This is a genomic window from Falsiruegeria mediterranea M17 (assembly GCF_900302455.1).
In the GTDB taxonomy this organism is placed as follows: Bacteria; Pseudomonadota; Alphaproteobacteria; order Rhodobacterales; family Rhodobacteraceae; genus Falsiruegeria; species Falsiruegeria mediterranea.
This window is the reverse complement of sequence record NZ_ONZG01000006.1, coordinates 111,526-169,196: the sequence shown is the minus strand read 5'-3', so window position 1 is coordinate 169,196 and position 57,671 is coordinate 111,526. Positions and strand designations below refer to the sequence as shown.

Sequence of the window (57,671 nt, the reverse complement as noted above, 5' to 3'; positions counted from 1 at the left end):
GCTCCCGCGAATGGTAAAATGGAACATGCATCATGAGTGGTCGTCTTCTTCAGATGTCCGGTGTGGTTGCAGATCTTCTTTACGAGGTTGACCACGTGCCGGCCGCGGGTGAAGAAGCCATCGTTCGGGGGTTCTCCATCACGCCAGGTGGCGGGTTCAACGCGATGGTGGCCGCCAAACGCGCTGGCATGATGGTCTGTTATGGCGGCTCAATCGGCTCGGGTCCGTTTGCCAACATTGTGCGCGAGGGCCTGAACGCAGAAGGCATACCATTCCTGCGTACACAGGATCTGGAACGTGACCAGGGATGTTGTTCGGTTCTGATTGATCAGGACGGTGAACGGACATTTGTGGCCAGCGACGGTGCAGAAGGTCATGTGACAGCCGACACGTTGGCGCAGATCAGTTTTTCTGATTTCGACTGGACGCTGTTGTCGGGCTATGCCCTCCATTATGCCGGGTCCCGCTATGTTCTGCAGTCCTGGCTCAACTCGGACGCACCTATATCGAACCTGGTTTTTGATCCCTCTCCTGTTGTGGCGGCAATCCCACAAGAGGCTCTGGCGGCGGCCCTGAACCGGGCAACCTGGGTCAGCGCGAATGCGCGCGAGGCGGCGATCCTGACCGGGAAATCAAACCCGGTCGAGGCCGCCTTGGCGCTCGCGGAATCACGTCCGGCATCAGGCGGGGTGGTTATCCGAAACGGATCAAAGGGATGTTTGGTCGCCACCCATCAGTATTGCCGTGAAGTACCTGCCTATCGTGTGCAAGCGGTCGATACCAACGGCGCAGGCGATACGCATGTGGGCAGTTTCATCGCACGGCTATCGCAAGTCGATGACCCGATGCGTGCGGCTGAATACGCAAATATCGCCGCCGCATTGTCAACGACACAAAAAGGCCCGGCGACAGCGCCCACACACGCGGCCGTGAAAGAGGCAACTCAAAAGAAAGAGGCCGGTTAGTCGAGACAATCCAACTTCACTGAACAACTGGGAGAAGACCTGTGAACAAACCAATAATACTGGCCGCCACTCTGGCCATTTCCGCCACTGGAACAGCCGTGTTGGCAGATGAGATCCGCGTATTGAACTGGCAAGGTTACGGGACTGATCTGGGTTGGGCCGTAGATGCCTTTTCCAAGTCGACCGGACATACCGTGATCCACGAGTATTTCAATTCCGAGCAGGAGATGCTGACAAAGCTGCGGACGAATCCCGGGGCATATGACGTGGTACTGATCAACGCCGCGTTTACGCCTCAGGCACAGGGTGAAGGCCTGATCGGGCCAGTTGATGCCGCATCGATCGCAAACCTTGCGGACGTGCCCGAAAATCTAAAAGGCAATGAAGACCTGAACGCTGGCGGCGCTTTGCATGGTGTGCCCTGGACCTGGGGTCTTACATCATTTGCCGTGAACACCAATGAGGTGGACGAGTTACCGACGTCGATCGAAGTGTTTTGGGACACCGCGCACGAAGGAAAAGTCTCCATTCGCGACGATGCGTTGGAGGCGGTACAGTTCGCTGCGATTGCAACCGGCCAGGACATCAACAACATCACTGATCTGGATGCAATCGAAGCCAAACTGTCCGACCTGATGCCTCAGATCAAAACCTATTGGGGTTCGGAAAACGACTGGAACCAGTTCATGGCTGCCGGCGATCTGGATGTCGCCACCTTCTGGTCCGGCTCGGCAAGCCGGTCGATGGCCGCGGGTCTGCCCGTACAGTTCATTGTGCCGCAGGAAGGCGCAATTGGTTGGCTTGATGGACTTTCCATTCCAAGTTCTTCGACCAAGAAAGAAGCGGCGCATCAGTTCATCAACTGGATGATCGACCCGGAATTCTATGTGAAATGGGCCGCCGAAGGTGCCCCAGCATCGGCCAATGCAAAGGCCGCAGCAGCCTTGCCGGATGATGCATTCAACAAGCGTGTGCTTGGCGATCCCGAAGTTGTCGCCCGCGTTCAGTTCCAGCGCCCGGTTTCGGACGAGAACCGCGAAAAATACCTTGAGTTGTGGCAAAGCTTGAAGGCCGCTCAATAAGGCACACAGAAGGGACAGCTGTCATGTCAACGGTTCTTGCAAATCAGGAGCGGCTGAGAATTTTCGGACTGCTTTCCCCTGCCTATCTTTGGTTGACGGTGGCGATCTTTCTGCCGCTGTCAGCCATGCTCTACTTCAGCTTTCTTTCAGAGGTGCCGTTCGGTGACGCAGAGTGGTCTCATACGACAGAAAACTACGAAGCCTTCTTTCAGACGTCTACCTACGCAATTCTGCTTTGGAAATCCATTCGACTTGGGTTGATCGTCACCTTGGTCTCGGTGCTTGTCGGATTTCCCTGCGCCTATGTGCTAGCCAAAGTGATCAAGGGCCGGTCGCGCGAAGCGCTGTTTCTGCTTGTCATCCTGCCCTTCTGGTCCAATTCACTGGTGCGCATCTTTTCCTGGGCCATTGTGCTGCGCGGCAATGGCGTTCTAGAAATCGGACTAAACGCGGTGCTGCCATTTGAGGTGGACGTGAACCTGATGTTTTCAACACCGGCCATCGTGATCGGGTTGGTTCATTCCTACCTGCCCTACATCATTCTGACATCCTATCTGGCGCTTCAGGCGATTGACGACAATCTGATCGACGCCGCCAGGTCAATGAGCGCCAACAAACTCACCATACTGTGGCGGATTATCTTGCCACTGTCGCTGCCGGGCCTTTTGGCAGGCGCTGTTCTGATCTTTGTGCCTGTCGTCGGTTCATTCATGGAGCCGCGCATCCTGGGTGGACGTGTCGGCACCTATTTCGGAACGGTGATCGAAGATCAATTTGTGGCCGTTTACAATTGGCCGCTTGGCGCAGCGCTGTCGTTCATTCTGCTGGCCGTCGTGCTTCTGATCCTCGCCGTGGCCAGCCCCGTCTTGAGGAGAGCCCAGACATGAGCGGCACGTTTCTGGCAAGACTTGGGAAGCTGTGGCTGGCGCTGATCCTGTTCTTTCTCTATGCCCCGATCTTTGTGATGGCCTTCATGTCGTTCAACGCCTCGCAGTACTACCAGTTGCCGTTTGAGTTTTCGTTGAAATGGTATGAAAAACTGGCAGGAAACACAGAGATCATCGACGCGGCGACCCGGTCGGTTGGCATCGCGATCATTACCACGATCATCGCGACCATTCTTGGCACGGCGGCTTCGGTGGCGCTGTTCCGGTTCGAGTTTCGCGGCAAGCGGTTTCTACAGGTCATGCTGTTCCCGCCGATTGCCATTCCCTGGCTGATCACTGGCACCGCAATGCTGATCTTTTTCTTTGGCATCGGTCTGGGGCGTGGCACACCCTCGGTGATCATCGGGCACGTCGCGCTGGCGCTGCCTTACGTGATTGTCGTTGTCAGCGCGCGACTCGCCACATTCGACGCGACGCTTGAAGAGGCCGCCCGTTCAATGGGCGCGGATGGCTGGACCGTGACGCGCCGGGTGACCCTGCCCTGGATTTCTTCGGGCATCATTGCAGGTGCACTATTTGCTTTCGCCGTCAGTTTTGACCAGTTTGTCGTGTCCTATTTCCTGTCCGAACCGGGTGACAGCACACTGCCCGTGTTGATCTACACATCCATTCGCAAGGGGTTCACCCCAGAAATCAATGCAATCTCGACAATTATCATTGTTGTCTCAATGGCCGTGATGCTGGTCGCAGCGCGGTTTTCAAACTTCGGAGGAGAACGCTGATGGCCGAAGTCTCTGTTCAAAACATTACCAAGTCTTTTGGATCACTGAAGGCACTGAATGACGTCACAATGGACTTCCCCGATGGCGGGTTCTTTGCTTTGCTCGGCCCATCTGGAAGCGGCAAGACAACTCTGCTGAGAACGATTGCCGGGTTCATCTTTGCCGACAGCGGCTCAATCCGGATTGGGGATGAATTCGTCGAAAACACGCCAGTCGAGAAACGTGACATTGGCATGATGTTTCAGAACTACGCCTTGTTCCCAAACATGACCGTGGCCGACAATATCGGCTTTGGACTGCGCGTGCGCAAAGTCGGGGCGACCGAAGAGAAGCGGCGCATTGGTGAAGCTCTGGAACTCGTGCAGCTTGGTCAGCATGGAGACCGCAAACCCCACCAACTGTCTGGGGGACAACGGCAGCGGGTTGCACTGGCGCGGGCGATCGTAACGAACCCGCGGGTGCTCTTGCTGGACGAACCGCTTTCAGCGCTGGACAAGGCCTTGCGCGTGGACATGCAGTTTGAGTTGAAGCGCATTCAACGCGAGATTGGCATCACAACGGTCTTTGTGACGCATGACCAAGAAGAGGCCCTGACCCTGTCCGACAAAATCGGCATTCTTCGGGACGGCAAAATGATCCAGGCCGGCCCCCCCCGAGAGGTGTACAACAACCCGGTTGATCTGTTCACCGCCGCATTTCTGGGCGAGGCCAACATACTGTCAGATATTTCCGGGGACGGCGCTGACATTCGCACCCCGGCCAATCTGCCCGCAGGCGGCACCTTGGCAGTGAGACCTGAAAACATCACAATTTCCACGTCGAAGCCAGGGGAGGATGCAATCTCTACCTGTCAGGCTGTACTGGAACGTCGTGTGTTCGCCGGGGCGATGGCCACCTGCATTCTTCGAAACAACGGAACCGACATCAAGGTCATTTCACGCGATCAGGACATCCCCCCCAATATCGCAGAGGGGGATCAGCTGTGGCTAAGCTGGCCGGTCGAGAAGACTCTGTCCATTTCGGGTTCCTGAGCCTTAACAAGCCATCGATCTGGTTCACGGGCCGAGCAACCACCTTCATCTTGGGAAGAGACGGCATTCAGCCGCCGTTTCTTCTCGTCTCAAATACGGAACATCCGAACACAGCCGCGATGATCAAGCCTCGCCCAGCCAGCGCGCCGGGTTCTCTTCGGCGATCTGACGAAAAACTTCCTCTCCCAATGCATTGCGCAGCCGGAAACACACTGCCTTCTCGGACAGCTTCTCTTGTCGGGTCATGTAGAAATCCGACCCAAAGAGAACACGGGAGCGCAACCGCTCATGCTCGGGCTCATCCCCCAGCAGAAAGAGCCGCAGGAAGGGCACGTAATCCTCAAAATGAAACAACGTGTACGAGATGTCGGTCCACAGCCCCGGATAATCGCCGCTGCAGATCATCTCGCGGATTCGAACCTGCCAGTTGTTGCGATACTCATCAGCAAAGGGGCTGCGTTGGTCGGGATTCACATAGGCCGACCAATCGCGCTGCCCGCCGAAATGTGCCAAACAGATGCGTAGCTTGGGGTGGGCCTTCATGATCGGGATATACGCATCAGGTTCGGTATAGCGGTCGGCCCAATGATCCGACAGCTCCCGCCCTTGCACCCCACCGCGCGAGCAGTGTGTCATGAGCGGCAGTCCCAACACCTCCATCCGTGGATAGAGATGCTTCATCAGCCGCGGATCGGTGGGGGCAAATCCAAGGCGCGGATAGATCTTGACCCCACGAAACCGCAGCTGGTCAACGGCACGCCAGACTTCGGTGGCCTGCGGGTCGGCGCGCGGGTCGAGCGTGGCAAAGGGAATGACCGAGGCGCCGACGTCAGGGTCGCGCGCCAACTCGGCCAACTCGTCATGCTGCACGGCAAGCGGCACTTTTGGGGCGCCATAGCCAAAGGCCGACAGCTCCATCGGCAGCACCACAAAGCGGGTATCTGACGGGTAGTGATGGCGCACGTTGTCCAAAATGGCGCGCTGGCTGCCTTCCTGTGTTTCCTGTTGAAAGCGATAGAGACGGCTGAGCTTGTCGGCAATCGGGTGCTGCCCGATCAAGGTCATCCCAAGCTCCAGCCCCTTGATCAGCCAGGGCATGTTCTTGAAGGGCTTGAGCGCCCAATAGGGGTAATCTTCGGGCACGTGATCGGCGTGAAACAGATGCACGTGGCAGTTCGTGATGCGAATGTTGGACATGGCAAAATTCCATAAAGCAGAATGAATGCCGTCAGTCTAACACCCCTTTCAGCCCTGTCGACGGAAAGTCAGATAGTGCGGCACCCTGCCCTCGCGCAGAGCCTTTTGCTCGTAGCGGGTGGAGATCCAATCCTCCCAAGCCACACGCCAATCGTCGGGGCGTTCAGCCAGCCAGTCAAAGCCCGCCTTGGGCACCTCTTCCAGGGTCTGGCGGACGTAGTCGGGAATATCGGTGGCCACCCGCAGGATCGCGCCGGGCTTCAACACGCGCGCCAAAGGCTCAAGATGTTCGGGCGTCACAAAGCGGCGGCGGTGGTGGCGGGTCTTGGGCCAGGGGTCGGGGTAGAGCAGGAAAGCCTTGGAAATACTCTGATCCGGCAACACGTCGAACAGATCGCGCGCATCGCCGGGATGCACAGCCAGGTTTTCAACACCTGCTCTGCGGATCTTGCCCAACAGCATGGCGACACCGTTGATATAGGGCTCGGCCCCGATGATCCCAACGTCGGGGTTGCTGGCTGCTTGGTGCACCAGATGCTCACCGCCCCCAAAACCGATTTCCAACCAGATCGGTTTGCCGCCAAAGAGGCCGTCCAGGTCCAGATTTTCGCGCGTGGGGTTCTCGTCCCAGCCGACAGCGCCCGGCGCCAGGGCGGCCAGGTCCTCGTCCAGATAGGTCTTTTGGCTCTGCTTCAGGCTCTTGCCTTTGAAGCGGCCATAGAAGTTCCGGCGGGGCCGTTTGGGGTGATCAGTGCTCATGCCCCGGCCCATACTGGCTTGGGCCCATCGTTGCAAGATGGGGTGTTGCGTCAAACCTGCCGCAGGAACCTACGCACCTCGGATCGCGAACGCAGGATATGGGTGTCGCGCCTGCCCGACCAACGCGCAACAAAGTCCAAGGCCCGCAGACGTCCGTCGGTCTGGTAGTTCCAGCTGAAGCTCAGAAAGCCGCGGTCAAAACGCTCGGGGCAATTGGGCCCCATGTCGGGCCGGGTCCGCCCATAGAAGCGTGCCGAGCGCCAGAGGATGCGCCAAGTCCTGAGCCAACGCGGCATGTCCAGGAAGATGATCGTATCGGCACGGTCCGCGCGATAGTCCATGCTGCGCGAATGGTTGCCATCAAAAACCCAAGTGGGCGCGTCCGCAGCGGCCTTGGCCATCTGCATCACGGTTGCCTTGCCGCGCTCGACCCAATCGCCTTGCCAATAAATCGGATCCATGTGAACAACCGGAAGAGACAGCCGCGCACCAAGCGCACGGGCCATGGTGGATTTGCCGGATCCCGGCCCGCCAATGATCATGATCCGCTGCATTGCCGCCCCCCTGACCCCAAACGAACAGGCAGACCTACAACACAACCCGGCGCCTCGTAACCCCAAAACTCGGAGCGCTCCCGCGCCCGCACGATCCCGACTGCGTCGGCACCGCCGGCGGCCTTGGGCCGGGCGCCTCGCCTACGGCTCGGCGCGGTCGCGCTGCAACCGAGTGCTTCGCTACACACACCAACCGCCGCGCGTAGCGCGGCCCGGCCCAACGGGAGGAGGGTATCTTTGATGCACGTACGACTGGCGGGAGCATCCCCGAGCCAATAGTCTCGAGGCCAGCAAACAAAAAAGGGCGACCCGATTGGGTCGCCCTTTTTGAAACCTCAAAGCCTGGCTTCAGACCGCGCCTTTCAGCGCCTCGACCAGATCTGTGCGTTCCCAGCTGAAACCGCCGTCTTCATCCGGAGTGCGACCAAAGTGACCATACGCCGCCGTGCGCTGGTAGATCGGCTTGTTCAGACCCAGGTGCGAGCGGATGCCGCGCGGGGTCAGATCCATAACCTGGTCGATCGCTTTTTCGATTGCCGCCGGTGCAACCTCACCCGTACCGTGGGTGTCCGCATAGATCGACAACGGTTTGCTGACGCCGATGGCATAGCTCAGCTGGATAGTGCAACGCTCGGCCATGCCCGCTGCCACAACGTTCTTGGCCAGATAGCGCGCCGCGTAGGCCGCCGAACGGTCCACTTTGGTCGGATCTTTGCCCGAGAACGCTCCGCCGCCGTGCGGGGCCGCACCACCATAGGTGTCGACGATGATCTTGCGGCCTGTCAGGCCTGCATCACCATCAGGGCCGCCGATCACGAATTTTCCGGTCGGGTTCACATGCCATTCGGTCGCCGCGGTCAACCAGCCCTCGGGCAGGGTTTCGCGGATATAAGGCTCGACGATAGCGCGGATGTCGTCGCTGGTCAGCGCCTCATCCAGGTGCTGGGTCGACAACACGACCGAGCTGACGCCCACTGGCTTGCCGTTTTCATAGATCACCGAAAGCTGCGATTTGGCATCGGGGCCAAGCGCGGGCTCGGTGCCGTTCTTGCGCACCTCGGCCAGACGACGCAGGATCGCATGGCTGTATTGGATCGGGGCAGGCATGAGCGCCTCGGTCTCGGTGGTGGCATAGCCGAACATGATGCCCTGGTCGCCAGCACCTTCGTCCTTGTTGTCGGCGGCATCCACACCCTGGGCGATATGCGCCGACTGCTCGTGCAGCAGGTTGGTGATCTCGACCGTCTCGTGGTGGAACTTGTCCTGCTCGTAGCCGATGTCCTTGATGCAGGCGCGGGCAATCTCGTCAATCCGGCCCATGTAATCGCGCAGTTTGTCCTGATCCGACAGGCCAACCTCGCCGCCAATGACCACTCGGTTGGTGGTGGCAAAGGTTTCTGCCGCAACGCGGGCTTCGGGTTCTTCGCTTAGAAATGCGTCCAATACAGCATCCGAAATCCGATCGCAGACCTTATCCGGGTGCCCTTCGGAAACGGATTCCGAAGTGAATGTGTAGTTATTTCGGGACATCAATAGTGCTCCATTAGGGTTAGAACTGTCACGCCAGGAAGCCGTTGTGACAATTTCAACGAGGGATACGCGGGAGGATTGGGGCCGTCAACGCCTATTTGCGACGCGTTTTGGGACGTTGACTTGCAGCCACAGCAAGGGTCAACAGAGCCAAAACCACCAGCGCCATCAAATCACCTGTGCGCGCATAGAGCGTGGGCTGCAGTGGCGCGGGCAGTTCTGCGTCGACATAACCCGCCTGACCCAAAGCAAGGCTGGCCGTGATACGTCCCAGCGGATCAACCATGGCGGAAACGCCGGTGTTGGCCGCCCGCATCAGGGGCACACCCTGCTCGATCGCACGCATTCTGGCCTGCGCCAGATGTTGGTATGGGCCAGAACGCGCGCCAAACCAGGCGTCATTGGTGACCTGCAACAGAAACTCGGGCCGGGCGTTGGCACCATTGATGTCCTGCGGGAACACCGCCTCGTAACAGATCAGTGGCAGCGCGTCGCCCAATGCGCCCATTGACACCAACTCGGGGCCAGGACCGGAACTGAAGCCCTGCCCGCTGTTGGCGGCGAACCCATAGATTCCGACCCGGGCCATCAGATCGCCAAAGGGGACGTATTCGCCAAAAGGCACCAGGTGGTGCTTGTCATAAACGCCCGCGATCCGGCCTTGGGGATCCAGATAGACCATCGAATTGAAGATGCGGCTGCCTTCAGACCGGCGAATGCCAAGCGCCAGGGCTGCGCCGTCTGCCGCTGCCACGATCCGGTCAAGCGCCGGACCGCCGGTTTCCAGCCACACGGGAACGGCGGTTTCCGGCCAGACGATCAGGTCGGGGCGCGGCAAGGCAGCGGTGTATTCGATCTGACGCTCGTAGAAGGTTGGCGTAAAAGCCGGGTCCCACTTTTGGTGCTGCGGCGCGTTGGGTTGGATCAGGCGGACGGTTTGACCGGTCCCGGTGACCTGCGGCGCGGTTGCTGCCACAGCAAAAATCGCAACGGCGAAGCCCACAGAAGGCGCGGCATTCCAAAGCGCGCGGCGCGGGTCGACCAACAGCAGACCTGCTGCCAAACCCACCGTGACTGTAACCAGTGCAAGCCCGTGCGGCCCTACCCAGGCCAGCAACAACGCAGCATCCGTGTCGAACCAGATCTGCGCAAGGGCAGCCCAAGGAAACCCCGTGAACACATAAGCCCGCGCAAACTCGGCCACCGACAGGGTACAGATCAACAGCCAAACCCGCCGTGCCGACGATCCGCCACGCCATTGAGCGACCCAGAAGGCCGCGCCCCAGAACAGGGCCAGCCCGCCTGACAGAAAAATCAGGGCAAACGGCGCCATCCAGGCGTGGCGCTCGGGGTCAACAAAGAACGGCTCGACAATCCACAGCAACGCATGAGCGAAGTACCCAAGCCCCAAGGCCCACCCCAGACCAAAGGCCTGACGCCGGGTGGTGGCTGACACCAATATCGAAGGGATCAGAATCAGAACCGCCAGAGTTGCCCACCATGCGCCAAACGGCGCCAAGCCAAAGGCCGCGATGGCGCCAAGCAGTACTGTCAGCGCCATTCTTGACCATAAAGGCCCCGCCAGCAGTCGGTTCATTCGATCAGATCGGGCAGCATAACCCGCAGACGCTTGATCCGGCGGGGGTCGGCGTCGATGACCTCGAATTCAGGCCCATCGGGGTGGCAGACAACCTCGCCGCGCGCGGGCACACGACCCGACAGCATGAAGACCAGACCCCCGAGCGTGTCGATCTCTTCCTCGTCGACATCCTCGTGCTTGGTCAGCGAGCGGCCAATCTCGGCCTCAAACTCATCCAGCGGCGTACGGGCCTGAGCCACATAGCAACCGGGCTTTTCCTTGAGCCAGGTCTGATCCTCGCCGGTGTCGTGTTCGTCCTCGATCTCGCCCACGACCTGTTCGATCAGATCCTCGATCGTCAACAGGCCATCGACCCCGCCATATTCGTCGATCACCAGCGCCATATGTCGCCGCTCGGTCTGCATCTTGGCCAGCAGGACGCCAATTGGCATGGATGGCGGAACAAACAGCAGCGGCCGGACCATGGATTGCAGGTCAAACTCGGTCGAGTTGCCGTTGAAACCATGGATCAGGGCAAAGTCCTTGAGGTGGGCAAAGCCAAGCGGCGTGTCCAGCGTCCCCTCATACACCGGGATTCGGGTCAAACCGCTTTCCCGAAACACCTGCACCAGTTCGTCGCGTGTGATGGTATTGGGCACAGACACAATCTCAGCCGTGGGGATTGCCACATCCTCGACCCGCATTCGGCGCAGGTTGATCATGCCATGAGGTTGAGATGCGGTGTCTGCCGGTTGGTTCGCCTCCACCGGTTCGGGCTCTTCCGATGGAGAGATCGCATCCATGATGCGTGAGAAAAAGCCCCGTTCTGCCGACGTATCACCGGTAGAAAAATCTGCTTGGTCCTGTAGCTGCGCGCGATGCGCTGCGTTAGAACTGCCGTCTGTGTCGCCCATTATTCCTAATCCAAACACTAAGGCCTAAAGGCCCCATTACTCCATATATGGGTTATTTATGCCCATTTTGCCAAGTATCTCGACTTCCAATGCCTCCATAACAGTGGCATCGGCGTCACGGATATGGTCATAGCCCAACAGATGTAACACCCCATGAACGATCAAATGTGTCACATGATCGACCATCGGCTTGCCTGCGGCCTGAGCTTCACGCGCGCAGGTGTCGTATGAGATCGCGATGTCTCCCAAAGCCAGTTCACCCATGAAATCGGGCTCTGGTTGGGCCGGGTGACCGCCCGCCTCAACCGCTGCCAGTTCTTGCGCTGGCCAGCTGAGCACGTTGGTCGGCGTTGGTTTATCGCGGAACTCGGCATTCAGAACCGCGATCCGGTCGTCATCACAGGCCAACAGCGAAATTTCCGCCTCGTCGGCGTCCAGCCCCTGATGACCAAGCGTCTGGGTTGCGGCGCGTTCGGCCAGCGCCTCAAGACCGGCGGTTTGCCAGCGATCGTCTTCGATTGCGATATCCAGCATCTCTGCCTCTTTGCCCAGGCCTCAAGTACGGCCAGAGTCCGCCTCATACGCCTCGATGATGGCGGCGACAAGCGGGTGGCGCACGACGTCCTTAGAGGTGAAGTAGTTGAAGCTGATCTTGGGGATTGAAGTGAGCAGACGTTCGGCGTCTTGCAGGCCTGATTGAACCCCGCGCGGTAGATCCACCTGGGACCGGTCACCGGTAATGACCATGCGCGACCCCTCACCCAGTCGAGTCAGGAACATCTTCATCTGCATGGTGGTGGCGTTTTGCGCCTCATCCAGAACAACAAATGCGTTGGCCAGCGTGCGGCCCCGCATAAAGGCCAGCGGCGCGATTTCGATTCGCTTTTCCTCGATCAACTTGGCCAGCTGCTTACCCGGCAGAAAGTCGTTCAGCGCGTCATAAAGAGGCTGCATGTAGGGATCGACCTTGTCCTTCATGTCACCGGGCAGATAGCCCAGCTTTTCACCGGCCTCGACCGCCGGACGGGACAGAATGATCCGGTCCACATGGCCGCCGATGAACATCGACACCCCCACAGCAACGGCCAGATAGGTCTTACCGGTGCCGGCCGGGCCGATGCCAAAGGCCAACTCGTTTTCAAAAAGAGACTGGACATAGGCCTTTTGCGCGTCGGTGCGCGGCTCAACCAGTTTCTTGCGCGTCTTGATCTCGACCTTGCCGCCCTTGAACATCTCCAGTTGGTCGCCGTCGCGCGCGCCGGTGTCCTTTGCAGAGGTGTCCATACGCAGCTCGCGATCGATGTCGCCGGGTTCAACAGTACGGCCCGCCTGCAAGCGGTCATAAAGCGCCTGCAGCACTTCGAGAGCACGCTTCTGCGACGCCTCGCCGCCCATGATCACCAATTGGTTCCCGCGCCGTGCGATTTGCACGTCGAGCGCCTTTTCGATCATGGCCAGGTTGCGGTCGTATTCGCCGCAAAGGTCGATCAACAGTCGGTTGTCAGAAAATTCGATCTGCGCCTCGCGGGGGGCGCCTTCGGTTGGCGGTGGGGTCAGGGCACCAATGGCCAATCTGCTCTCCTGTTTTGGCAGTCTGACCCAAGCGTAGCCACGATCACGGCGCACGCGCAAGTCGCCATATTCACTTTTCACCCAACTGAAACAAAAATGGTGAAGACAGAGGCAAAATTCTGCCGGGCTCGCACGTACTCATGTTCAAACGAAAACCGCCCGGCAAGATTCCTGCCGGGCGGTTTTTGTGTGATATCCAAGCGCGATCAGAGCGCGTCGACGATATTCGAACCTTTCTTGAACGGCCCCGTCGCCACACCCGGAGGAGCTGCACCCGAGCAGACCGGCTTGCCGTTGCGGTCAAGACGCTGGGACAGGTACCCTTCGAGGCCGTCGTCGATGATCCAGTGGTCGCACCCTTGCGGATCAACCCAGATGCCGGCCTTCAGGTTCGACAGGTCCTTGGCATCGATGCCCCGGTCAACGGTCTTGTCAGAGATTTCGCAAGCAGCCAAGCCACCTATGGCTGCGAGAAGCGCAATGCCTTTGATAAGTTTCATGACAGCTCTCCTCAGTTCACGCAGATGATTTCGACACGGCGGTTCTGCGCCATGTTCGCCGCACTGGTATTCGGCACCCGTGGATCACGCTCGCCATAGCCGCGCACATCGACGATGCGAGCCCCCGAGCTGCGACCGACGCGTGCAACCGAGTTGGCCCGGTTCTGCGACAGGCGCAGGTTATAGGCGTCCGAAGCGCGGCTGTCGGTGTGGCCAGTGACGATGTAGCCATTGGCCCCTGTGGTCTGAAAGAACTCGCGAAGACGCGCCTGACCAGCCGAGCTGATGCGGAAGCTGTCAGTGGCAAAGAACTGATCCGCAGGTAACGTGCCGCAAAGATTACCACGGCGGCAGACCGGGATGCCTTGACGGCTGACGTGCGGAGTCATGTATCCCTCGGCCCCGTCATCCATCACCCAGTGCTCACACCCATCCGGGTCGACCCAGATTGTGGGTACATAGCGCTCACCGATGACTGTACGTTGGTTCTGTGCGCTGGCGGGGGTGGCAGTGACCCCGGCAATCGCAACAATGGCAGCAAGCGCTGCTACAGCGCTCTTGATTTTCAAACTAAACACCGCTGATATCCCTCACCATAGTTCCCCCAAAAAATTGGCACCGCTGACGTGCATCGGCGAGCACCTATAACCCAATTGACTTAAGGTTAGGAAAAGAAGAGATAATTGTGAAGCAAAATCCACCATATATTGTGGCAGATCAGAGAACACTCACCAGAAATTCACGCGATTGTCGCCAATTTGGCAATTTTGACCCAAAACACAAATTGAGTGAGTCGCCCGGGCACAATCTCAGCGCGATCAGCGGATGACCTCGCCAGCCAGAGAATTTGCGCCGGAAGAGACGATTTTGACGCGCGCAATGTCGCCGATTTCTGCACCAGATCCGGTCACGTGAACCGCATGCAGATATTCAGATTTGCCGACCATCTGATCGTCAAACCGCCCCTCTTTTTCGAATAGGACGCTCACCTCGCGGCCCACCATGCTGTCCTGGATCTCGCGCTGATGGCGGGTGATCATCGCTTGCAGGCGTTGCAAGCGGTCGTCAGCCTCTGCAGGATCGACTTGTGGCCGTTCTGCCGCCGGGGTGCCGGGGCGGGTCGAGTATTTGAACGAATAGGCGTAGCCGTATTTGACCTGCTCAACCAAATCGAGCGTGGCCTGGAAATCCTCTTCGGTCTCTTCGGGAAAGCCCACGATGAAATCGCCTGACATGACGATGTCGGGTCGCGCTGCGCGAATACGCTCGATCAGCTTCAGATAGCTTTCGGCCGTGTGGCTGCGATTCATCCGTTTCAGGATCTTATCCGACCCTGCCTGCACCGGCAGGTGCAGATAGGGCATCAGCTTCGAACAAGTGCCATGCGCTTCGATCAGATCATCCATCATGTCGTTTGGGTGGCTGGTGGTGAACCGGATGCGCTCCAACCCATCGACCTTGTCCAACTCCCAAATCAGCTGCGCCAGGGTCATGTCACCGTTTGGGCCGGCCCCGTGGTAAGCGTTAACGTTCTGACCCAGAAGGGTGATTTCCCGCACGCCGCGTTCGACCAACTCGTTGGCTTCGCGGATAATGCGATCTGCCGGGCGGCTTACCTCGGCCCCGCGGGTATAGGGCACAACGCAGAAGGCGCAGAACTTGTCGCACCCCTCCTGAACGGTCAGGAACGCGGTCGGGCCACGCTTGGCCTTGGGTCGGCTTTTCAACTTCTCGAACTTGTCTTCTTCTGGAAAATCAGTGTCGAGCGCTTTTTCGCCTTCGCGCGTCTTCGCCTCCATCTCGGGCAGGCGATGATAACTTTGCGGCCCCACGACCAGATCGACCAGTGGCTGGCGACGCATGATCTCCTGCCCCTCGGCTTGGGCCACACAGCCTGCCACACCGATCTTTAGATCCGGTTTCTCGGCCTTGAGTCCCTTGAACCGGCCCAGCTCGGAATAGACCTTTTCGGCGGCCTTTTCCCGGATGTGGCAGGTGTTAAGCAAGATCATGTCCGCATCATCCGGCGACTTGGTTTCGACATAGCCCTTACCACCCAATGCCTCGGCCATACGCTCACTGTCGTAAACGTTCATCTGGCAGCCATAGGTTTTGATATACAGCTTCTTGGGCTCGGACATTATTCTGGCCTTTGCGTTCGCGGGATCAGCGGCGGGCTTTATACCGTTCCGGCACCGCTTGCAATGCACGTGCAATTAACCGATTTTGGTGTTTGATGCCAGCACGGCAAATCAAGGACGCGCAGATGGAATACAACTCACTCGATCATCTCTTGCGCATAGGCAAGGACACGCTGGCCAAAGGCCCGGTGGCGTTGATCTTTGTCGAGGATGATGTCGAACTGGCCACCACGATGCGCCATCACTTGCAATGTGGCTTTGCCGCTGTCCTGGCGTTCATGCCCGACGCGTTCCAGCTTCCCAAGGATGTCGAGGCGCGGGTCCACCGCATCCCCTTTGACTGCGGCCCACGCAAATCGGTTGTCGAGGCCATCAACCGGATCATCGAAGCCGCACCCGGTGTGTGGATGTACTACTGCTACAACACCGAATACCTGTTCTATCCCTTCTGCGAGACACGCAGCGTTGGCGAAATGCTGATGTTCCACACCGAAGAGCGGCGGGATTCGATGCTGGCCTATGTCATCGATCTGTATGCCGATGACCTGAAGGCGCACCCCAACGGCGTCTCGTTGGACAAGGCCAATCTCGACAAATCCGGCTATTATGCTCAGGCTCGGAAAGACCCTGAAACCGGCCACCCGCGAGAGCGGCAACTGGATTTCTTCGGCGGGGTTCGCTGGCGGTACGAAGAACACATTCCAAAGGAAAGCCGCAAGATCGACCGGATCGCTCTGTTCAAGTCAGCCCCCGGGCTCAAGCTGCTGCCCAACCACACGTTCGAGGATCAGGAATACAACACCTACGCCTGTCCCTGGCATCACAACCTGACCGCAGCAATCTGTTCGTTCCGCACCACTAAGGCACTGAAACGCAACCCGGGCTCAACCTTCGAGATCGAAAGTTTTCGCTGGCACAATTCAACCCCCTTCGAATGGCACTCGCGCCAATTGCTTGATCTGGGGCTGATGGAACCGGGGCAGTGGTTTTAGCGCCACGCCGCCTCTTCCTTTTGCCAAAATCAGCCGAGAAAGCTGCGCAGTGGCAGGGGCGGTGTCCCCTTCTGCGCCCCCTTCTGCTCAACCGATCAGCATCGGGAACCAATCCTCGCGCAAGCGTTGACCGGGCTGCATGTCATGCCCCGGAAACGGCGGCGAGGTGCGGCCGGGGCGTTCGACATAGCGGGCGTCATCCCCGACCAGACGCAGCGAAAACGCACGTCGACGGCTGTTTGATGTATTGCCGCGTGCGCCATGCAGGATCTTGTAGTTGAACGCCACCGCGTCGCCGGGCTGCATTTCGAATTCGACAACCTTCATGCCCTCGGCATCCGGGTCGGGGATCGGCATGTACTGGCCCTCGTCGGCAAAGAACCCCTCTTCCGACACCCAACGGGTTGGCAGAACCTCTTTCTCCCACAAGTGCGAACCTGCGACGCAACGCAGCGTTGCCTCTTTCACCGGATCCAGCGGCGACCAGAAGCTGACAGTCTGCTGGCCCTCGACAAAATAGTATGGCCCGTCCTGATGCCAGGGCGTGGCCATCGACGTGCCGGGCTCCTTGACCAGAACATGGTCGTGAAACATCTGCACGCTTTCCGATTGCATCAGATCGGCAGCCACCCGCGCGGCGGGCGAGGCATGGATCACATCGCGGAACTGCGGGATGCGGGTCCAGTTGCAATAGTCATCAAAGAACAGACCGGTCTGACCCTCTTTCTTGTTGTCCGACGCGTAGGGTCCAGGCTCTGCCATATTGGCCTCGATCCCAGCACGCAGGGCGTCGACGTGATCGGCAAAAAGGCCAGGAACAAGGACAACGCCGTCGCGCTGATAGGTTTCGATCATCTCAGGTGTCACGAGCGGGTGCGTCATCGGGGTCCTCCATCCACGTTGTTGATGAATGTCTGCCTCGCCAAATACAACATTTCAAATCATATCTGGAAATGACATATTTAACTTCATGTTATATCTAACGCTCCGCCACTATGAATATGCCTGTGCCATCGCAGCCGAGGGGAGCCTGTCGGCGGCCGCTGCGCGGCTGAACGTGTCGCAGCCTGCATTGTCCAACGCGCTCGACCGGATTGATGCGCAGCTCGGGTATCCGCTGTTCATCCGCAAACGAGGCGCCGCGCTGGCTGTCACGCCGCAGGGGCGTCAGTTTGTGGACCGGGCTGAAGCGCTCTTGGCCCGCGCTACCAGCCTTGAGACCGGGCGGGACATGCAGCCTGCCACAACGCGTTTGACGCTTGGGTGTTTTTCCGATCTTGCGCCATTCCTGCTCGCCCCCGCGTTGCAGACATTGCGACGGGCCTATCCGAAGGTGATGGTCAGCTATCGCGCCGCCGCCTTTGAGCCGTTGATTGGCGCCTTGCTGGATGGAAGCATCGATATCGCCGTGACTTACGACCTGGGATTGGACGCGGGCTTCAGCCGCACAACGCTGTTTCATCAAGGGCCCGCGGCGGTGCTGTCATCGGATCACGCATTGGTGGAGCGCCGAGGTATCTCGCTCAGGGATCTGTCCGTGCACCCTTTGATCCTGTCGGATGAGGGGTTGTCGGCGCAACACATGCTGGGCCTGTTTCGCCGTCATGGGCTGTCACCGGTGGTGGCGCATCGCACGCAGTCACTTGAAATTATGCGCAGTCTTGCCGCCCATGGTGAGGGGGTCGGCATCAGCTATGCCGCGCCCCATGCCAGTCACAGTTATGATGGTCAGCCTTTGGTGATGGTTCCGATCCAGGATCGCGACGCCCGCGAGCCTGTGATCCTGACACGACACGGGACTGGCCCCGGCGACCCGGTCATCGACGATGCGATGAAGATACTTACAGATGCATTGAAAGGGCAGCGACCCTGATCACACCTTGCGCAGGCGGATCACCACATCGACCGACGCAATCTCGACCCCTTCGGGCGCATCAGGAAGGCGTTGGATGACCAGCTGATCGGACGGAGCATCCGACAGGCGGGCCTCATCCTCCCAATAGAAATGCGGGTGATCATGCGTGTTGGTGTCGAAATAGCTTTTCGAACCGTCCACAGTGATTTCCTGCAGGACGCCTGCGTCGCAGAAGGCGCGCAACGTATTGTAAACCGTGGCCAGCGACACTGACGCACCTTTGGTCTTTGAGGCCTCGAACAGGCTTTCAGCAGTGACATGACGATGACGGCCATCGCCCACCAGAAGTTCAGCCAGCGTTACGCGCTGACGGGTCGGACGCAGACCTGCGTCGACCAACCAATCGGTGGCTATCTGATTGCTATCTGGTGTCATGACGTCAAGACTCGCTAATGGCTGATTGTATATATAGGGCGGTCCCCCCAGTAAATTCAAATGAAATTCATTCGCAACTGCGCGGACCCGACGTCGCAATCCGCCCGTCCGGCTCTTGCGGGACAGCTAGGCGCGATGTTAGAGGGTCGAAAGCGAAATTTGACACCCCAGGCAGGAGAAGCGGCAGCATGTCCCAATTCCCGAGCAGTTTTGACAAAGATGACCTGCTGAAATGCGCCCGAGGCGAGCTATTCGGCCCCGGCAACGCTCAGCTTCCGGCCCCGCCGATGCTGATGATGGACCGGATCACCGAGATTTCGGGCGATGGTGGCGCACATGGCAAAGGTCACGTGCTGGCGGAATTCGACATCAATCCGGACCTGTGGTTCTTTGACTGCCATTTCCCCGGCAACCCGATCATGCCAGGCTGCTTGGGCCTGGATGGTCTGTGGCAGCTGACCGGCTTCAATCTGGGCTGGCGCGGATGGCAGGGGCGCGGCTATGCGCTTGGCGTGGGCGAAGTGAAACTGACCGGCATGGTCCGCCCGGACCGCAAGATGCTGACCTACAAGATCGACTTCACCAAGGCGATCCAGACCCGGCGCCTGACAATGGGTGTCGCCGACGGTATCGTCGAGGCAGACGGCGAAGTGATCTATCAGGTCAAAGACATGAAAGTGGCCCTTTCCGAAAGCTGAGGCCACACAAAAACCGATACCGAATGAGAGGCTCACGGGCCTCTTTTTCGCACCTGCAACAGAGAGGACTAAGTCGTGTCGATAACTCACAAAGATCTATCGGATGCCCGCACCGCCTGGGGCCAGGGTAAGATTGCCATTTCAAAAGCCTTCGAAGAAGGCGGAATTGAAGCGGCGCGTCAGGTTGCGGATGCGCATCTGGATGCGATTTACGGCTACAACCTGGGGCCCGTGTTGTTCAAACCGACCATGGCCAGCGGACCGCAAACCTTTCGCCCCACCAAAGAAGGTGCCCTGGCCTACTTTTGTGGCCATTCCGAGGAATATCCACTGGACAACGGGTTTGCGATCCAAGGCTGGCGGTCTGTAGACAGCGTAACCTCAGCTGAATACATCGAAGGGGACATCGCGATGTGGATGGGTTGGGTCATGTTGAAGAACAAGAACGGCGACGTCACCAAAGTGGACAAATCATTTGGCTACAAGAAAGACGCAAATGGCGTCCTTCGTATCGTTCTCCACCACTCTTCGCTGCCGTTCTCTGCATAACGGCACGTCTTAATACCTCGGCTTATGAAAAAGGTCAGTATGACCTTTGTCTGTGACAACTGCGGTTCCGCCAAACAATTTGCACCCTAGGCGCAACAGAATCGCTGACAAGACGCTCAGGTATGTTACCAGAAACATACCCGACGATTGCATCGGCAGATGCAGTAAATGACGCCATCACACATCCCGAGCGGCGTTGGAGGTCTATTGTCCAAACGCCCCTGACACATGCTTGACGGACACTGGAATACGCCAGATGTCCTTTCTGCAAACTTGACTAAATTTCGAAGTTAGAGCAGAAAAAAGTCGTCCGTGTCGCCCGGATCCGGCGGCACATTGTCGGGCCATTCCTGCTCTTCACCACGAACTTTACGGAATGTCGCATCCCGAACTGCATCTTTGGCGTTATCGAGATGTTCCAAGGCGTTTCGGAACGCAACTTCGTTGACCAGGTGTTCCGTTGCATTTTTCCTTGCGTTCTCATTCACAATGGACAGGTCATTTTCCGTCGTAAAGAAAAGGAAGCCAATTAGTGCGTCTTCTGGCATTGGGTGTTTCCTCCTAAAAAATTTAACTCTGCAAATCAGCAAGCACACCTTACCCGCCCGTTGAATCGAACGGTTTCCAAGCAGATTTCGGAGACTTTGAAAGAAGCAAAGTTTATCAAAAAATGACCCAAAAGTCGAGTCGGCCATCTGGAAGGGCTCAGGAGAGCCACGTTTCGGGGATCCTTGCACCGAAGCGCTCCCGGCAAAATTCATACTGAGGGCGGAGAGTATGCAGAAGAGCAGCCTGCACCCGTTCTGGTATCGCGGCTTTGAATGTCGTTTCGTTTCTCACCCTCATCGGCACCCCCGGAGAGAAAGGAAGCTCGGCAAAGCTGCACAGGTCGCGCAGCGCGTGATCGGTTTCGAACATGGTCTCATAAAACAGGTAAAGAAGCTTCTCGCTGGGAAAGATACGATCCAGGGTCGTAACGACTCCCCTGTAGTCTGCACGCGCCAGCAAAGCCGGAGCGGTGATTGCATTTCGCCAGTTTCCAATCACGTCCCGATCAGGGTTCATCTGTTGCATGTGCCGGAGCTGTGACCAGAAGCGGTCTACCGGGTCGCGCATAAGAAACAAAGGCTTCAAGTTTGAATCCTGCGACGCAAAGAAATCTCTGACAAAGTGGAAGCCGTCGGCACCGATCACCGAATATGCCGGTGTCAGATCACAGCAACACGTCGTTTCGCCAGTACACAGGCGCGCAAAATGAGCGAAGTAGGCGCTATCGTCATAAATCATTTGAGCACGGTCTACGCTGGCCTGAAATGTGGGCCGGTCTTTTAGATTTGTAGCAGCGCGCCCCGCCTGCTGTAGGTGAAAATCCAGTCGGGTCATCGCAAAGTCATCCGCGTCCCCAAGCGCGTTAACCGGATAGCGCGCATCGAAGAAATGAACTTCCTTGAGCGGCGAGACGGTTACCTCGGGTTTACTTCCCAGATAATCGTGCAGCCAACTGGTCGCACATTTGGCTGCTCCGACGCAAAGCAGGAAGGTTTTTTCCTGCAAAACCGGGAACATCTGCCTATCGAATTGCTTGCCGTCCATTCCTTGCATACCGTCTCACGAGTTATGTTCAGAAAGTGCATCTTTTTCCCCATTTGGGCAAATCAACGCGGCAATTTTTCAGCCGGTTCACAGCCTGCCAGCCACAAGATCAGGTACATTATCGACAGCGCGCAGCCCCGAAGTCTAATCGCTTGCTCAGCCTCTTGCACTGTCTTAAACATGCTCAACGCAGCAGAGGAGTTCTTTCATGCGTCGTGTCGTCGTCACCGGTCTGGGCATTGTCTCATCGATCGGCAACAATGCCCAAGAGGTCGTAGCCTCACTGAAGGCAGGCAAATCCGGGATCGTCGCAAGTGACGAGATGGTCGAACACGGCTTTCGCAGCCAGATCGCCGGAACGCTGAAGCTCGACATCAAGGAGCACGTGGACAAACGCACGCTGCGCTTCATGGGCCCCGGTGCGGCCTATGCCCATATCGCCATGAGCCAGGCCATCGCCGATGCAGGCCTGACCGAGGATGACGTCGTGAACGTGCGCACAGGTCTGGTCGCCGGATCGGGCGGCCCGTCCACCAGTGCCATGCTGACTGCGCATCAGGTGGTTGCCAAAACTGGCGCAACAAAACGGATCGGCCCATTTGCAGTGCCCAAGTGCATGAGCTCGACCATCTCTGCCAATCTGGCGACAGCGTTCAAGATCAAGGGCATCAACTATTCGATCACCTCGGCCTGTTCGACGTCGCTGCACTGCATCGGCAATGCGGCTGAGCAGATCATGCTGGGCAAACAGGACGTGATGTTCGCAGGCGGCGGCGAAGAACTTGATTGGACGCTCTCATGCCTCTTCGACGCCATGGGCGCGATGAGCTCGAAATACAACGACACGCCCGACCAAGCTTCGCGCGCGTTTGACGAAAACCGCGATGGGTTCGTAATCTCGGGCGGTGGCGGCATCGTCGTTCTCGAAGACCTTGATCACGCTCTGGCCCGCGGTGCCAAGATCTACGCCGAAGTGACCGGCTATGCCGCCACGTCTGACGGCCACGATATGGTCGCCCCCAGCGGTGAAGGCGGAGAACGTGCTATGCGCCTGGCCGTGTCTACCCTGCCCGAAGACCGCACGGTCAGCTATATCAACGCACATGGCACCTCGACCCCGGTGGGTGACGTGGGTGAGGTTGAGGCCGTGCGCCGTGTATTTGGTGAGGGCAACGTGCCGCCCATCAGCTCGACCAAGTCGATGACCGGTCATGCCCAGGGCGCAGCTGGTGCGCTTGAGGCGATCTTCTGTCTACTGATGCTGGACAATGATTTCATTACTCCCTCGATCAACGTCGAAACTCTGGCCGAGGGGATCAACCCGGGCGAAGTGGCAACCGAGTTGGTCGAAAACGCAGGCCTCGATTCGGTCATGACCAACAGCTTCGGCTTTGGCGGCACCAACGGATCGATGATCCTGAGCAAGTACAAAGGATAATCCGATGACCGGAGCATTGCAGGGCAAACGCGGGCTGATCATGGGCGTCGCCAACGACCGCTCGATCGCCTGGGGGATTGCCAAGGCCATGGCTGAGGCCGGCGCCGAGCTGGCCTTCACCTATCAGGGTGAAGCTTTTGGCAAGCGGTTGGAACCTCTGGCGCAAAGCGTCGGTTCTGATTTCATGGTGGATGTGGATGTCACCGATGATGCGTCACTGGACGCGGCCTTTGCCCAATTGGGTGAGCGCTGGCCGACCATCGACTTTCTGGTGCACGCCATCGCTTATTCCGACAAAACCGAGCTGACGGGACGGTTCCTGGACACCACACGGGCCAACTTCAAGAACTCGATGGATATCTCGGCCTATTCCTTTATCGAAGTGGCCCGCCGCGCGCATCCTTTGATGAAGGACAACGGCGGCACCCTTCTGACGTTGACTTATGCCGGGTCGAACCGGGTTGTCCCGAACTACAACGTCATGGGGGTGGCCAAAGCCGCTTTGGAATCGGCGACCCGCTATCTGGCCAATGATCTGGGTCCCGAGGGCATTCGCGTGAACGCCATTTCACCCGGACCAATGAAGACCCTGGCCGGAGCGGCCATCGGCGGCGCGCGCAAGACCTTCAAGTTCGCCGACAGCAACGCGCCCATGCGCTCAAACGCGACGCTCGAGGCGGTTGGCGGCACAGCGGTTTACCTGACCTCGGACGCGGGCGCCTGCACAACGGGCGAAATTATTCGCGTCGACGGCGGCTTCCACGTCTTGGGCATGCCGCAGCCTGAAAGCATGTGATTCTGAGGCGGCGGGGCCTGCAGAAGATTGCCACCGCCCCGCCCTTTGATTGCCAAGGTTGCGGGTCATGGTCATTGCATGACCCAACCTGATGTCATTCTCAGCGCCCAAATGCGCGATCCCAAGCCAAACGCCAACCCCTTGCGCGGGTTGAAAGCCACACTGCTGACCGGATGCGGGGGCTTGATGGCGATGGTACTGGCGTCCTCTCCTCAGATACACGAGCTGTTTTTCGGATCGACCGCGCGAGGAGACACGCTTCAGGTCGTCGAGATCGAAATCGCATCGACGACAGACGTGATAGAGGCACCCGCGGCACATCCGGTCGTTGAACAGGTGGAGGTCCATGACACTGCCTCCCAGTCACCCTCAGACCGCGGTCCTTCGTGGTTGGACAGCCTCAACCTACCCGAGGCCGGCAACGTGTTTGGCAGAGAGGCCGAGCAATCCGACACATCTGCGGTCCCGATTGTGTCGTCCATGCCCCGCAGCCGTATTCCCGTACGCAGAGGCGGCGTAACTTTAGGCGACTGAGCGCACGCGCATATTGCGACCAAGTCAATACTTCCGGGGTACAGCCCCCACCCCTTGCACCGGTGTTGCGCTTGGCCGCTTCGGGGGTGTGCTCCCGCACCCGAGCGATCCCGACTGCGTCGGCACCGCTAGCGGCTTTGGGCCGAGCGCCGCGCTGCGCGCGGCGCTGCCCCGTCTGCAGCAAGTGTCGTTCACTAAGCTGGCCACAAAAGCGTTTTGATCTCAACAAAGCACCAACCAACGGCCGAGCGAAGCGAGGCCCGGCCCAACGGGAGGGCGCGCCCCTTCAGGGGCGCTTCCGACGGGCGGGAGCCGCCCGCCCAATCCACAGCTGATCAGTTGATCGAGACGATCTCGAAGTCGAACACCAAATCCTGGCCCGCCAGCGGGTGGTTGGCGTCCAGTGTCACCGTGGCCTCATCCACCTCGACGACAGTTACAGGCAGCGCCTGACCGTCCGGGGTCTGCATTTGCAACTGAGTGCCAATCTCCAGCGGAATGTCATCGGGGATGCCTTCGCGCGGGATCGCCTGACGGGCGGCGGGGTTGATCGGGCCATAGGCCTCTTTGCAATCGATCGTCACCTTCTTCTTCTCGCCCACTTCCATGTCGGGCAGCGCCTTGTCCAAACCAGGGATGATCTGACCCGAGCCCACCACAAACTCCAACGGATCACGCCCCTCAGAACTGTCAAAAGTACTGCCGTCCAGTAGGGTTCCGGTGTAGTGGATGCGCACTGTGTCGCCTGATTTGACCTTGGTCATAGGGTCTCCGATCGAGTGGGAGTTGAAAGATGGCGCACCCTGACGGACCCTCACGCCAATGTAAAGGTTCGGGGCTTTTCCCCCTGGCCCGCCTGTGCAACGCTGCGACCCGGAGTTGAGGGAGAGGACATCATGGCAATCACAACCTGCGTATTCGACGCCTACGGCACCTTGTTCGACGTGGCCGCTGCCGCGCGACAGGCCGCTGCCGAGCCCGCGCATGCCGCGCTCAAGGACAAGTGGATGGAGGTTGCCAACCATTGGCGCTTGAAACAGCTGCAATACACCTGGCTGCGCGCCATCACGGGCGCACACACCGATTTCTGGGACGTCACCCAAAACGGGCTGGACTGGGCGTTGGACGCATCGGGCCTTGATGGCGATGCGGCGCTGCGCCGACGGTTGCTCGATCTATACTGGGAGCTCCAAGCCTATCCGGAAGTCCCGCAGATGCTGCGCGCTCTCAAGGATGCCGGATTGGAAACCGCGATCCTGTCGAACGGCTCGCCCGCGATGCTGGATGGCGCGGTGCAGTCGGCGGGTGTGGGCGATGTGCTGGACGACGTACTGTCTGTGGAAAGTGTCGGCATCTTCAAACCGGACAGTCGCGTCTATGATCTTGTAGGGCAACGCTTTGGCTGTGCGCGCAACGAAGTGCTCTTTGTAAGCTCGAACGGTTGGGACGCGGCCGGGGCCAGCGGCTATGGGTTCACCACCGCTTGGGTCAATCGCGCCGGCGAGCCGATGGACCGCTTGCCATGGACGCCTGCACATGTACTGTCCGACCTCACGAGCATACCGCAACTGGCAGGGGTTTGATGGCCGATTTCACCACCTCGGACGGCATAAGCATTCATTACAGCGATACTGGGAGCGGTCAGCCGCTCCTTTGTTTGGCGGGATTGACCCGCTGCGAACGGGATTTTTCCCACCTTGCCCCGCATGTCAGAGATCTGCGCATGATCACAATGGATTATCGCGGGCGCGGGCAATCAGATTATGACCCCGACTACATGAACTACAACGTGATGCGCGAAGGGCAGGACGCCATCGAACTGTTGGATCACCTTGGCCTTGAACGCGTGACCCTTTTGGGCACCTCTCGCGGCGGGTTGATCGCCATGGCCCTTGCCGCGACGCAGCCGCAGCGTTTGGCAGGCGTGATCCTGAATGACGTGGGCCCGGTGGTCAGCCCCGAAGGCATCGCGCGGATCATGGAATATGTGGGCAAAGCGCCCGTATCCAAAACCTATGGTGAGGCGGCCAAGGCGATGCACGCCGCGCTTGCACCGCAATTCCCTGATGTCCCGGCCGAGGTCTGGCAACAACAGGTCGAGACCCAATATGAAGAGAAACCGGACGGATTGGCCCTGCGCTATGACACGAAACTGCGCGATGCGCTGATCGAGCAGGCCGCGGCTGGCCCTGTGCCGGACCTCTGGCCGCTGTTCGAGGCCCTCAAGGGGTTACCCACCGGCGTCATCCGAGGCGAAAACTCGGATATTCTGGAACCAGGCACCTTGGCCGAGATGCAAACCCGGCACCCCGAGATGTTGACGGCGGTCATCCCCAATCGGGGCCACGTTCCGTTCCTGGACGAGCCTCAATCCCTTTCCCTCATCCGCAGTATTCTGGAGCGCGCCTTATGAGCTCGATTGACATGATCCACGCCGCCGCAGATCGCCTTAGGGGCCACGCACGGCGCACGCCGCTTCTCAACTCTCCGTTTCTGGACGAGTTGGCCGGGCGGCGGCTGTTCGTGAAACCCGAATGCCTGCAACACACAGGAAGTTTCAAGTTTCGCGGCGCCTGGTCGGCTGTCTCTGCGTTGGATGAGGACACCCGCACGCGCGGCATTCTGGCATTTTCGTCGGGCAACCACGCGCAGGGCATTGCCATGGCCGCCACCAAACATGGTGCGCCGTCCGTGATCATCATGCCGTCGGATGCGCCAAAGATGAAAATCGACAACACCCGAGCACTGGGGGCCGAGGTGGTGCTTTATGATCGCGGCAGCGAAAGCCGCGAACAGATCGGCGAGCGGCTGCGGCAGGAACGCGGGCTGACGCTGATCAAGCCCTATGACGAACCGCAAGTGATTGCGGGCCAAGGCACGACAGGATTGGAGATCGCGGAACAGGCCGCCGAGCACGGCGTTACCCAAGGCGACGTTCTGGTCTGCTGTGGTGGCGGCGGGTTGACCTCGGGCATTGCGCTGGCGCTGGAAGAGCACGCGCCAGATCTGCGCCCCCGGCCTTGTGAGCCAATGGGGTTTGATGACGTGACACGCTCGCTGGCCTCAGGCCAGATCGAACAGAACCCGGCAACCTCAGGCAATATTTGTGATGCTATCCTGACCCCCTCACCGGGCGAGATCACTTTCCCAATCATGTACGAACGCTGTGGCCCGGGCTTGGCCGTCACCGAAGACGAGGCGCTGCACGCCATGGCATTGGCGTTTTCACGTCTCAAGATCGTGCTGGAACCGGGCGGGGCCGTGGCTTTGGCCGCAGCGCTGTTCCGCCAGGATCAGATCGAAGGTGAGGCTGTGATCGCCGTCGCCTCGGGCGGGAATGTGGACGCCGATATCTTCAGAACGGCCCTGGAGCGTTTCGCATGACCCGGTTCACCATCGCATCCTTCAACGTCAAAAACCTGATCGGCGCGGACAAGGAGTACTACACGTTTCAGAAATACACCCCTGAAGAGTACGCCTGGAAACAGGATTGGATGGCAGATCAACTGCTGACCATGGACGCCGACATCGTTGGTTTTCAGGAGATTTTCGAAGAAGAGGCGTTGCGCGATGTGATTGCTGAGACCGACCTCCGTGGTGCGCAGGCCAACGAGGCCAACTTGCCGGATGCCTCGAAGCGCTATCACAAGAAGGCAATCTTTCGGAAACTGGCCTTTGGTGGCTACAAGGATGCTGCTCTGGCCTTCGCCGCCAACGCATCAGATGGCGGCCCGGGCGAGCGACGCCCCGGTTTGGCGGTGCTGTCCCGATTTGGCTTTGCTGAGAAGCCGGAGATCATACAGGAACTGCCCGAGCCCCTGCGCATCCCCATGTCTGTTTTGGGCGGTGACGAAGGTGCTGGTCACTACACATTGACCCGCATCTCACGTCCGATCCTGAAGGTTCGCGTGCCGGTTGGGGGCAAGGTCATCACTGTCTTCAACTGCCACCTGAAATCGAAGCTGGGAGAGTTCGTCCGTCCTGAAGGCGCAGAGTTTGCCCCCGAGGCCGTTCTGACCGCTTACGACCCGGTCGGCCGCGCCATGGGTGCGCTGCGCTCGGCTTTGCGTCGCATGGCCGAGGCCTGGGTCCTGCGGCGCGAGATCGTGGCCGAGCTGGACAAGGGGCACCCAGTGATGGTTCTGGGCGACTTCAACGATGGTGAACATGCGGTGAGTTCCGAGATCATCTCGGGCGAGCATCCGTTCAAGAACTACTCGTGGATGCTGCGACATGACGCCAAGGCCCCCAATGATCGCTATTCACGCGAAGAGAATGAGCAGATCACAGAAGCCGTTGACCGGGTTCGGCTGCGCTCGGCCGAGAAGATGTTCGTGCGCAAATCCCTGCGCGACATGGTCTATACGGCGGCCTTTGGTGGTGTTTATGAAAGCATCGATCAGATCTACATGTCGCGCCATTTTGACGGCGCCTGGGGCAAATCAATGGGCGAGATGGAGTATTACAGCGTCTTCAACGATCATCTGACGGACGGCTCACACCCCGAAGCGCCCTATAACAAGCTCGCCTCGGACCACGGCCAGATCATGGCGCATATCCGGCTAGAGTAACTCTGCCGGGCAAGGGAAGCGCTCCCGCGCCCGAGCGGACCTGACTACGTCAGACCCGCTAGCGGCCTTGGGTCGGGCGCCGCGCTGCGCGCGGCGTGGTCCCGTCTGTGGCCTGTCGCTCGCCAAAAAGCCTGCTGTTGTAATCGCTTTGGCTGCAACGGGTTGCCGACCGCCGAGCGAAGCGAGGCCCGGCCCAACGGGAGGCGATGTCCCGCAAGGGGCATCAACGACGGGCGGGAGCACCCCCGTCTAACTTGTGCAAACGCTGGCGGCCCTACCGCGAGTGGAATTGATCGCGGAACTCTTGTCGCAGACGCAGGCGTTCGGGGTATTCCTGCAGGAACTGCTCTGGTGGTTTGCCTTCCCACACCTGCGCATAAACGCGCATCTTGTTACCGCCATAGATCTTGGCCAGATCCTCGTCCGAATACCCCCGCGCCCACAGGTCATCGGTGATCGCGGCCAGGATCTTTGCCAACTCTCCGTTGCCGGTCGCGCCCTTGTTGAAGGCATCGATCATATATCCGCCATCGTCATACATCGCAGCATTGGCTGTCGCAAAATCCACAACCAGCTGGGTTGAAAACATGTCATCCGCTGCAATCCCCACGTGGTCAACGCCAACCAGCTGCACATAGTAGTCGATCATGTCTGCCGCCTGCTTGGGCGAGATATCCTCGGGCCAGATGCCGTCCATCATCCATTCGGTAAAAGTCGGAGAGATATAGCCACCCGACTTGGCTGCTCGCAGCGCCTCCTCATCCGGGATAGCCCGATAACATCCACGTGGCGTGGCGCCCGGTTCGCTTCTATAAAGACCCGCCGGAACCGAATGGGTATAGACATAGGGCACACCAGGGTAGTTTTCGTCCATGTAATCCATGGCATCGTTGGCAGTCTTGGACCCCGTATGGCTCAAATCCAGCAGGATGCCAAAACGAACCATTTCGTCGATCACCGACCTGCCCCAGGGGGTCAATCCAATGTCGTTTCCGTTATACGCCGCAAGTTGCCCCGAACCAGTGCGAAAAATATCGTTGTAGGCCAGGATCATGCTCTTGATGCCCATATCCTTGAGCAGCGCCACTTTCTTGAGGTCGCCGTTCAGAATGGTTGCTGTCTGACTGTTCCAGATCACCGCCGTCTTGCCCTGGGCATGAGCAGCTTCAATGTCGCGAGTCTGGTTCACGACCAGAAAGTTCTGCGGCTGCTCGGCCATGGCAGCTCGGAAATGATAGTGCTGTTCCAGTAGCGTCTCGAACGACATATCCGCAGCAGCCAGAGTCATTTCATGCCCGGTGATCCCATTGTCGCGGGCGCGCTGAAAATAGTCGTGCAGTTGTGAATACTCGGTCCAACCGGTGCCGTAAGGACTGGCCAACATGCCCAAAACGATGGTGTCCTGAACAAATTGCTTTGCCTTGTCGGATGCCTCCCACGTCTTGCTTTCCTCGCTGGCCTGCCCTGCGGTGGCCAGTCCCAGCAGAACGGCCCCCAATGCGATCATCCGTTTCACGTCGCTTTCTCCCCTGTCGCGTAACCCAACATGATATGCGCAATGCAAAATATGTCACGCAAAGACTGTACAAAGGCGCTTTCAGATGCCGTAAGGTACGCCCCCTGTAACAGGCAGGTTGATGCCGGTCACATAGCACCCTGCCGGGCCTGCCAGATAGGCCACCGCCTCGGCCACATCTTCAGGAGTACCTGCGTCCCGTAGCGCCACATCGGCATAGCGGCGGCGCTTCATCTCGTCCAACGACACGCCCTGTTCTTGCGATAAGCGCGCATTGGCGGCCATGTGCATGTCCGTGGCGATGTAACCTGGGCACACGGTGTTGCACAGGATGCCATCCGGACCGAACTCGGCCGCAAGGGTTTTGCTCAACCCCACCAGCCCGTGTTTCATCGCCGTATAAGCGCCAAACCCAGGCTCTGCGCCCAAAGATCCGGTGGAACCGATATTGATGATACGCCCGGCCCCTTTGGCCTGCATAGCAGGGATCACGGCCTGTGCCAGTTGCATGGGGCCCAGCAGATTGACTGCAAAACTCGCCTGCCATTGCGCGGGCGTCGTGGACAGGAAATTATCGGACCCCGCCAGAGAGCCCGCGTTGTTGACCAGAATGTCCACCGGTCCAAGCGCCTGGTGAACCGTTTCGATGCACCCGGCGATCTGGTCGGGCTTGGTGACGTCCAAGGTCACCGCAAGCCCACCGATCTGCAGTGCCAACTGGTTCAAAAGGTCGCTACGCTGATGGGCTTTACCCTCGATCTCGACCGGGCCTTCTGTATCGGTGACAACCACACGTGCACCGCCCTGCGCCAGCCGAACTGCAATCGCCCGACCGATCCCACGTGGGGCCGAAGCCCCGGTGATCAACGCAACCTGCCCTGCAAGTGATGTCATACCATGTCCTTCATGTTTTTGCTGCTCCACGAAAAATCACCCCATTGGTTTGCAGAGGCGCGCTGCCTAAGCTAGGCAGAAACCAGGCTGAGGAGAAGACAGATGCAGATCGCAGACTTTGGCGATGTCAGACTACATTTTCGCATAGATGGCGACCCCGATGGCGCACCCGTGGTGTTCTCTAATTCTCTGGGCACCGATATGCGGCTCTGGGATCCGATCCTGCCCTTGTTGCCAAAGGGGTTGAAGCTGATCCGCTATGACAAACGCGGTCATGGCCTGTCGTCCACCCCATCCGGCCCCTACAGCATGGGCAATCTGGTGCGGGACGTGGAACGCCTGATGGATATGCTCGAGATCAAGAACAGCCTTTTTGTGGGCCTCTCGATCGGCGGGATGACGGCGCAGGGGCTGGCGGTCAAACGGCTGGATCTGGTGCGTGCCATGGTCATTTCGAACACGGGCGCCAAGATCGGCACGCCCGCGATCTGGGACGAGCGAATCGCTGCGGTCAGAAAGAACGGGATCGAGGCCTTGGCCGATGGCGTGATGGAGCGGTGGTTTTCCAAGGCTTTCCGCGCCACACCTGAGTTGGAACTGTGGCGCAACATGCTGGTGCGCACCCCTGCCGAAGGGTATTGGGGCTGTTCCGCCGCGATCTCGGGCACCGATCTTTACACACCTACAAGTGGTTTACGTCTGCCAACTCTGGGTATCGCAGGGTCCGAAGATGGCTCAACCCCGCCTGACTTGATGAGAGAAACCACTGCGCTCATTCCTGGCTCGCAGTTCCACCTGATCCGCAAGGCGGGCCACCTTCCTTGTGTCGAGCAGCCCGAAGAATACGCCCGCGTGCTGACGCAGTTCATCCACGACACCGGGCATCTTTAGGCATGGCTGATTTCCTACTGGTCCACGGCTCGTGCCACGGGGCCTGGTGCTGGCGTGACCTGATCCCGGCGCTAGAGGCGCAAGGCCACGCGGCCCGCGCTATTGATCTGCCTGGCATGGGGGCAGATCAGACACCATTGGCCGGGATCACCCTGGATGATTGCCGCGATGCGGTGCTGGCGGCCTCGACCCCGGAAACACTGTTAGTCGGGCATTCCTGGGGCGGCTATCCCATCAGCGCAGCGGCCGAGGCAGCCCCGGACAAGATGCGCGGGTTGATCTATCTCTGCGCCTATTTTCCAACCGATGGCATGTCGATGGTGGACAGGCGCAAACGCTCCCCCCGCCAAACGCTTGCTGACGCAGTGGTTAAATCGGATGACGGAGTGTCCTACACGATCGATCCTTCGCGCGCGCCGGATCTGTTCTATCACGACTGCCCGCCCGAGGCGTTGTCTTACGCGATGCAGCGTTTGCGCCCGCAACCCATCGCGCCGCAGGACACGCCGCTCCCAACCACTGCAGCCTTTGACAGTGTGCCGAAGTCCTACATCCGTTGCGCACAGGACAGGACCATTCCACCAGAATACCAGGCCCAGATGACCCGTGACTGGCCAGTCGAGCGGGTCCACGTTATGGAAAGCTCGCATTCGCCATTCCTGGCCGACCCAAGTGGCCTGGCGGAGCTCCTGACCCAGATCGAAAGGCAATTCTGATGGCGGCCTCCGTCTTTGACAGCGCGCTCTTTTCCCGACTGTTCCCCACTGGCGAAGTGGGGCGGCTGTTCACCGATACCGCCGAACTGCGCGCCATGCTGCTGGTTGAGGGGATGCTGGCCAAGGTACAGGGCGAACAGGGGATCATCCCCGAGCTCAGCGCCGCCGCCATCAGCCGCGCCGCGATGGAGGTTCAGCTGGACCCCGGAGCGTTGGCGCATGCCACCGGTCAGAATGGGGTCAGCGTTCCCGCCCTGGTCGCAGCCTTTCGTTCCGAGATGCAAGCGCCGGAGCATGCGCAATACGCCCATTGGGGCGCGACATCGCAGGACATCATCGACACCGGATTGATGCTGCGGTTGCGCCAAGCTCTGGGTCTGATCGAAAAGGACATCGTCGCGGCGCTGGACCATCTGGCGCAGAAGGCCGAGGATCACGCCGACACGCCCATGCCCGCCCGCACCTATGGGCAGCACGCAACCCCAACCTCATTCGGAGCTGTTGTGGCCTCTTGGGGCGAGCCGCTTTTGGGGTTGTTGGGCGAACTGCCTGATCTGCGCCGGTCCTGCCTGTTGGTATCGCTCTCGGGTGCTGCCGGCACCGCATCCGCGCTTGGCCCGCAAGCGGCCGAAACCCGCGCCGCATTGGCCAAATTGCTCAACCTGACCAATCCCGAACGGTCCTGGCACACGGACCGGACGCCGGTGCTTCGGATCGCCGATTGGTGTAGCCGCATCGCGCTGGCCTTTGGCAAGATGGGTGAGGATGCGACCGAACTGGTGCAAAGCGGAATTTCCGAGCTTTCCTTAGGCGGCGGCGGATCGTCCTCGACCATGCCGCAGAAACAGAACCCAGTGGCACCTTCTGTTCTGGTGGCACTGTCGCGCCAAACCAGCGGTCTGATGCCAGTGCTGCAAAGCGCGGCGATGCACCGCCATCAACGCGACGGGGCCGCTTGGTTCACCGAATGGATGTGCCTGCCGCAGATCATCCTGGGGGCAGCTTCTGCCGCGCAGACCGGCTTGGCTCTGTGTGAGGGGCTTGCCCCAAACCCCGAGCAGATGCGCGCCGCACTCAACGGCTCAAAGGACCTGATCCATGCCGAGGCGCTGAGTTTCGCCCTTGCCAACCACCTGTCGCGCCCGGACGCTCAGGCCGCCACCAAGGCCTTGTGCAAGGAAGCCATCGAAGCGGACGTGCCTTTGCGCACACTCGTCGCCCGTGATTGGCCGCAGTTGAACACCGACGTGTTGTTCGACCCTGCGCATCAAATGGGACAGGCTCCGACGGCGGCCCGAACCTTTGCCAAACAAGTGCGTTCCGCAGCGAAAACTTGAGGCTGGCCTTTTCCTTGGGCGTATCCGGACATAGGTTGCGCTGAAGTCACGACCACCCGGAGCGATCTTTTGCGGCTGCCAGTCCTGTTCATCCTGTTCACCGTCATGATCGACGCCATGGGCATTGGCCTGATCATGCCGATCATGCCCGACCTGATCGTCGAGGTTCAGGGTGGCACGCTGGCCGAGGCTGCCCTGTGGGGCGGGGTTCTGAGCACGGTCTTTGCGGTGATGCAGTTCCTGTTCAGTCCGGTGATTGGCAACCTTTCAGACAGCGTGGGGCGGCGACCCGTCCTGCTGGTGTCGCTGTTTGTGATGGCGCTGGATTATCTGGTGATGGCTGTGGCCGGCACCATCTGGCTCTTGCTGATCGGGCGCATCGTAGGCGGGATCACTGCCGCCACGCACGCAACAGCTGGCGCCTATATCGCCGACATCTCAGAGCCGCATAAAAAAGCGGCCAACTTTGGCCTGTTGGGCGCAGCCTTTGGCATGGGTTTTGTCCTGGGCCCGCTGATCGGAGGTCTGTTGGGTGAATTTGGCACGCGGGCGCCGTTTTATGCTGCAGCCGTTCTGGCCGGGATGAACTTTGTCCTCGGCTGGTTCGTGATGAACGAAACAGTCACGGACAAAACACGACGCGCCTTTAACTGGCGCCGGGCAAACCCCTTTGGCGCGTTCAAGGCAATGGCCGAAATCCCCGGCATCGCCCGGCTGCTTCTGGTCTATCTTCTCTATTCTGTAGCCATCTATGTCTATCCGGCGATCTGGTCCTACTACACGCAAGCACGCTTTGATTGGGGGCCGCAGATGATCGGCCTGTCGCTGGGGATCTTTGGCATCATGATGGCCATCGTCCAGGGTGGGTTGATCCGGGTCGCGCTCAAATACCTGGGCGAGCGGCGCACGGTTGTTGCAGGCAAGCTGTTGGATCTTGTCAGCTTTGGCTTCCTGGCCTTCATCACCAGCGGAACCTTGGCCCTGTTCCTGACACCAATCTCGGCTTTGGGAGCGGTCGTTTCACCCGCGTTGCAGGGGATCATGTCCAAATCCGTTGGCGACGATCAACAAGGTGAGCTGCAGGGCGTCATGACCGCGGTTCACGCCCTGTCGATGATCGTGTCTCCCTTGATGATGGCCGGCGTCTTCGCCCATTACACCCGCGAAGGGACAAGCCTCTATCTGCCCGGAGCACCGTTCCTGGTAGCGATGGTGCTTTTGCTGTTGGGATTGGTCGTGTTCCTGCGCACACGGATCACAGTGGCGTAATCCCGACGCCTTGATGCCGGTTTCCTGCTTGCAGGACCGATGCCCGCGCGCCACGGTTGACCCAAGCAAGGGAGAGCATGACATGCAAGCCACCCAAGCCGCGGCCTGCCGCGAATTCAATGCCTCTCTGGAGCGGACCGAATGCTGAGTTTCCTGACCGATTTGTTCAAACCCAAGGCCGCCAAGGCACCGCCAATCACGTCCGAGACCTCGATGAATTTCGACACGGACAGCGTCGAACCATTTCTGATCGGCCTGCTGAACAACCCGCGCTTTGGCCTGCCGACCGATCTGCCTGCGACGATCGCACAAACACTGTCCAGCCTCCCAGTTGATGGCAAACAGCGTTGGCAGATCGATGGCGATTTTGACGGCGCAAAGGTGCAGATCAACATCGAGGTCTTCATGGACGACATCGACGCACCGGATCTGTATTTTTTCTCTACCCAACCCGTGATCGCAGAGATCGAACGGGAACTGACCGCCTTTGGCGACCTGATGGAGTAACACCCCATGAAGCTGCAAGACCTAGACATCATTATCACCGCTCCGCCTGCGCCGGGTTGGGGCGGGCGCTATTGGATACTGGTCAAGTTGACCACAGACACAGGCATCACCGGTTGGGGCGAATGCTATGCCTCGTCCGTAGGACCCGAGGCAATGAAGCCAGTGATCCGCGATGTATTCGACCGGCATATGGCCGGTGAAAACCCTGAAAACATCGAATTGATGTTCCGTCGCGCCTATTCCAGCGGGTTTACCCAACGCCCCGACCTGACCGTCATGGGGGCGTTTTCAGGGCTCGAGATCGCCTGTTGGGACATCCTGGGCAAGGATCGCGACCGACCCGTGCATGCGCTTCTGGGTGGGCGGATGAACGACCGCATTCGGGCCTATACCTACCTCTACCCGCTGCCGCACCACGATCTGAACGACTTCTGGACCTCGCCTGAACTCGCCGGTGAGAGTGCAGCCGAAATGGTGCGCCGGGGCTATACCGCGATCAAATTCGATCCGGCTGGCCCCTACACGATGCGTGGTGGGCATATGCCTGCGATGACCGACATTTCGTTGTCGGTGGCATTCTGCAAAGCCATCCGAGAGGCGGTCGGCGACAAGGCCGATCTGCTCTTTGGCACCCATGGGCAGTTCAACACCGCGGGCGCGATCCGTTTGGGGCAGGCACTGGAGCCATATTCCCCGCTCTGGTTCGAAGAGCCCACACCACCCGACAACATCGAAGACATGGCCCGCGTGGCCCGCAACGTGCGCATCCCGGTTGCGACCGGAGAACGGATGACCACGAAAGCCGAGTTTGCAGCTGTCTTGCGCACCGGTGCGGCAGAGATCCTGCAACCCGCCCTTGGTCGCGCCGGAGGCATCTGGGAGATGAAGAAGGTTGCTGCAATCGCCGAAGTATTCAACGCCCAGATGGCCCCGCATCTGTACGCAGGCCCGGTGGAATGGGCCGCAAACATCCATCTGGCCGCCTCAATCCCAAACATCCTGCTGGCCGAAAGCATCGAAACGCCCTTCCATGACGCGCTGATCAAGGGCACGATCCGGGTCGAGGATGGTTTCATCACGCCGCCCGACACGCCCGGATTGGGCATCGACGTGGATGAGGATCTGGCCCGCACGCACCCTTACACGGACGACGGTCTGCACCTGCAGATGCAAGAGGAGCCCTGCAACTACAAAGGCGGCAATGCGTTTCAGGGGGGTGCACCTGCCAAGGAGGGGTGACATTGGGTCAGCGGCTGGGGCATTATACGGTCACGATTTTTGCAGGACCCCGTAACAGTGACACTTCAGCCCTCTTCCCCTCTTTCGCCCGACACGCCCGACAGCATGGCCGCCAGCGCCAGCCAGGCGGCGGCCTACCTCAAGACCTTGGCACATGAAGGGCGACTGATGATCCTGTGCCACCTGGGCACGGGCGAGCGGTCGGTGGGCGAGTTGGAAGAGCTGTTGCAGATGCGGCAGGCGGCTGTCAGCCAGATGCTGGCTCGCCTTCGGGATGAGGGGCTGGTGACAACACGTCGCGATGGCAAGACGATCTACTACTCGCTGCTCGATCACAAAACCGAGCAGGTCATCGGACTGCTGCACAGCTTGTTCTGCGCCCAAGATAACTAATCTACCTCGGCATCAAAAGACGGGGGCACTCCCGCGCCCGAGCAGACCTGACTGCGTCAGCCCCGCCAACGGCCTTGGGCCGGGCGCCTCGCTTCTCGCTCGGCGCGGTCCCGCTTGGGGTACATGTTTCTACACAAGCGCCAACCACCGAGCGCAGCGAGGCCCGGCCCAACGGGAGGAGGTGTCCCGCAAGGGACATCGACGACGGGCGGGAGCGCTTCGAGTGTCAGGAATTTCTGTCCAACAGGCGATCCGGGTGTGCATCGACCCAGGCTAGCATGACCCGCATCACAGCCTCGTTCTGTGTGAATTCCAACACATGGCGCCCCAGCGGCAACCCAAGGTTCAGCACCCTCTGCAAGCAGCCCGCGTGGTCGCGTTCACTGCGCGCCAGGCAATGCTTGGCCCCGTGCAGGATCGTCGTGATGATGTTGCCGCCGTAGCCGTTGAGATGGTTCAGGCCCGGCTCCAGCGAGAGCAGATACCCCATCATCTCGGGCAGCCCCTCCCACCCCGCAACATGCAAGGTGGTCAGCCCCTCGCGATCTGGTTCTTCGGGATCAAGACCCAGGGCCACCAACCGTTTGACGTGATCCAAGCGCCCCGGCAGATGCAGGATCGAACGGATCAGTGTTTTGTATTCACGCGGTAGATCCTCCGTTTGCAGATGCGCGCCGAGGGGCACATCCCCCTCAGCAGCGCTTGCTAGCAGCTGTTCAGCCTTGGAGAAAGTCGGGGTATTTCCGGTGTCTTCGATGGCTCGTACCAATGCCACATTGCCGAAAACGCGCGCGAACCCGTAGGCCGTGCAGCCCCCATAGACTCACCCCGAATCAGCCCCATTACTCAGCAGCAACCGTACGATATCGCCATCCACCATCCGACGCGCGGCCTGATGTAGCGACGGCATCACCCAAGGTTCCTCACCGCCCACAGGCGTGGCGTCGAACTCATCCGCGTCCGCTCCGTTTTCCAGAAGCAGCGCAACCATATCCCGGTTGTTGAAATCCAGCGCTCGCAGCAATGCGTTGGTGCCCTTGGGATCCGCGCCCGCTGTCAGCAACATCCGCAACCCATCCAGATGTCCCAGTTCGGTTGCGTGATAAAGCGATTCATTGTCGTTGGGGTCGGCTCCATGATCGAGCAACCATTGCCCGAGCGTCATGTTATTGGCGTGCCCAATGGCCCCATAAAGTGCCGACAGCATGTGCGGGCTGCCGGGTTCAGACGGATAGCCATCGTTCACATCCGCCCCCGCCGCACCACATCTCTATCGCGTTGCAGCCATTTGCGCACTGCATCCACACGGTATAGCGCACAGAGCAATCCAAAGTGATCATCTGCCAGATCCGGTGTCTCGGCCAGCAGATGCTCTACCCGCCAGTGACCGCCCTGAAACAGGGCCTGTTTCAGTTGCTCGGCCTTGGCGGCGCGGTCCATCTGCTGAGCCTCTGTTTGGAATTTGAGCTTGGGCCAGCTTTCGTGCCCCGCCTCGCGGGCGATCACATGCAGTGCGGCACTGTGGGTCAATGCCTGGGTTTCGGGCAGAAACTGCGCCACGCGGGTTTTGGCGTCAGCCTCGCCCTTGGCAAAAGACTTCTTGAGGGTCTTGGCCTGCCTACGCAAGTGGTCCAACGCCGGGGGATTGATGAGAGTGTTAATTGGGTTTCCTCACTCGTATCTCCGTTGGCCCGCTCCTCGGAGGAGAGAAAAAACCGCGCATTGCGTCGTCATTCTATGGGCGCTGATACAGCTGTCCGCGGACCCGGGTGCCGCCCAATCGGCATCCTTGAACTAGCCACACCGGGCCCAACCGCAAGTCATCAGTTCGAAACGTAGCCAGCAACCACCTGCAACAGCTTGAACGCCGTCGCCGCGTCGTTTTCGACCACAGCCAGGAATTCTTCTTCCCCAATGCGCAGGCAGGTGATGTCGGTTTCGGCCACCATCGACAGCGCGCGCGGAACCTTGCGGATCAAGCCCAACTCACCCACCAGGGTACCCGCACCCACTTTGGCGATCAGTTGATCCTCGGCCTCGTCCTGCGGCAGGTAAAGCCCCGCCTCGCCGTCGATCATCATATAGGCACCATCGGTGGGCTCATCATCTTTCAGGAACACCACCTCGCCCGCCTTTGCATCATACCAGCGGGCACCAAAGGCCAGCAGCCGCAGCTGTCGGCGATCGAGACCAGAGAACAACGGCGTCTGCTCCAAGGCCCGCAGTTTGCGCGCCAGATCGGCCGAGGCGACACTGTCCTCTTCGGCCTCGGTCTGGGCCTCTTCACTGACGATCCGGCCCTGTTGGATCTCCAGGAAAACGTCAAAAACACCCGGCGACTGGAATTGATCGTTCAGATAGATCACCGTCGTATCCGGCAACAAGGCCCGCAGGTTCCTGTAAACGGCGACTTGCGTGTCCATGTCATAACTGTCCAGCGCCTTGTCCAGGATCAGCACATCCGGCTTCTTGATCGTGGCACGGGTAAAGGCCAACGGCTCGGCAAAGACGGCTGGCAGGTTGGTGCCCCCCAAGGCAACTGGCACGTCATAGATCAACTCGATCACCTGCGCCTGTGCGCCGTGCTGGGCCAAGGTATCCGCGATCAGCTTGCGCAACTCGTCCGATTTGGCGCCGCCTACTTCGCTCACTTTACCGAACAGAGCGTTTTCCAGAACTGTCAGGCCCGGTGCGTAGCTGTCCAGCGACAGCGGCGTGAACACACCATCCAAAGACTGCAACAGTTCTGCCGAATGCCCGCACCGGATTTCCAGAATCCGCGCCTTGAGCTCGTCTGAAAACGCGGGTCCGATCTGATCGGCCGAGATGCGGAAGGGCACGGCCAGCAGGTTTGCAAGCTCGGTATCATCCAGTGCCGCTGCGCCATCGGTGCGGGTCTTTTCGACCAGCTCGACGGCGGTTTCATAAGTCTTGACCTCTAGCCCCAGTTTGCGGAACAGCGGATGATCGGTGCCGTCCAGACCAAAGATCTGGCGCAACATGTCGATCACGTCCTGGGTCAGCCGGACCAAGGTTTCATCCACATGCAGAGAACGCAGCAGCGCAAGGAATTCACTTTGCGAGGCGATCATATCTTGCGAAAAGGCTACCCTTGGCGTGGCAAAAAGCAGGTTTTCTGCCACCGGCAGCGCCGGGTTGTAGGCATCAGGGTCAAAGAGATAGGCCTGTGCCTGAAGCCCAGCGTCCTGCATCGCTTGTTGCACGACGGGACGCAGTTCGATCAGCCGTTCAGCCAGTTCGGGGTGATCGGCGGCGTCGAACTTCTGTTCGGCGCCACGCCGGAACAGAGCAGCACCCGAGCCCATCCCCTCGACCAGACGCAACCACCAGGCACGCAGGGCAGCCTCGTCCTCCAGCCCTGCAAGCTGCGGGTCCAGCCAATCTGCATCAAAGGGGTCATCGCTGTTGCCCGCCCGAACCGCCTCGCGATGGGCCTTGCCGTCTGTGCCGTCACTCTGCGGCTGGTGCCGCATCGGCATCATGACGTTGTCCCCAATGCTGCCCTGGAACATGACGGGACGCGAGGTGGCATGGCCGATCCGCGCCGCAATCACTGCCTGATGCAACTCGGACAGGCTGTTGTCGGCGATCCGCACCGAGCCATTTGCCGGCATGATCTCGCGCGTGAGCAATTCGGCCAAGGCGCGTCGGTCCTCTTCGCTTGGGGCGGCAATACCGATCGTGCCACCACCGGGCAAAGTTGCCGTCAGATCGTCCAACACAAGGTTGCCATCCGCATCCCGGACCGAGACATGATCCAGTTCGATGTCTCCGTCCAGTTTGGGGCGGCTTTCCGGCTCTCCCTCAAACAGGCTTTCATCCACCATGCCGGGCGGAGCAAAGCGGTCCAGGATCACCTCCCATCGGATCGACATGTCCTGGGTCTGATTGTAGTAGGTCAGCAATTCCTTCCATGGGCTGCTGAGGTCCTTGTAGGCCGCCAGCGCGGCAACCAGAGCGCCCAGAGAAACCGCACCTTGCAGCACCAGATAGCCACCGATTGAAAAGAAGAAAAACGGGGTCAGCTGCGAGATGAAGTTGTTGAGGAACTTCATGAAGAACTTCTTCTGGTAGATCTCGAAACGGATGTCGAACAGCCGCCCCAACTGATCCGTGATCGCCGCCCGACGATAGCGCCAGCCGCCATTGGCCCTGAGCGTCGAGGCACCCACCGCGCTTTCGCCGATCTGAGCAGCCAGCACGCGCACCTCTTGGATGCGTTTCTTGTTCAGCAGGTTGATCTGCTTTTGTAGCTTGGGGATCAGCCAGGCTTGCAAGGGGATCAAGGCGACGGCCGCCAATCCGAACCAGAAACTTTGCAGGAACAGAAACGACAGGATCGTGATCATCTGCCCCGCTTGCAGCACAGGCTGGCTGATAGCGTCGCCCATCAGGCCGCCCATCGGTTCGCTTTCAGCGGTGACCATGGACACCATTTCGCCCTGGCTGACGCGTTCAAAATACGGCTGCGGGAAGCGCATGATCCGGGCGATCAGCTGATAGCGGAAGCGGCGCAACATCCGTTCGCTGAGCACGCCCTTCATGGTGTTGATGCGCATCTTCATCAGTCCGTGCGCCAGTACCGACAACAGGAAGGCGATACACAGGATGCCCAGGAAGGTGACCTGATCAAAGGTGTAACCCCAGACATCAATCGTGGAGCTTGCCGCACCGATGGCGTCATTGATGATCCGCTTGGGCAATTCCAGTGTCAGATAGAGCAACGGGAAGAGGGTTGTCGTCACCGCCAGCAGGGTTAGCTGGTCGCGTTTGGAATACTTCCAGATAAAGCTAAAAATCGAACGTTCTATGGGACTGTTCCTGAATTGCTGCACGGCCGTATGCCAGACGGGCGAAACTCGTCAATATGGATCAAACCTACTCTGCGTCACGGTTTGCAGGCAAATGGATTTACGAACGATTTGTTTGCCCCGTCTGTGAACCAGTTCATTTGCAGGGGGCTCAATATGCGCTTAAGCTGATTCTCGGCAAAACTCGGGAGGATGGCTTTGCCTGAACTGGTCAGCTCTGTGCTGTTGTTGTTTAGCTTGCTGATGGTCAAGCATATGTTTGCGGATTTCTATCTGCAGACGCCAAAGATGTTGTCTGGGCGTTGCCAGTACTGGCACATGGGGCGAGCGATGCATGCAGGCGTGCATGTCGTTGGCTCGATCATCGTGTTTCTGATCATGGGCGCACCGCTTGCCTTCATTGCAGTGCTTGTGACGTTGGAGTGGATCGTTCATTTCAATATCGACTTTGGCAAGGCCAGCTATTCCGAGAAAAAGGCACTGAACCCCTCACAAGGCGCGTTCTGGCGTGCGGTGGGACTGGATCAATGCCTGCACAACCTGACCTATGTGGCGATGACCTGGGCTTGGATAAACTACGCCGCCTGACCTCTGATCCGTGAGAACTGCCGTACCAAATCATCCGGGGGCACTCCCGCCCGTCGTCGATGCCCCCTATCGGGGCATCTCCTCCCGTTGGGCCGGGCCTCGCTGCGCTCGGCGGCTGCGTCTGGCCGCAACCGACTTAAGCCATTTCAGACGGGAGAGTGCCCCTGGCCGGAACCGCGCCGGGCTTTGCCCGGCGCTCGGCCCAAGACCGTTGGCGGTGCCGACGCAGTCGGGATAGCCCGGGCGCGGGAGCCCCCCGAGTTACAGCCCATTTAAGCGCGTTTGGCAGAGAAGGCAGGCACCGGGTCTGCGTACCCCTTGAGCGGGATCGGATCGAGGGCCTCAAAGGTCACTCCGTTTCGATCCAATGCTGCATCGCGGGTGGCCTGATCTATCAGCACCTGGTCCGGCTCGGCCTTGGAACAGAGCCGGGCGGACAGGTTCACGGTCGATCCAAGCACGGTAAAATCCATCCGGTCCCGTGCCCCCATGGCCCCCATCACCACCTCGCCCGAGGCCACGCCTATGCCCACATGCAGGTTATGTTCGGGATGCTGCTCGAGCAACCGCGCCATGGCCTGCGTGATCCCCACCGCACACTCCACTGCGCGCAATTCCATGTCTTCGCCCTCGAAAACCGCAACAAGTGCATCGCCAATGAACTTGTCCACATCGCCACCATACTCGGTCACGATGTCGGCCTGCACATCGAAATATTGGTTCAACACTTCGATCACAACTTCGGGCGGCACCCGTTCCGAAAACTCCGTATAGCCGCGGATATCCGTAAAGATGACAGAGATCTTGCGGCGTTCGCCCCCGCGCTCCATCCCCTCTGTCTCGGCCTTCTGGATCGCGGACATGGTGCCATGCGAGACAAATTTCATCAGTTCCATCCGCTCGCCCAGGTGGCTGATCATCTGGTTGATCCGGCGCGCCAGATCGCCGATCTCATCCCGTGCCCGGACGTTTTCGACACGCGCCGCAAAATCCCCCTCGCCCACCTTTTCCGCCACCGACCCGATCGCCAGAATCGGCCGGGTCAGCTGACGGGCAAAGATCAAGGCCCCCACGGCGGCAATGGCAAAGCCGATCAGGCCAACGATCAGGATCTGTCGCGTAATAGCATTGACCACCGCATAAGCGTTGTCTTCGCTCAACTCGGTGATCACCGCCCATTGGAACCAGTCGGGAAAGGCATAGGCCCCGAGCATCGCCATGCCGTCGGGGCGCACATAGGGTTCCAGCGCATCGGCCCGCGCACCCGCCACGATCAACGGCATGGTCGAGGCCACGATTTGGCGCTGGATCAAAAGTTCCGGATTGTCACCCAGCACCCGCCGCCCAGCCTGATCGACGATGGAAATCTCGCCGCGCTGCGCAAAGGGGTGGCGGCGCACCATATCCCCCAGGATCGACAGCTCGATCTTCGCTGCCATCGTCACCTGTCGCCCTGCGATCTGCGTCGTCAGCGGCAGCGCCAGAGTTGCCAGCCAATCGCCGGTCTCGGGCACTCGGTTCACAACCGGGCGGCCAAACTGGCCCGTGCCTGCAAACGCACGGATCAGATCGGGAGAGGTCGCAAGGGTCCCGACCGGGTCCAACCCGGCCTGTGCGAGTTTACCGGCAAACCCCTCGTTCGCGACTAAAATGGGCAGGTCCGAACCTTCGACGGACAGTTGCAAAGCGACGACCTGGGGCAACTCCTCCAACCCCAATGTCAGCAGGGACACTTTCTGCGGCACCCCCAATTCGTTGCTGTCCACTGCGTTGCGAATGACCATCAGCGGCGTTAGCCAGCGCCCTTCGAACGTGTTGTCAAACGCGGTGCGCAACTGCGCGGCCACGGTGGTCAGATCTTCGTTGGCAGCGCTTTTGAGCTCATCCCGCGAGAGCCGTGTCAGATTCTGACCGACCAAGGCCAGGGGACCGACGGCAAGCAAAACAGCAAACACAAAGAATTTAAGGCGCAAAGGGAATCTCATTGCCGCCAATCCTAGTTCACATCCCCAACCACGTCTTCAAAATTCCACCTCTCACTCTCGTGCCACAGCGGTGATCGTCGCGGTATCACGACCGATTCCGCAGACCAGGCCGGTGCTGTCCTGCCCGCGCACCGTTACGGTATAGCTGCCTGGCGTAGTATAGCGGTGTCGAACCACGGCTCCGCTGGCCTCGGTCCCGTCGCCAAAGGCCCAGGTCACCTGCGTGCCCTGCCCATCCGGATCGCGTGCATTTTCTTCGGCAAAGCGCACCACATCATGCGCCGCCCCCACTGGCACGGTACGGTCGGGACCGGCATCCACCACCGGGGCCGCATTGATCAGAACCCGCGCGGCATCGGTGCCGACGTCACAGCCAAACGCGCCACTGTCGTCACGTACCCGCAAACGGACCATCAGATCCGCCGGGCTGTCAAAGACCCGCTCTACCCGCTGCCCCTCGAGGATCACGCCATCGCTGAACTCCCAGCTCCAATCGGTGATCTTTCCGTCCAGGTCGCCAGAGGCACCTGCATCAAACGTCACCGTGTCACCAGGACACACGATCCGGTCAGGGCCGGCCAGGGCCGTGGGTTCGGAATTGACCCGCACATAGGTCTCTTCGTTACGCTGACTGCTGAGCAGCCCGCGCCCGTCGTCCATGCTGACACGGACAGGGTATTGGCCTGGGGCAGCAAAGACGTGATCGACGGTGGCCCCTTGGGCCTGGGTACCGTCACCAAAGGTCCAGATCACTTGCGTACCGTCGGCCACATTCACGCTCCATGGCGTGTCAACGCCCGGACAAACCGCGCCGTCAGCCACCAATCCGGCCACCGGTGCAGGTGTCACGCGGATCACCTTTTCCAGCTTCTGCTCGGAGTTGCCGACGCCCGCGTCATCCCAGACGGTCAGGACCACGGTCTTGTCGCCCGGATCGGTAAAGCGGTGCGAGGCCAGCACAGTATCCGCCGCGCCACCGTCGCCAAAGTCCCAGCGGAAGCGGGTGATTGCCCCATCCGCATCTGTCGAGCCACCACCGTCAAAGCGTACCGCTTCGCCCACGGCAACCTCGGCTACCACATCAATAACAGGCTCGGGGGCGGCGTTGACGGTCACCTTGCGCACCACCGCCAGATCGGTGCACCCTTCGGTGCCGCCGGTCAAGTTGGTGCGCAGGGTGACGAAATACTCGCCCGGTTCAGCAAAGGTGTGGACCAACTCCGGGCCATCCATTGTTGTCCCGTCCGAGACCTCCCACGCAAACCCCTGCGCTTGCGCGCCGCCCAGTTGACCCAAATTCGCGGCAAAACTTGCAGGCATTCCAGCCGCTGCGCGGTCCGATCCCGCGATCTCAAGCGTGGGGGCTGCAATCACGGTGATATTGGCCACATCACTGTCGAGCGGGCTGCAAGCGCCGCGCGCCTCGCCGGTGATCGTCAGGGTCACCGCATAGGTTCCGGGACGCTTGAAGATATGGACCGGGCTTTCACCGCTGCCAGTATTGCCATCGCCATAGGTCCACGAGAACGCGTTGACCGCACCATCTGCATCCGTCGAGCCTGAGCCGTCAAACCGCACCCGCTGGTTTGAACAGACGGTCCGGTCGCCCCCTGCATCGGCAATCGGTCCCTCGCGCACCAGAGCCGCGATCCGGTCAATGTCGGTTCCGTATTGTGTCCCCGTCTCGTTCCGCACGGTCAGGGTGACAGGATAAACCCCGGGCAGCTCATAGGTCTTTGTCGGATTGATCAGATCCGAGTTGCTGCCATCGCCAAAGTTCCACTCGTAGAGCAGCAAGCCGCCATCGGGGTCGGCGCTGTCCGAGGCGTCGAACAGGATCGGCTCGCCCGAGCACACATCGCGGTTGCCGCCTGCATCCGCCAAGGGGCGCGCGCGAATGGTGACGCGGGTGGCGTCAATAGCGCGCGCGTTCGACAGGCCAGTGCCATCGTCCACCCGCAGCGTCACCGGGAACACGCCTGAACGCGGGTATACATGGGTCACCTGTGTGCCATAGGCCGCCGGAGAGCCATCGCCAAAGTCCCATTCATACATCAGCGCATCACCGTCTGCGTCCTTGGACTGCGAGGCATCAAAGGCGACATACAGCTTGTCGGTGTCGATATCCGGCCCTGCCTCGGCTACGGGTGGGTGGTTGACGCGGATCGTCATGTCGTCGGCAGCGGTGCTGTTCAGAACTCCGCTGTTGTCGGTCACGACCAACTGCGCCGACCAGACACCGGGCGTGGGATAATGGCGCTCAACGGTGCGCGCCTCAAGCGGATCGCCCAAATCGTCGAACTCCCACCGGAAGTTGGTCACTTGGCCATCACTGTCAAAGCTTTGGCCTGCATCGAATTGCAGCGTATCCCCCGGTGCGATCAGGCGATCGGCGCCTGCAACGGCCACGGGTGGGGCGTTTACGGTGATGAAAACTTCGGATTCATCCTCGGCCGCGCCGCCCTGGAAATTGTCCCGCACCATCAGGCCAATTCGGTACAGGCCCGGTTCGTTGATCGTGTGCGCCGCGCGCAACCCGCGGACGGTTTGCCCATCCGGGAAGGTCCAGATGTAGTCTGCCACCTCGCCATCCGGGTCGACCGAGGCGCGGCCCGAAACCACAAACTCTTCCCCCGGGGCCACCACTTGTGGCGGGCCTGCGTCGGCGATTGGCGTGGCATTGACGGTGACCTGCATCGTGGCCCGGTCGGTGTTGAGCGGCGCGCCACTGTCGTCACGGACCGTGAGAGCAACCTCATACGTACCGGGTCGCAGATAGGCGTGTTTGACGTTCTGGCCAGACGCTGTTCCGCCATCGCCAAAGTCCCAGAGCCATTCTGTCACCGCACCGTCCGGGTCGACCGAACCGCCGCCCGAGAAAGAGACCTCACTGGCGGTCACGAACTGATCGGGGCCCGCATCCGCCACCGGGGCTGCATCCACACGGATGATACGGGAAAAGGACTGAAGCGCAGATGCGGTGCCGCTGTCATCCTCGACCGTCAGAGTAACGGTGTATTCGCCCGCGCGGGTCCAAGCATAGTCGACTGCAGGCCCCTCGCCCATGGCGCCATCGCCAAAGTCCCAGATGTAGGACAGGATTTGCCCGTCTGCGTCCGAAGAGGCTGACCCATCCAGCATCGCCAGTTCTGAAACGGACACGGGACGATCAGGAATTGTGAAGGTGGGTTCGGGCGGCGCGTTGACCTCAATTCGCATGCCGTCAGTGGCCAGGTTATTGGCCACGCCGCTGTCGTCGATGACGGTGAGCAACACCTGATAGGATCCGCTTTCTTGGTACTGATGGGTGACGGTTTCACCCTCCAGGACTGTTCCGTCACCCATGGACCAACGATAGGTATTGAGCAGCCCGTCCACATCATAGCTGGCCCCGGCCGAGACGATCACGGTCTGGCCGACGATGGCGCTCTGATCCGTTCCGGCCTCGGCGACCGGGGCAAAATTCACAACCACCCGGCGGGTCGCAAGACCCACGTCACAGGGGTGGACGCTGTCATCCCTGACGCGCAGTACGGCGCGGTACTGGCCCGGGGTTTTATAGACATAGGCGGTCCTGGCGCCTTCGGCCTTGCCACCATCGCCAAAGGTCCAGCCGTAGCCGGTGATCGGACTGTCCGAAGGTTGCGAATTTGATCCGTCAAACTCCACCGTCTGGCCAGGGGCCACGACGATATCCGTTCCAGGCACCGCGACGGGTGCATTGCGGACGTGAACAGGCACCGTGACCTCATCCCCGCGACCGGGGCGAGTGCCGGGATCAAGGACGCGCAGGCGCGCAATGTATCGGCCCGGATCGGCATAGCGATGCGCCACCACGGGTTCGGTCGATGTGTTTCCGTCGCCAAAATCCCAAGCGTACCCCAAGGGCGTCAAGCCGATAGACTGACTGCCATCGAATGCGACCGAACGACAATCGGCCAAGGGTCGGCCGGTTCCTACGGCCGTAGGACGCGATGGTTCAGGCGCCAGTTTTGGCGGCATGTCCAGCGGCACCGGATCGCCAGCCGCGTCAAAAACAGCCAAAGTGACGTCATTGGGCGTCTCGAACCCGCCCAGCAGGCTGATCGCCAGATTGGTCTCATCCGTGTCAACCGTGTCCGAGGTCCAGAAATTTTGACCGGATATACGCAAACCCAGATCGCCATAGTCGGTCACCAGCGCCAATGTGCCATTTGCACCGTCAAAGCTCTGGACTTGAAACGGTCCGTCCGTCTTACGTGTGAACCACACCTGCGTTGCGGTCGTGCCTGCAGACCAGCGCACTGTTGGACGATAGGAAAAAATCTCGAGGCCTTGAGGCGCGCGGGCGCGGTCGCGGGACAGGCTGACACCCAGAGTATAGCCGTTGCCGTCATTGCCCTTGCTGCCCTGCACGTCGATGCGGAAATAGGCGCGGCCCTCCACGATCTCTCCCTGACGCGCACGCAACGCGCCCAGACTGACCCACCGACCATCGGTGGCGCGATCCGCACCCCAGGCCTTTTCCCGGATCAACTCGCCAGGTTGTGTGACCGGGTCATAGGGGATCAAACGCGGCTCGCGCGCACCGTCAGCAACGGGTTCGGGCCGGTCGGCTTCGGTATAGGCCCCAGCCCCGCCAAACACACGAAACGTGGTTTCCGAGTCGCCCGGTCCGCCATGGGTAAAATCATTGTCGCCACCAATTTCGGGATCGAAAATCCGCACATAAACACGGTCTTTCAGATCGGCCGGAATGCTGAAGAATATCTGCTCGCGCCGGTCGACATCCCCTTCGCGGGAGGGGGCCTGAGGGCCATAGACCACAAGCAAACCATCCGATACCGTCGCAACTTGTGCCACAAGTGGAATGGGCGACAAAATCATAGCCAGCGCGGCAGCCGCGCAGCCTTTCCTCCACCACATGTTCCGTTCCCCTCTGCCGTTCCTTCTGAACCCAAACGATGCCCCCACACCGGTCAGGTCATTGGTTATTCGAAGGCGGTGTTCCCCGCGTAATCTTCGATGATCAGTTCAACCAGCTCCAGTTCGCCGGTCTCGGGCGGCAGAACCGCCCGGCACAATCCGCTGACACTGTCGCAGCGCAAAAATCCCTCGATCTCGACCCCATCGACGCTGATGACAAATGGTGCCGCCTGTCGCAGGCCGGATGCATCGCGGGCCTGCACGTCGATCTCGATCGGGCCGGTATCGCCTTGCGGACGTCCCAGCTCGACGCTCAGAACCTCGGGCGGGTCCACGTCCAGCAACGTATTCAGGCGCGTGACGCTGACATTGCCCACGGCATCCACCGCCACCAGTTCAAAGGCGTTTGGCCCCGGCGCAAGCGTCACGGTCAGGTCAAAGCGCCCATCCTGGACAGGCAGGTCCGTTCCATTGAGTGTCAATCGCACCGCGTCCCCGACCGCCCCGGTCACAGACAACACATCGTCCGAGGTTGCGCGCGGCGGCGGCAGGTCCAGCGTAATTTCAGGCGCGATCTGATCGCGAATCGCAGCAAACCGCAGCGCCCCTTCGACTGCGCCACCAGGCGCCAGAATCTGGATCGTAAATTCGCGTGCGGCCTCGTCCACCGGAACGGTGAACCCGATGGAACCGGCAGCGCCGACTTGTGTTTGAACCACAACGGTATCCGATGCATCGCGCACCAGTACAGCGGCCCCCGGTTCTGCTGTCGTGCTGGCCGATACAGAAAGCTGATCCGTACGCGAGGCCAGCGCCTGATCCACCCGGGCGATCTGATCCGACAGCGCGATCTCGACCTCGGCCGAGGGACGATAGATCACGGATTGGCTGCGGCGACTGGTGTTGCCCGCCAGATCAATCGCGACGACTTCGATGACGTTCTCGCCAGGTGTCAGATCCACGTCTGCCACAAAGCTGCCGTCCCCATCGACCTTGAGCGGCTTGCCATCCAGCGTCAGCGTCGCCTCAAGCTCGGTTGCGCCCAACACCTCGATCCGCGGCTTGGTTGCGATGGTGCCAGCCGCAGGGGACATCAGTGTCAGGAAGGGCGGCGTGTTGTCGATCCGCAGGGTAAAGTCACGCGGTGTGCTCCACTCGCCGGGCAGGCCCAGCTTATCGAGCGCCGCGACCCGCCAGTGATACCGCGCCGGTTTCAACCCGGTGGCGGCAAAGGCGGTATCACGGATACCCCATTCCGAGATCTGCATCTGGTTGAACCCGGGATCGCTGGCCACCTCAAGCCAATAGGCCTCGGCGCCAGAGAAGACTTCCCAACTCAGGCTCGCAGATTCAGAATAAAGGATCTCCCCCACTCCCGGCAGGTTCAACAGCGGGCTGGTCAGCACTTCGGCCCGTTGGGCACCCGTTCCCGCGATCACCACACCCTCATTCTCGCCCAGTTCAAAGGTCTGGCCGTCACGCTCGATCTCAAGGCCGGGCGTGTCATAGTTCACAAAGCGCGCGCCACTTTGATCGTTCTTGATCCAGAAATCGGCCGAATTAGTGGTGGTTTCGATCCCCGGCACGTCGATCTCGAACGTGGTTTTGTCGGACAGCTGGTTCAAAAGAGCATAGAAATCCCCTTCGGCCAATGACACTTTGGTCACCTCGCCCCCGGTCAGAGGATCCGAGCGCATCCGTTGGATGGTGGCATTGGAATTCGGGTTCAATCGCAAACGGCTCAGGTCGCGGAACGTGACTTGTGTCGTGCTGGCGGACAACGTCCGAATGCGTTCAAACTCGACAAGGATGTCATTGCGATTGCGATCCGACCAGCTGGGTTCGACCGGCGCGCGCCCTTCGACGTCGCCTTGGACATCGGACACCACAGCTTCGGCGGAACGATCCCGTTGAGCAATCGAGATATCCAGCGCTTCGCGAGCGAAGTCGCGGGCAACCCCCGCATAATTCACCACTTCGCGCCATTCGCCAACCTCGCGCGAGGTTACCGCCTCGTCCCGGCTTTGGATCGCCTGCCCGATTTCGTCCGGAGCAAAAATACGCGCGCCCTCAGCGTTGGCCTTTTGGATCGCCTGCAGTGAAGACAACAGCGCAGCATCCGCTGTTGCCACTTGGCGCACGGGCAGACGCAACTGGGTGCCCGGCACCAGGTCAGCAGAAGAACCGATGTTGTTGAGTTTCAGAACCGCAGGCCAAAGATCCGGGTCACGGAGGTGTTCTCCAACAACGCCGCGCAGGGTATCACCTTGCTTGAACTCCACGATCTGCAACGGCGCATCCAAAGGGTCGGATTCCGCCAGTGCCGCGCCTGTCCCAAGGCAAGCACCAAGACAAATCGTCAACGCTTTCGTCAATCGGAACTTCATTGTGCTTGCTCCCACAGCCAGCCAAACCGAAGTCTTTGAATAAAAAGTCTACAATATTCTTTCCAAGACACCTGCCCGAGACAAGAAATAGCGTGTCTCGAGCATTAACCATGCTCTGATTGTCGCCGCATAGACCGCAATACGTCAAGGATGTTGAAATTGTCGCCGTCTTTAAGCCCAATCGGAACCCTTGGTTAATGCTGAACGTTGCAAGGCGTCGGGCAGATGGCTAGCCTTTCCCCAGGTCTTGTTTCCAAGAGGGGGTTGCGTTGCTCATTCGAATTTCAGCTATCATCGCGGTGTTTGCCGTTTCCGCCTGTTCATATCAAACCAGTGCGTTGCCCAGGGTTCAATCCGGTCCCGTCAATGCGTCCGCCACACAGGCCGCGCAAGGCACCTGTTCCAGTGCAACATTCCTGACAGAGGTTCCGACCGAACCGTCCAAAGTATGGTTCGAATGCTGATCAATCGGGTCGCTTGACCCGCATCACGCCTTCAGGCAGGCGCGACCGGACCGTGGTCCTTGATCGTGCGCAACACCACATTGGTTTGCGCACTGGCCACGGCTGGCAGTCGAAACAGAAAATCCTCGAGGAAGCGGTTGTAGTGATCCAGGTCCACGCAGATCACCCTCAGGTGATAGTCGGATTGACCGGTCGTCGCAAAACACTCCTGCACCTCTGACGCGTGCCCAACAGCACGGATGAAATCCACGATTTTTTCAGGGTCATGACGGGTCAACTGTACGTGGACGATGGCCTGAAACCCGAATCCCATCGCTTTGGGATTCACCACGATCCCATACCGCTCGATCACGCCAGCCTCTTCCAGTGCGCGCACCCGCCGCCAAAGGGCCGAAGTCGACATCCCTACGGAATCCGCCAGGTCAGCATTGGAAATCCGACTGTCCTTTTCCAACAAGCGCAGGATTTTTCGGTCGCGGTCATCGAATTGGAGATTCTGGTTCATTTATCCGAATTATCGCAATACACTGGTTGACCAAACCAAATTTTTGTCACTCACCGCGAAAATTGAAAACCTATTCCACCGAAAACAAGGCAAATTGTTCAGACCCACGCCAACAACGATTGTTTGCCAGCCATGACACAGCACGCACCGAACCTCCGTCCTTATCAACTCTCTGATCGCTACACCAACACCACCGGACGGGTTTTCCTGACTGGAACCCAAGCTCTGGCGAGGATCATGATGGACCAGGCCCGGCGCGATCGCGAAGCGGGGCTGAACACGGCCGGTTTCGTGTCGGGCTACCGGGGTTCACCGCTGGGTGCGTTGGATCTGGAGTTGTGGCGCGCGCGGGATCGGCTGACCGAGGACAAGATCAAATTCATGCCCGCTGTGAACGAGGATCTGGGCGCCACGGCCGTTCTGGGCGCGCAGCAGGCCACGTTGGACCCACATTGCGAGGTCGAAGGCGTGTTTTCCATGTGGTACGGCAAGGGCCCCGGTGTGGATCGCTCAGGTGACGCGCTGAAACACGGCAACGCCTATGGCTCGGCCCCCAAGGGCGGCGTGCTGGTGGTAGCGGGCGATGACCACGGTTGCGTTTCCAGCTCGATGCCGCATCAATCCGACGTGGCCTTCATGTCCTGGTTCATGCCCACTCTGAACCCGGCGTCGGTCGACGAGTATCTGGAGTACGGCGAATACGGGCTGGCAATGTCACGGTTTTCCGGCACCTGGGTCGGGTTTAAGGCAATCAGTGAGACGGTGGAAAGCGCGCGCTCGGTCGAGCTGCACACTGATCGAACATTTGAGCTGCCCCAGATCGACCTGCCTGCGGGCGGGTTGCATGTGCGATCTGCTGACCTGCCTTCGCCCGAAATCGAGACACGCATTCAACACAAGCTGCGCGCCGTGCGGGCCTTTGCCGAAGCCAACCCGATCGACCACCGCGTCTATGACATCGAGAACGCCAAGTTCGGCTTTGTCACCACAGGCAAGGGCCATCTGGACCTGATGGAGGCGCTGCGCCTGCTGGGGCTGGATGAGCGCAAATGCCGCGAATTGGGCATCGACATCTACAAGGTCGGCATGGTCTGGCCACTCGCCCGCCGCAACGCCCTGCGCTTTGTGAAAGGCAAAGCCGAGGTGCTGGTGGTCGAGGAAAAGCGCGGCATCATCGAAAGCCAGTTCAAAGAGTATTTCTATGACTGGCCGGGTGACAAACCGCACAAGATGGTCGGCAAATACGACAGCCACGGCGAGCCGCTGATCCCCTGGACCGGAGAGCTGAGCCCACTGATGCTGGCCCCCATCGTCGCCGCGCGGCTGGACGCGTTTTTCCCAGAAGAGGGGCTGCCAGGCAAGGCCAAGGCACTGACTGACACGCCCCCGCAGTTGATCAACGTGCCCGGTGCCACCCGCACGCCGTATTTCTGCTCGGGCTGCCCGCACAACAGCTCGACCAAAGTGCCCGAGGGTTCCACCGCAGCCAGTGGTATCGGGTGTCACGTCATGGCCTCGTGGATGGACCGCCAAACCGTGGGGTATGCCCAGATGGGCGGTGAAGGGGTGCCGCATGTCGTTGCGTCGAAGTTCAACGGCGGCAAGCATATTTTCCAGAACCTCGGCGAAGGCACCTGGTATCACTCGGGCTCGCTGGCAATCCGTCAGGCCGTCGCCGCCAAAACCAACATCACTTACAAGATCCTTTACAACGATGCGGTGGCGATGACTGGCGGTCAGCCAGTGGATGGACCAGTGAGTGTTCATGGCATCGCTCAGACCTGCCGCGCCGAAGGCGTCGAGCGGATTGCGCTGGTGTCGGATGACATCGACAAATTCTCGCGTGCTGATTTCCCTGCAAACACCTCATTCCATGACCGAAAAGAGATGGATCAGGTGCAGCGCGAGCTGCGCGATATTCCCGGCGTCACGGTACTGATCTACGAACAGACGTGCGCAACCGAAAAGCGCCGCCGCCGAAAGCGCGGCACGATGGATGACCCCAAACGGTTTGCATGGATCAACGATCTGGTCTGCGAAGGCTGCGGCGATTGTTCGGTCGCGTCCAACTGCCTGAGCGTTGAGCCGCGCGAAACGCCCCTGGGCCGCAAGCGTAAGATCAACCTCAGTTCCTGCAACAAGGATTTCTCGTGCCTCGAAGGGTTCTGCCCCAGCTTTGTCACTGTCGAAGGCGCCACCCGGCGCAAACGCGCGGTGACACTGGACCTGGAAACCATCGAGGCCGGGTTGCCCACCCCCGAGCTTCCACCACTCGACGTTCCCTTTGACCTTTTGGTCACGGGGGTGGGCGGCACTGGGGTTGTAACCGTCGGTGCGCTGATCACCATGGCTGCACATCTTGAGGGCAAAGGCAGCTCGGTGCTCGACTTCACCGGCTTTGCCCAGAAATTCGGCACCGTGCTCAGCTATATCCGTCTGGGTGCCGTGCCCGAGGCACTGAACCAGGTGCGGATAGATCTGGGCACGGCGGATGCGGTGATCGGCTGCGACGTGGTGGTAAGCTCTGCCCCCAAGGCATCGGCGCATTACCGCACGGGCACGCGGGTTGTGCTGAACCGGGCAGAAATGCCAACCGGCGATCTGGTTCTGCGCCGTGACGCACAGTTGAATGTTGATGCCCGCGAGGCTGAGATTTCACGGGTCGTGGGTGCCGGTAATGTGGCCGGGTTCGATGCAAATGCGCTGGCCGAACAGGTGCTGGGCGATGCGGTTTTTGCCAATGTGATGATGCTTGGCTTTGCCTGGCAAAAGGGGCTGGTCCCGGTTGACCAGATATCCCTGTCGCAAGCGATCCTTTTGAACGGCGTGGCCATCGAAAAGAACAAGCTGGCCTTTGCTATCGGTCGTGCAATGGCTGCGGATCCGGCCCGCCTGAAGGACATGATTACGCCCGAGGAACAGCCAGAAACCCTGGATCAGGTGATTGCGCGCCGCGCCGCGTTCCTGACCGACTATCAAGACACTGCTTACGCCCAGCGCTTCGCCAACCGGATTGAGCAACTCCGCGCCCGAACATCCGATGACCTGACCAAGATCGCCGCGCGCAACCTGTTCAAGCTGATGGCCTATAAAGACGAGTTCGAAGTGGCCCGCCTGATGACCGGGCAAGCCTTTGCTGATGAGTTGGCCGAGAATTTCGAAGGGGAGTTCAAGGTCAATTACCACATGGCCCCGCCGATCCTGAACTTTGGCAAGGACGGTCGCGGACGCCCTGCAAAGCGCCCATTTGGGCCATGGATGCAGTCGGTTCTGGGTCTGCTGGCCAAGGGTAAGGGCATGCGCAATTCGCCTCTGAACCCGTTCGGCTACCATTCCGAGGCCAAGATGCATCGCGACACACTGGCGTGGTACGAGGGGCTGTTGGACCAAGCAAAGGATACTGAGGCTTGGCAGGCGATCCTGTCCGTAGCAGATGAGATTCGTGGATACGGGCCAGTGCGCGAACAGGCGGTCAAAGAAGCCAAAGCTAAGTACACGGACCTAAAGAGCGCTCTCTAAATTCAGGCAGCCTTCACATCGTCCGGCTGTGTGTCGTCAAGCCACAGCCGGTCAATCCGGTCGAGTTCCGCCACTTCAAAGCGTGTTTGATCCTCCCAATACCGGCCCGAAGGGACATAGTAGCCCAGCGCCCGCTCTTGCGCCTCTGCATGTGCCAGACCCGAGACATCCACCAATGGAACGTCTTCCATTTGGTCAGCGCATGAAGGCGGGCACACCAAACGGCTTTCACCATCAGACAGACGCACCATGCGGCATCCCTGTTTTGCCGCGTATTGCATCAACCGTGATGATTTTGCTTCCAGCGATCTGAGTGTAACGTCCTGTCGCAGAGGATCCGCCTGTCCCGTGCCGTAGAAATGCGTGTTGCCGCGCGCCGGATAGACCATATCGCATCCAAAATAGGCGATCACATGAGGCTTCAATGCATGTAGCGCCCAATACCCCGCAGTGAACGCCATGGTGCCGCCCGCGTAGACAAAACCACCATAAGCGTTTTGCGCCGGAACATAATCCTGGGCGGTGATGATTTTCTGCTTGGGCGTCGGCGCGGCGGGTTGGTTTGCTTCGGGAAAATCCTCGGGATGGATCAGGAAATCCCAATCCGGGCGCACGCGCCAGGCATTGTTGATGGCGACGATGTGGGTAAAGGGTCCGCGTGACCAATCTGCCGCCTCTTGCACACAAGGCGCAGAGCCCAGAATCAGAACTTTTGGTCCGGTCTGTGTCATGATCGGATCGGCCTCCTGCCCGGCATCTCAATTCGCCAA

At 59.8% G+C, this 57,671-nt stretch carries 53 protein-coding genes and 1 riboswitch (1 of these 54 running past the window's edge); of the genes, 26 read left to right on the top strand and 27 right to left on the bottom strand.

Features of this window, described 5'->3' with window-relative positions:
- The 6 genes in view from TRM7615_RS13360 to TRM7615_RS13335 are tightly spaced (at most 41 nt apart) and all read left to right on the top strand, a layout consistent with a single transcriptional unit that may run on beyond the window.
- Positions 1-36: the 3' end of an ADP-ribosylglycohydrolase family protein gene (locus TRM7615_RS13360; protein WP_108788321.1), read on the top strand. 999 nt of this gene lie to the left of the window's left edge; the window shows 36 of its 1,035 coding nt (coding positions 1,000-1,035); the start codon falls outside the window, past its left edge; its stop codon occupies positions 34-36.
- Positions 33-965, top strand: coding sequence for a PfkB family carbohydrate kinase (locus TRM7615_RS13355; protein WP_108788319.1), 933 nt, complete (start codon positions 33-35; stop codon positions 963-965). The genes TRM7615_RS13360 and TRM7615_RS13355 overlap by 4 nt, the downstream gene beginning before the upstream one ends.
- 41 nt (positions 966-1,006) lie before the next feature.
- A complete protein-coding gene (locus TRM7615_RS13350) occupies positions 1,007-2,047 on the top strand; it encodes an ABC transporter substrate-binding protein (protein ID WP_108788317.1) in 1,041 nt (346 codons plus the stop codon).
- 23 nt (positions 2,048-2,070) lie between these two features.
- Positions 2,071-2,934, top strand: a complete 864-nt coding sequence (locus TRM7615_RS13345) for an ABC transporter permease (protein WP_108788315.1) — start codon at positions 2,071-2,073, stop codon at positions 2,932-2,934.
- Positions 2,931-3,716, top strand: coding sequence for an ABC transporter permease (locus TRM7615_RS13340; RefSeq protein WP_108788313.1), 786 nt, complete (start codon positions 2,931-2,933; stop codon positions 3,714-3,716). The genes TRM7615_RS13345 and TRM7615_RS13340 overlap by 4 nt, the downstream gene beginning before the upstream one ends.
- Positions 3,716-4,747, top strand: a complete 1,032-nt coding sequence (locus TRM7615_RS13335; protein WP_108788311.1) for an ABC transporter ATP-binding protein — start codon at positions 3,716-3,718, stop codon at positions 4,745-4,747. Before TRM7615_RS13340 ends, TRM7615_RS13335 begins: the two co-directional genes overlap by 1 nt.
- 123 nt (positions 4,748-4,870) lie before the next feature.
- Here the strand turns inward: TRM7615_RS13335 and TRM7615_RS13330 are convergent, their stop codons facing one another.
- The 11 genes from TRM7615_RS13330 to miaB all read right to left on the bottom strand — a co-directional run bounded on the left by TRM7615_RS13330 (position 4,871) and on the right by miaB (position 15,493).
- Entirely contained in the window at positions 4,871-5,944 is a 1,074-nt protein-coding gene (locus TRM7615_RS13330) for an amidohydrolase family protein (protein ID WP_108788309.1), read from the bottom strand.
- Positions 5,945-5,992: 48 nt separating this feature from the next.
- Positions 5,993-6,703: a tRNA (guanosine(46)-N7)-methyltransferase TrmB gene (trmB, locus tag TRM7615_RS13325; RefSeq protein WP_108788595.1), complete on the bottom strand. Its 711-nt coding sequence runs from the start codon at positions 6,701-6,703 to the stop codon at positions 5,993-5,995.
- 50 nt (positions 6,704-6,753) lie between these two features.
- Positions 6,754-7,257: an AAA family ATPase gene (locus tag TRM7615_RS13320; RefSeq protein ID WP_108788307.1), complete on the bottom strand. Its 504-nt coding sequence runs from the start codon at positions 7,255-7,257 to the stop codon at positions 6,754-6,756.
- Positions 7,258-7,605: 348 nt separating this feature from the next.
- Positions 7,606-8,787 carry a methionine adenosyltransferase gene (gene metK, locus TRM7615_RS13315; protein ID WP_108788305.1) on the bottom strand — a complete coding sequence of 394 codons (1,182 nt, stop codon included), beginning with the start codon at positions 8,785-8,787 and terminating at the stop codon, positions 7,606-7,608.
- Between the two features lie 6 nt (positions 8,788-8,793).
- Positions 8,794-8,843, bottom strand: a riboswitch (SAM-SAH riboswitch).
- Between the two features lie 38 nt (positions 8,844-8,881).
- Complete coding sequence (gene lnt / locus TRM7615_RS13310; protein ID WP_235824093.1) at positions 8,882-10,348, bottom strand: apolipoprotein N-acyltransferase; 1,467 nt, start codon at positions 10,346-10,348, stop codon at positions 8,882-8,884.
- A gap of 32 nt (positions 10,349-10,380) precedes the next feature.
- On the bottom strand, positions 10,381-11,280 hold the full coding sequence (locus tag TRM7615_RS13305) for a hemolysin family protein (protein WP_108788301.1): 900 nt from the start codon (positions 11,278-11,280) through the stop codon (positions 10,381-10,383).
- Positions 11,281-11,316: 36 nt separating this feature from the next.
- Positions 11,317-11,814, bottom strand: a complete 498-nt coding sequence (ybeY, locus tag TRM7615_RS13300) for an rRNA maturation RNase YbeY (RefSeq protein WP_108788299.1) — start codon at positions 11,812-11,814, stop codon at positions 11,317-11,319.
- A gap of 21 nt (positions 11,815-11,835) precedes the next feature.
- Positions 11,836-12,852: a PhoH family protein gene (locus TRM7615_RS13295; protein WP_108788297.1), complete on the bottom strand. Its 1,017-nt coding sequence runs from the start codon at positions 12,850-12,852 to the stop codon at positions 11,836-11,838.
- Between the two features lie 206 nt (positions 12,853-13,058).
- Entirely contained in the window at positions 13,059-13,352 is a 294-nt protein-coding gene (locus TRM7615_RS13290) for a hypothetical protein (protein ID WP_108788295.1), read from the bottom strand.
- Between the two features lie 11 nt (positions 13,353-13,363).
- Positions 13,364-13,930, bottom strand: coding sequence for an OmpA family protein (locus TRM7615_RS13285; RefSeq protein ID WP_370739813.1), 567 nt, complete (start codon positions 13,928-13,930; stop codon positions 13,364-13,366).
- A 240-nt stretch (positions 13,931-14,170) separates the two neighbouring features.
- The gene (miaB, locus tag TRM7615_RS13280; protein ID WP_108788293.1) at positions 14,171-15,493 is read right to left on the bottom strand and encodes a tRNA (N6-isopentenyl adenosine(37)-C2)-methylthiotransferase MiaB; all 1,323 of its coding nucleotides are present in this window, start codon (positions 15,491-15,493) and stop codon (positions 14,171-14,173) included.
- Positions 15,494-15,618: 125 nt separating this feature from the next.
- Between miaB and TRM7615_RS13275 the strand changes: the two genes are divergently transcribed.
- Positions 15,619-16,485, top strand: coding sequence for a hypothetical protein (locus TRM7615_RS13275; RefSeq protein WP_108788591.1), 867 nt, complete (start codon positions 15,619-15,621; stop codon positions 16,483-16,485).
- A gap of 87 nt (positions 16,486-16,572) precedes the next feature.
- Here the strand turns inward: TRM7615_RS13275 and TRM7615_RS13270 are convergent, their stop codons facing one another.
- Positions 16,573-17,367, bottom strand: a complete 795-nt coding sequence (locus TRM7615_RS13270; protein ID WP_108788292.1) for a phytanoyl-CoA dioxygenase family protein — start codon at positions 17,365-17,367, stop codon at positions 16,573-16,575.
- Between the two features lie 88 nt (positions 17,368-17,455).
- Here TRM7615_RS13270 and TRM7615_RS13265 point away from each other — a divergent pair, with 88 nt between their 5' ends.
- On the top strand, positions 17,456-18,358 hold the full coding sequence (locus TRM7615_RS13265) for a LysR family transcriptional regulator (RefSeq protein ID WP_108788290.1): 903 nt from the start codon (positions 17,456-17,458) through the stop codon (positions 18,356-18,358).
- Here the strand turns inward: TRM7615_RS13265 and irrA are convergent, their stop codons facing one another.
- Positions 18,359-18,775, bottom strand: a complete 417-nt coding sequence (gene irrA, locus TRM7615_RS13260; RefSeq protein ID WP_108788288.1) for an iron response transcriptional regulator IrrA — start codon at positions 18,773-18,775, stop codon at positions 18,359-18,361.
- A 188-nt stretch (positions 18,776-18,963) separates the two neighbouring features.
- Here irrA and fabA point away from each other — a divergent pair, with 188 nt between their 5' ends.
- Both fabA and TRM7615_RS13250 read left to right on the top strand, forming a co-directional pair.
- A complete protein-coding gene (gene fabA, locus TRM7615_RS13255; protein WP_108788286.1) occupies positions 18,964-19,473 on the top strand; it encodes a bifunctional 3-hydroxydecanoyl-ACP dehydratase/trans-2-decenoyl-ACP isomerase in 510 nt (169 codons plus the stop codon).
- Positions 19,474-19,548: 75 nt separating this feature from the next.
- Positions 19,549-20,022 (top strand): metal-independent carbonic anhydrase family protein, encoded by a 474-nt coding sequence (locus TRM7615_RS13250; RefSeq protein WP_108788284.1) that lies wholly within the window; start codon positions 19,549-19,551, stop codon positions 20,020-20,022.
- A gap of 290 nt (positions 20,023-20,312) precedes the next feature.
- Here the strand turns inward: TRM7615_RS13250 and TRM7615_RS13245 are convergent, their stop codons facing one another.
- Positions 20,313-20,570: a hypothetical protein gene (locus tag TRM7615_RS13245; protein ID WP_108788282.1), complete on the bottom strand. Its 258-nt coding sequence runs from the start codon at positions 20,568-20,570 to the stop codon at positions 20,313-20,315.
- Between the two features lie 157 nt (positions 20,571-20,727).
- Positions 20,728-21,624, bottom strand: coding sequence for a sulfotransferase (locus TRM7615_RS13240; protein WP_235824092.1), 897 nt, complete (start codon positions 21,622-21,624; stop codon positions 20,728-20,730).
- 199 nt (positions 21,625-21,823) lie between these two features.
- Here TRM7615_RS13240 and fabB point away from each other — a divergent pair, with 199 nt between their 5' ends.
- From fabB to TRM7615_RS13225, 3 genes are all read left to right on the top strand, one after another.
- Positions 21,824-23,053 (top strand): beta-ketoacyl-ACP synthase I, encoded by a 1,230-nt coding sequence (gene fabB, locus TRM7615_RS13235; protein WP_108788280.1) that lies wholly within the window; start codon positions 21,824-21,826, stop codon positions 23,051-23,053.
- A gap of 4 nt (positions 23,054-23,057) precedes the next feature.
- Complete coding sequence (locus TRM7615_RS13230) at positions 23,058-23,849, top strand: enoyl-ACP reductase FabI (RefSeq protein ID WP_108788278.1); 792 nt, start codon at positions 23,058-23,060, stop codon at positions 23,847-23,849.
- 78 nt (positions 23,850-23,927) lie between these two features.
- Positions 23,928-24,383, top strand: coding sequence for a hypothetical protein (locus TRM7615_RS13225; RefSeq protein ID WP_125133685.1), 456 nt, complete (start codon positions 23,928-23,930; stop codon positions 24,381-24,383).
- A gap of 335 nt (positions 24,384-24,718) precedes the next feature.
- Here TRM7615_RS13225 and TRM7615_RS13220 read toward each other — a convergent pair whose 3' ends face one another.
- Positions 24,719-25,147 (bottom strand): FKBP-type peptidyl-prolyl cis-trans isomerase, encoded by a 429-nt coding sequence (locus tag TRM7615_RS13220; RefSeq protein ID WP_108788274.1) that lies wholly within the window; start codon positions 25,145-25,147, stop codon positions 24,719-24,721.
- 132 nt (positions 25,148-25,279) lie between these two features.
- Between TRM7615_RS13220 and TRM7615_RS13215 the strand changes: the two genes are divergently transcribed.
- Genes TRM7615_RS13215 through TRM7615_RS13200 form a run of 4 tightly spaced genes read left to right on the top strand, consistent with a single transcriptional unit; the run spans position 25,280 to position 28,954 of the window.
- Positions 25,280-25,966 (top strand): haloacid dehalogenase type II, encoded by a 687-nt coding sequence (locus TRM7615_RS13215; protein ID WP_108788269.1) that lies wholly within the window; start codon positions 25,280-25,282, stop codon positions 25,964-25,966.
- Positions 25,966-26,796, top strand: coding sequence for an alpha/beta fold hydrolase (locus tag TRM7615_RS13210; RefSeq protein WP_108788267.1), 831 nt, complete (start codon positions 25,966-25,968; stop codon positions 26,794-26,796). Before TRM7615_RS13215 ends, TRM7615_RS13210 begins: the two co-directional genes overlap by 1 nt.
- Complete coding sequence (locus TRM7615_RS13205) at positions 26,793-27,767, top strand: threonine ammonia-lyase (protein WP_108788264.1); 975 nt, start codon at positions 26,793-26,795, stop codon at positions 27,765-27,767. Before TRM7615_RS13210 ends, TRM7615_RS13205 begins: the two co-directional genes overlap by 4 nt.
- Complete coding sequence (locus tag TRM7615_RS13200) at positions 27,764-28,954, top strand: endonuclease/exonuclease/phosphatase family protein (protein ID WP_108788262.1); 1,191 nt, start codon at positions 27,764-27,766, stop codon at positions 28,952-28,954. The genes TRM7615_RS13205 and TRM7615_RS13200 overlap by 4 nt, the downstream gene beginning before the upstream one ends.
- Positions 28,955-29,228: 274 nt before the next feature.
- On the opposite strand, the gene TRM7615_RS13195 is transcribed toward TRM7615_RS13200, so the two are convergent.
- Positions 29,229-30,461 carry a dipeptidase gene (locus TRM7615_RS13195; protein WP_108788260.1) on the bottom strand — a complete coding sequence of 411 codons (1,233 nt, stop codon included), beginning with the start codon at positions 30,459-30,461 and terminating at the stop codon, positions 29,229-29,231.
- 90 nt (positions 30,462-30,551) lie between these two features.
- Positions 30,552-31,364, bottom strand: a complete 813-nt coding sequence (locus TRM7615_RS13190) for an SDR family NAD(P)-dependent oxidoreductase (RefSeq protein ID WP_108788258.1) — start codon at positions 31,362-31,364, stop codon at positions 30,552-30,554.
- Positions 31,365-31,466: 102 nt separating this feature from the next.
- Between TRM7615_RS13190 and pcaD the strand changes: the two genes are divergently transcribed.
- The 7 genes from pcaD (at position 31,467) to TRM7615_RS13155 (ending at position 37,716) form a co-directional block, all read left to right on the top strand.
- On the top strand, positions 31,467-32,255 hold the full coding sequence (gene pcaD, locus TRM7615_RS13185) for a 3-oxoadipate enol-lactonase (RefSeq protein WP_108788256.1): 789 nt from the start codon (positions 31,467-31,469) through the stop codon (positions 32,253-32,255).
- Between the two features lie 2 nt (positions 32,256-32,257).
- Positions 32,258-32,971, top strand: coding sequence for an alpha/beta fold hydrolase (locus TRM7615_RS13180; RefSeq protein ID WP_108788254.1), 714 nt, complete (start codon positions 32,258-32,260; stop codon positions 32,969-32,971).
- Positions 32,971-34,308 carry a class-II fumarase/aspartase family protein gene (locus TRM7615_RS13175; protein WP_108788252.1) on the top strand — a complete coding sequence of 446 codons (1,338 nt, stop codon included), beginning with the start codon at positions 32,971-32,973 and terminating at the stop codon, positions 34,306-34,308. The genes TRM7615_RS13180 and TRM7615_RS13175 overlap by 1 nt, the downstream gene beginning before the upstream one ends.
- A gap of 69 nt (positions 34,309-34,377) precedes the next feature.
- Positions 34,378-35,577 (top strand): TCR/Tet family MFS transporter, encoded by a 1,200-nt coding sequence (locus TRM7615_RS13170; protein WP_108788250.1) that lies wholly within the window; start codon positions 34,378-34,380, stop codon positions 35,575-35,577.
- A 141-nt stretch (positions 35,578-35,718) separates the two neighbouring features.
- Positions 35,719-36,084 carry a hypothetical protein gene (locus tag TRM7615_RS13165; RefSeq protein WP_108788248.1) on the top strand — a complete coding sequence of 122 codons (366 nt, stop codon included), beginning with the start codon at positions 35,719-35,721 and terminating at the stop codon, positions 36,082-36,084.
- Positions 36,085-36,090: 6 nt separating this feature from the next.
- A complete protein-coding gene (locus TRM7615_RS13160) occupies positions 36,091-37,323 on the top strand; it encodes a mandelate racemase/muconate lactonizing enzyme family protein (protein WP_108788246.1) in 1,233 nt (410 codons plus the stop codon).
- Positions 37,324-37,428: 105 nt separating this feature from the next.
- The gene (locus TRM7615_RS13155) at positions 37,429-37,716 is read left to right on the top strand and encodes an ArsR/SmtB family transcription factor (RefSeq protein ID WP_108788244.1); all 288 of its coding nucleotides are present in this window, start codon (positions 37,429-37,431) and stop codon (positions 37,714-37,716) included.
- A gap of 226 nt (positions 37,717-37,942) precedes the next feature.
- On the opposite strand, the gene TRM7615_RS13150 is transcribed toward TRM7615_RS13155, so the two are convergent.
- The 4 genes from TRM7615_RS13150 to TRM7615_RS13135 all read right to left on the bottom strand — a co-directional run bounded on the left by TRM7615_RS13150 (position 37,943) and on the right by TRM7615_RS13135 (position 42,572).
- Positions 37,943-38,491, bottom strand: a complete 549-nt coding sequence (locus TRM7615_RS13150) for an ankyrin repeat domain-containing protein (protein ID WP_125133684.1) — start codon at positions 38,489-38,491, stop codon at positions 37,943-37,945.
- 48 nt (positions 38,492-38,539) lie between these two features.
- Positions 38,540-38,962, bottom strand: coding sequence for an ankyrin repeat domain-containing protein (locus TRM7615_RS13145; RefSeq protein ID WP_108788240.1), 423 nt, complete (start codon positions 38,960-38,962; stop codon positions 38,540-38,542).
- Positions 38,959-39,342, bottom strand: coding sequence for a hypothetical protein (locus TRM7615_RS13140; RefSeq protein WP_125133683.1), 384 nt, complete (start codon positions 39,340-39,342; stop codon positions 38,959-38,961). The genes TRM7615_RS13145 and TRM7615_RS13140 overlap by 4 nt, the downstream gene beginning before the upstream one ends.
- 197 nt (positions 39,343-39,539) lie before the next feature.
- The gene (locus tag TRM7615_RS13135) at positions 39,540-42,572 is read right to left on the bottom strand and encodes an ABC transporter transmembrane domain-containing protein (protein ID WP_235824091.1); all 3,033 of its coding nucleotides are present in this window, start codon (positions 42,570-42,572) and stop codon (positions 39,540-39,542) included.
- Positions 42,573-42,746: 174 nt separating this feature from the next.
- On the opposite strand from TRM7615_RS13135, the gene TRM7615_RS13130 reads away from it, so the two are divergent.
- Positions 42,747-43,136, top strand: coding sequence for a DUF3307 domain-containing protein (locus TRM7615_RS13130; RefSeq protein WP_370739812.1), 390 nt, complete (start codon positions 42,747-42,749; stop codon positions 43,134-43,136).
- Between the two features lie 272 nt (positions 43,137-43,408).
- Here TRM7615_RS13130 and TRM7615_RS13125 read toward each other — a convergent pair whose 3' ends face one another.
- From TRM7615_RS13125 to TRM7615_RS13110, 4 genes are all read right to left on the bottom strand, one after another.
- Positions 43,409-45,121, bottom strand: a complete 1,713-nt coding sequence (locus TRM7615_RS13125; RefSeq protein WP_108788234.1) for an adenylate/guanylate cyclase domain-containing protein — start codon at positions 45,119-45,121, stop codon at positions 43,409-43,411.
- A 51-nt stretch (positions 45,122-45,172) separates the two neighbouring features.
- Entirely contained in the window at positions 45,173-50,026 is a 4,854-nt protein-coding gene (locus tag TRM7615_RS13120; RefSeq protein WP_108788232.1) for a PKD domain-containing protein, read from the bottom strand.
- A 65-nt stretch (positions 50,027-50,091) separates the two neighbouring features.
- The gene (locus TRM7615_RS13115; RefSeq protein ID WP_108788230.1) at positions 50,092-52,413 is read right to left on the bottom strand and encodes a FecR domain-containing protein; all 2,322 of its coding nucleotides are present in this window, start codon (positions 52,411-52,413) and stop codon (positions 50,092-50,094) included.
- Positions 52,414-52,908: 495 nt separating this feature from the next.
- Positions 52,909-53,382, bottom strand: a complete 474-nt coding sequence (locus TRM7615_RS13110) for an Lrp/AsnC family transcriptional regulator (protein ID WP_108788228.1) — start codon at positions 53,380-53,382, stop codon at positions 52,909-52,911.
- A gap of 132 nt (positions 53,383-53,514) precedes the next feature.
- Between TRM7615_RS13110 and TRM7615_RS13105 the strand changes: the two genes are divergently transcribed.
- A complete protein-coding gene (locus TRM7615_RS13105) occupies positions 53,515-56,901 on the top strand; it encodes an indolepyruvate ferredoxin oxidoreductase family protein (RefSeq protein WP_108788226.1) in 3,387 nt (1,128 codons plus the stop codon).
- A gap of 2 nt (positions 56,902-56,903) precedes the next feature.
- Here TRM7615_RS13105 and TRM7615_RS13100 read toward each other — a convergent pair whose 3' ends face one another.
- Positions 56,904-57,632: a hypothetical protein gene (locus TRM7615_RS13100; RefSeq protein WP_108788224.1), complete on the bottom strand. Its 729-nt coding sequence runs from the start codon at positions 57,630-57,632 to the stop codon at positions 56,904-56,906.
- Positions 57,633-57,671 lie beyond the last annotated feature (39 nt).

Excerpts from the sequence above, each read along its gene's own strand:
- TRM7615_RS13355 (WP_108788319.1), top strand. The coding sequence starts at position 33 with ATGAGTGGTCGTCTTCTTCAGATGTCCGGTGTGGTTGCAGATCTTCTT.
- TRM7615_RS13345 (WP_108788315.1), top strand. The coding sequence starts at position 2,071 with ATGTCAACGGTTCTTGCAAATCAGGAGCGGCTGAGAATTTTCGGACTG.
- TRM7615_RS13340 (WP_108788313.1), top strand. The coding sequence starts at position 2,931 with ATGAGCGGCACGTTTCTGGCAAGACTTGGGAAGCTGTGGCTGGCGCTG.
- TRM7615_RS13335 (WP_108788311.1), top strand. The coding sequence starts at position 3,716 with ATGGCCGAAGTCTCTGTTCAAAACATTACCAAGTCTTTTGGATCACTG.
- TRM7615_RS13330 (WP_108788309.1), bottom strand. The coding sequence starts at position 5,944 with ATGTCCAACATTCGCATCACGAACTGCCACGTGCATCTGTTTCACGCC.
- trmB (WP_108788595.1), bottom strand. The coding sequence starts at position 6,703 with ATGAGCACTGATCACCCCAAACGGCCCCGCCGGAACTTCTATGGCCGC.
- TRM7615_RS13320 (WP_108788307.1), bottom strand. The coding sequence starts at position 7,257 with ATGCAGCGGATCATGATCATTGGCGGGCCGGGATCCGGCAAATCCACC.
- metK (WP_108788305.1), bottom strand. The coding sequence starts at position 8,787 with ATGTCCCGAAATAACTACACATTCACTTCGGAATCCGTTTCCGAAGGG.
- lnt (WP_235824093.1), bottom strand. The coding sequence starts at position 10,348 with ATGGCGCTGACAGTACTGCTTGGCGCCATCGCGGCCTTTGGCTTGGCG.
- TRM7615_RS13305 (WP_108788301.1), bottom strand. The coding sequence starts at position 11,280 with ATGGGCGACACAGACGGCAGTTCTAACGCAGCGCATCGCGCGCAGCTA.
- ybeY (WP_108788299.1), bottom strand. The coding sequence starts at position 11,814 with ATGCTGGATATCGCAATCGAAGACGATCGCTGGCAAACCGCCGGTCTT.
- TRM7615_RS13290 (WP_108788295.1), bottom strand. The coding sequence starts at position 13,352 with ATGAAACTTATCAAAGGCATTGCGCTTCTCGCAGCCATAGGTGGCTTG.
- miaB (WP_108788293.1), bottom strand. The coding sequence starts at position 15,493 with ATGTCCGAGCCCAAGAAGCTGTATATCAAAACCTATGGCTGCCAGATG.
- TRM7615_RS13275 (WP_108788591.1), top strand. The coding sequence starts at position 15,619 with ATGGAATACAACTCACTCGATCATCTCTTGCGCATAGGCAAGGACACG.
- TRM7615_RS13270 (WP_108788292.1), bottom strand. The coding sequence starts at position 17,367 with ATGACGCACCCGCTCGTGACACCTGAGATGATCGAAACCTATCAGCGC.
- TRM7615_RS13265 (WP_108788290.1), top strand. The coding sequence starts at position 17,456 with ATGTTATATCTAACGCTCCGCCACTATGAATATGCCTGTGCCATCGCA.
- irrA (WP_108788288.1), bottom strand. The coding sequence starts at position 18,775 with ATGACACCAGATAGCAATCAGATAGCCACCGATTGGTTGGTCGACGCA.
- fabA (WP_108788286.1), top strand. The coding sequence starts at position 18,964 with ATGTCCCAATTCCCGAGCAGTTTTGACAAAGATGACCTGCTGAAATGC.
- TRM7615_RS13245 (WP_108788282.1), bottom strand. The coding sequence starts at position 20,570 with ATGCCAGAAGACGCACTAATTGGCTTCCTTTTCTTTACGACGGAAAAT.
- TRM7615_RS13240 (WP_235824092.1), bottom strand. The coding sequence starts at position 21,624 with ATGCAAGGAATGGACGGCAAGCAATTCGATAGGCAGATGTTCCCGGTT.
- fabB (WP_108788280.1), top strand. The coding sequence starts at position 21,824 with ATGCGTCGTGTCGTCGTCACCGGTCTGGGCATTGTCTCATCGATCGGC.
- TRM7615_RS13230 (WP_108788278.1), top strand. The coding sequence starts at position 23,058 with ATGACCGGAGCATTGCAGGGCAAACGCGGGCTGATCATGGGCGTCGCC.
- TRM7615_RS13225 (WP_125133685.1), top strand. The coding sequence starts at position 23,928 with ATGACCCAACCTGATGTCATTCTCAGCGCCCAAATGCGCGATCCCAAG.
- TRM7615_RS13220 (WP_108788274.1), bottom strand. The coding sequence starts at position 25,147 with ATGACCAAGGTCAAATCAGGCGACACAGTGCGCATCCACTACACCGGA.
- TRM7615_RS13215 (WP_108788269.1), top strand. The coding sequence starts at position 25,280 with ATGGCAATCACAACCTGCGTATTCGACGCCTACGGCACCTTGTTCGAC.
- TRM7615_RS13210 (WP_108788267.1), top strand. The coding sequence starts at position 25,966 with ATGGCCGATTTCACCACCTCGGACGGCATAAGCATTCATTACAGCGAT.
- TRM7615_RS13205 (WP_108788264.1), top strand. The coding sequence starts at position 26,793 with ATGAGCTCGATTGACATGATCCACGCCGCCGCAGATCGCCTTAGGGGC.
- TRM7615_RS13200 (WP_108788262.1), top strand. The coding sequence starts at position 27,764 with ATGACCCGGTTCACCATCGCATCCTTCAACGTCAAAAACCTGATCGGC.
- TRM7615_RS13195 (WP_108788260.1), bottom strand. The coding sequence starts at position 30,461 with ATGATCGCATTGGGGGCCGTTCTGCTGGGACTGGCCACCGCAGGGCAG.
- TRM7615_RS13190 (WP_108788258.1), bottom strand. The coding sequence starts at position 31,364 with ATGACATCACTTGCAGGGCAGGTTGCGTTGATCACCGGGGCTTCGGCC.
- pcaD (WP_108788256.1), top strand. The coding sequence starts at position 31,467 with ATGCAGATCGCAGACTTTGGCGATGTCAGACTACATTTTCGCATAGAT.
- TRM7615_RS13180 (WP_108788254.1), top strand. The coding sequence starts at position 32,258 with ATGGCTGATTTCCTACTGGTCCACGGCTCGTGCCACGGGGCCTGGTGC.
- TRM7615_RS13175 (WP_108788252.1), top strand. The coding sequence starts at position 32,971 with ATGGCGGCCTCCGTCTTTGACAGCGCGCTCTTTTCCCGACTGTTCCCC.
- TRM7615_RS13165 (WP_108788248.1), top strand. The coding sequence starts at position 35,719 with ATGCTGAGTTTCCTGACCGATTTGTTCAAACCCAAGGCCGCCAAGGCA.
- TRM7615_RS13160 (WP_108788246.1), top strand. The coding sequence starts at position 36,091 with ATGAAGCTGCAAGACCTAGACATCATTATCACCGCTCCGCCTGCGCCG.
- TRM7615_RS13155 (WP_108788244.1), top strand. The coding sequence starts at position 37,429 with ATGGCCGCCAGCGCCAGCCAGGCGGCGGCCTACCTCAAGACCTTGGCA.
- TRM7615_RS13125 (WP_108788234.1), bottom strand. The coding sequence starts at position 45,121 with ATGAGATTCCCTTTGCGCCTTAAATTCTTTGTGTTTGCTGTTTTGCTT.
- TRM7615_RS13120 (WP_108788232.1), bottom strand. The coding sequence starts at position 50,026 with ATGTGGTGGAGGAAAGGCTGCGCGGCTGCCGCGCTGGCTATGATTTTG.
- TRM7615_RS13115 (WP_108788230.1), bottom strand. The coding sequence starts at position 52,413 with ATGAAGTTCCGATTGACGAAAGCGTTGACGATTTGTCTTGGTGCTTGC.
- TRM7615_RS13110 (WP_108788228.1), bottom strand. The coding sequence starts at position 53,382 with ATGAACCAGAATCTCCAATTCGATGACCGCGACCGAAAAATCCTGCGC.
- TRM7615_RS13105 (WP_108788226.1), top strand. The coding sequence starts at position 53,515 with ATGACACAGCACGCACCGAACCTCCGTCCTTATCAACTCTCTGATCGC.
- TRM7615_RS13100 (WP_108788224.1), bottom strand. The coding sequence starts at position 57,632 with ATGACACAGACCGGACCAAAAGTTCTGATTCTGGGCTCTGCGCCTTGT.